The sequence below is a fragment of the Streptomyces sp. 2323.1 genome (assembly GCF_900221035.1).
GTDB classification, from domain to species: Bacteria; Actinomycetota; Actinomycetes; order Streptomycetales; family Streptomycetaceae; genus Streptomyces; species Streptomyces sioyaensis.
The window spans coordinates 5,375,080-5,432,750 of sequence record NZ_LT907981.1 but is presented as its reverse complement, the minus strand read 5'-3'; the positions used below and the strand labels follow the sequence as shown (position 1 = coordinate 5,432,750).

At 70.6% G+C, this 57,671-nt stretch carries 45 protein-coding genes and 2 tRNA genes (2 of these 47 only partly in view); 16 read left to right on the top strand and 31 right to left on the bottom strand.

The features are described from left to right. From obgE to CPH93_RS23275, 9 genes are all read right to left on the bottom strand, one after another. Positions 1–680: the 5' portion of a GTPase ObgE gene (gene obgE / locus CPH93_RS23315; protein ID WP_093483199.1), read on the bottom strand. It extends 757 nt beyond the left edge of the window; 680 of the gene's 1,437 nt are visible here — the first part of the coding sequence; its start codon is at positions 678–680; its stop codon lies beyond the left edge, outside the window. 173 nt (positions 681–853) lie between these two features. Next, a complete protein-coding gene (gene rpmA, locus CPH93_RS23310; RefSeq protein ID WP_006605649.1) occupies positions 854–1,111 on the bottom strand; it encodes a 50S ribosomal protein L27 in 258 nt (85 codons plus the stop codon). Positions 1,112–1,125: 14 nt separating this feature from the next. After that, positions 1,126–1,446 (bottom strand): 50S ribosomal protein L21, encoded by a 321-nt coding sequence (gene rplU / locus CPH93_RS23305; RefSeq protein WP_006605648.1) that lies wholly within the window; start codon positions 1,444–1,446, stop codon positions 1,126–1,128. A 292-nt stretch (positions 1,447–1,738) separates the two neighbouring features. Then, complete coding sequence (locus CPH93_RS23300) at positions 1,739–5,440, bottom strand: Rne/Rng family ribonuclease (protein WP_096213979.1); 3,702 nt, start codon at positions 5,438–5,440, stop codon at positions 1,739–1,741. Positions 5,441–5,660: 220 nt separating this feature from the next. Further along, positions 5,661–6,461: a TIGR03936 family radical SAM-associated protein gene (locus CPH93_RS23295; RefSeq protein WP_093483201.1), complete on the bottom strand. Its 801-nt coding sequence runs from the start codon at positions 6,459–6,461 to the stop codon at positions 5,661–5,663. A gap of 136 nt (positions 6,462–6,597) precedes the next feature. Continuing rightward, complete coding sequence (locus tag CPH93_RS23290) at positions 6,598–7,719, bottom strand: hypothetical protein (protein ID WP_096213978.1); 1,122 nt, start codon at positions 7,717–7,719, stop codon at positions 6,598–6,600. A gap of 28 nt (positions 7,720–7,747) precedes the next feature. Next, a complete protein-coding gene (locus tag CPH93_RS23285) occupies positions 7,748–8,323 on the bottom strand; it encodes a GNAT family N-acetyltransferase (RefSeq protein WP_093483203.1) in 576 nt (191 codons plus the stop codon). 78 nt (positions 8,324–8,401) lie between these two features. Further along, on the bottom strand, positions 8,402–10,327 hold the full coding sequence (locus CPH93_RS23280; protein WP_093483204.1) for a TIGR03960 family B12-binding radical SAM protein: 1,926 nt from the start codon (positions 10,325–10,327) through the stop codon (positions 8,402–8,404). 89 nt (positions 10,328–10,416) lie between these two features. Beyond that, on the bottom strand, positions 10,417–12,048 hold the full coding sequence (locus CPH93_RS23275) for a CYTH and CHAD domain-containing protein (RefSeq protein WP_096213977.1): 1,632 nt from the start codon (positions 12,046–12,048) through the stop codon (positions 10,417–10,419). Positions 12,049–12,233: 185 nt separating this feature from the next. Here CPH93_RS23275 and CPH93_RS23270 point away from each other — a divergent pair, with 185 nt between their 5' ends. Continuing rightward, positions 12,234–12,677, top strand: a complete 444-nt coding sequence (locus tag CPH93_RS23270; protein ID WP_231976932.1) for an ATP-binding protein — start codon at positions 12,234–12,236, stop codon at positions 12,675–12,677. 6 nt (positions 12,678–12,683) lie between these two features. Here CPH93_RS23270 and rodA read toward each other — a convergent pair whose 3' ends face one another. The 9 genes from rodA to CPH93_RS23225 all read right to left on the bottom strand — a co-directional run bounded on the left by rodA (position 12,684) and on the right by CPH93_RS23225 (position 23,298). Continuing rightward, positions 12,684–13,898: a rod shape-determining protein RodA gene (rodA, locus tag CPH93_RS23265; protein ID WP_093483207.1), complete on the bottom strand. Its 1,215-nt coding sequence runs from the start codon at positions 13,896–13,898 to the stop codon at positions 12,684–12,686. Next, positions 13,895–16,045, bottom strand: a complete 2,151-nt coding sequence (gene mrdA / locus CPH93_RS23260) for a penicillin-binding protein 2 (protein WP_093483208.1) — start codon at positions 16,043–16,045, stop codon at positions 13,895–13,897. The genes rodA and mrdA overlap by 4 nt, the downstream gene beginning before the upstream one ends. Before the next feature lie 51 nt (positions 16,046–16,096). Beyond that, positions 16,097–16,804 carry a rod shape-determining protein MreD gene (gene mreD, locus CPH93_RS23255; protein ID WP_093483209.1) on the bottom strand — a complete coding sequence of 236 codons (708 nt, stop codon included), beginning with the start codon at positions 16,802–16,804 and terminating at the stop codon, positions 16,097–16,099. Positions 16,805–16,807: 3 nt separating this feature from the next. After that, positions 16,808–17,740 (bottom strand): rod shape-determining protein MreC, encoded by a 933-nt coding sequence (mreC, locus tag CPH93_RS23250; RefSeq protein ID WP_006605636.1) that lies wholly within the window; start codon positions 17,738–17,740, stop codon positions 16,808–16,810. 242 nt (positions 17,741–17,982) lie between these two features. Beyond that, positions 17,983–19,002, bottom strand: coding sequence for a rod shape-determining protein (locus CPH93_RS23245; RefSeq protein WP_003985182.1), 1,020 nt, complete (start codon positions 19,000–19,002; stop codon positions 17,983–17,985). A gap of 294 nt (positions 19,003–19,296) precedes the next feature. Continuing rightward, the gene (gene ndk, locus CPH93_RS23240) at positions 19,297–19,710 is read right to left on the bottom strand and encodes a nucleoside-diphosphate kinase (protein WP_006605635.1); all 414 of its coding nucleotides are present in this window, start codon (positions 19,708–19,710) and stop codon (positions 19,297–19,299) included. Positions 19,711–19,854: 144 nt separating this feature from the next. Further along, positions 19,855–20,199, bottom strand: coding sequence for a DUF4233 domain-containing protein (locus tag CPH93_RS23235; protein WP_096213976.1), 345 nt, complete (start codon positions 20,197–20,199; stop codon positions 19,855–19,857). Positions 20,200–20,201: 2 nt separating this feature from the next. Next, entirely contained in the window at positions 20,202–21,716 is a 1,515-nt protein-coding gene (folC, locus tag CPH93_RS23230) for a bifunctional tetrahydrofolate synthase/dihydrofolate synthase (RefSeq protein ID WP_093483210.1), read from the bottom strand. A gap of 133 nt (positions 21,717–21,849) precedes the next feature. Next, positions 21,850–23,298, bottom strand: a complete 1,449-nt coding sequence (locus tag CPH93_RS23225; protein ID WP_093483211.1) for a peptidoglycan D,D-transpeptidase FtsI family protein — start codon at positions 23,296–23,298, stop codon at positions 21,850–21,852. A 243-nt stretch (positions 23,299–23,541) separates the two neighbouring features. Here CPH93_RS23225 and CPH93_RS23220 point away from each other — a divergent pair, with 243 nt between their 5' ends. Continuing rightward, a complete protein-coding gene (locus CPH93_RS23220; protein WP_096213975.1) occupies positions 23,542–24,759 on the top strand; it encodes a hypothetical protein in 1,218 nt (405 codons plus the stop codon). Here CPH93_RS23220 and CPH93_RS23215 read toward each other — a convergent pair. Continuing rightward, complete coding sequence (locus CPH93_RS23215; protein WP_093483213.1) at positions 24,725–27,373, bottom strand: valine--tRNA ligase; 2,649 nt, start codon at positions 27,371–27,373, stop codon at positions 24,725–24,727. The genes CPH93_RS23220 and CPH93_RS23215 overlap by 35 nt on opposite strands. A 160-nt stretch (positions 27,374–27,533) precedes the next feature. Between CPH93_RS23215 and CPH93_RS23210 the strand changes: the two genes are divergently transcribed. Continuing rightward, positions 27,534–28,493 carry a hypothetical protein gene (locus CPH93_RS23210; protein ID WP_096213974.1) on the top strand — a complete coding sequence of 320 codons (960 nt, stop codon included), beginning with the start codon at positions 27,534–27,536 and terminating at the stop codon, positions 28,491–28,493. Between the two features lie 189 nt (positions 28,494–28,682). Beyond that, positions 28,683–28,976 (top strand): hypothetical protein, encoded by a 294-nt coding sequence (locus CPH93_RS35870; protein WP_159395045.1) that lies wholly within the window; start codon positions 28,683–28,685, stop codon positions 28,974–28,976. A gap of 84 nt (positions 28,977–29,060) precedes the next feature. Here CPH93_RS35870 and clpX read toward each other — a convergent pair whose 3' ends face one another. The 5 genes from clpX to CPH93_RS23185 all read right to left on the bottom strand — a co-directional run bounded on the left by clpX (position 29,061) and on the right by CPH93_RS23185 (position 33,842). Next, positions 29,061–30,344, bottom strand: a complete 1,284-nt coding sequence (clpX, locus tag CPH93_RS23205; protein WP_006605628.1) for an ATP-dependent Clp protease ATP-binding subunit ClpX — start codon at positions 30,342–30,344, stop codon at positions 29,061–29,063. 169 nt (positions 30,345–30,513) lie between these two features. Then, complete coding sequence (locus tag CPH93_RS23200) at positions 30,514–31,191, bottom strand: ATP-dependent Clp protease proteolytic subunit (protein ID WP_040900758.1); 678 nt, start codon at positions 31,189–31,191, stop codon at positions 30,514–30,516. A 65-nt stretch (positions 31,192–31,256) separates the two neighbouring features. Then, entirely contained in the window at positions 31,257–31,859 is a 603-nt protein-coding gene (locus CPH93_RS23195; RefSeq protein ID WP_030283915.1) for an ATP-dependent Clp protease proteolytic subunit, read from the bottom strand. A gap of 288 nt (positions 31,860–32,147) precedes the next feature. Next, positions 32,148–33,533: a trigger factor gene (tig, locus tag CPH93_RS23190; RefSeq protein ID WP_159395044.1), complete on the bottom strand. Its 1,386-nt coding sequence runs from the start codon at positions 33,531–33,533 to the stop codon at positions 32,148–32,150. A gap of 232 nt (positions 33,534–33,765) precedes the next feature. After that, positions 33,766–33,842 (bottom strand) — tRNA-Pro (locus tag CPH93_RS23185). A 182-nt stretch (positions 33,843–34,024) separates the two neighbouring features. Here CPH93_RS23185 and CPH93_RS23180 point away from each other — a divergent pair. Both CPH93_RS23180 and CPH93_RS23175 read left to right on the top strand, forming a co-directional pair. Beyond that, positions 34,025–34,095: transfer RNA gene (locus CPH93_RS23180), tRNA-Gly, on the top strand. A gap of 112 nt (positions 34,096–34,207) precedes the next feature. After that, a complete protein-coding gene (locus CPH93_RS23175; RefSeq protein ID WP_006605623.1) occupies positions 34,208–34,594 on the top strand; it encodes an arsenate reductase family protein in 387 nt (128 codons plus the stop codon). Positions 34,595–34,630: 36 nt separating this feature from the next. Here CPH93_RS23175 and CPH93_RS23170 read toward each other — a convergent pair whose 3' ends face one another. After that, a complete protein-coding gene (locus CPH93_RS23170) occupies positions 34,631–34,825 on the bottom strand; it encodes a hypothetical protein (RefSeq protein ID WP_093483217.1) in 195 nt (64 codons plus the stop codon). Between the two features lie 593 nt (positions 34,826–35,418). Here CPH93_RS23170 and CPH93_RS23165 point away from each other — a divergent pair. Beyond that, a complete protein-coding gene (locus tag CPH93_RS23165; RefSeq protein ID WP_093483218.1) occupies positions 35,419–36,582 on the top strand; it encodes an acyltransferase family protein in 1,164 nt (387 codons plus the stop codon). 30 nt (positions 36,583–36,612) lie between these two features. Here the strand turns inward: CPH93_RS23165 and CPH93_RS23160 are convergent, their stop codons facing one another. Continuing rightward, positions 36,613–37,758: a PP2C family protein-serine/threonine phosphatase gene (locus CPH93_RS23160; protein WP_096213972.1), complete on the bottom strand. Its 1,146-nt coding sequence runs from the start codon at positions 37,756–37,758 to the stop codon at positions 36,613–36,615. A gap of 127 nt (positions 37,759–37,885) precedes the next feature. On the opposite strand from CPH93_RS23160, the gene CPH93_RS23155 reads away from it, so the two are divergent. Beyond that, a complete protein-coding gene (locus CPH93_RS23155; protein WP_096213971.1) occupies positions 37,886–39,115 on the top strand; it encodes a GNAT family N-acetyltransferase in 1,230 nt (409 codons plus the stop codon). Positions 39,116–39,188: 73 nt separating this feature from the next. Here the strand turns inward: CPH93_RS23155 and CPH93_RS23150 are convergent, their stop codons facing one another. Together CPH93_RS23150 and CPH93_RS23145 are read right to left on the bottom strand one after the other, a co-directional pair. Beyond that, positions 39,189–40,007 (bottom strand): Fpg/Nei family DNA glycosylase, encoded by an 819-nt coding sequence (locus CPH93_RS23150; RefSeq protein WP_096213970.1) that lies wholly within the window; start codon positions 40,005–40,007, stop codon positions 39,189–39,191. Positions 40,008–40,078: 71 nt separating this feature from the next. Then, on the bottom strand, positions 40,079–40,564 hold the full coding sequence (locus CPH93_RS23145) for a ribose-5-phosphate isomerase (RefSeq protein WP_042154804.1): 486 nt from the start codon (positions 40,562–40,564) through the stop codon (positions 40,079–40,081). A 211-nt stretch (positions 40,565–40,775) separates the two neighbouring features. On the opposite strand from CPH93_RS23145, the gene CPH93_RS23140 reads away from it, so the two are divergent. Continuing rightward, positions 40,776–42,260: an amino acid permease gene (locus CPH93_RS23140; protein ID WP_093483223.1), complete on the top strand. Its 1,485-nt coding sequence runs from the start codon at positions 40,776–40,778 to the stop codon at positions 42,258–42,260. 148 nt (positions 42,261–42,408) lie between these two features. Here CPH93_RS23140 and CPH93_RS23135 read toward each other — a convergent pair whose 3' ends face one another. Then, the gene (locus CPH93_RS23135) at positions 42,409–42,999 is read right to left on the bottom strand and encodes a biotin transporter BioY (protein ID WP_096213969.1); all 591 of its coding nucleotides are present in this window, start codon (positions 42,997–42,999) and stop codon (positions 42,409–42,411) included. 324 nt (positions 43,000–43,323) lie between these two features. On the opposite strand from CPH93_RS23135, the gene CPH93_RS23130 reads away from it, so the two are divergent. The 3 genes from CPH93_RS23130 to CPH93_RS23120 all read left to right on the top strand — a co-directional run bounded on the left by CPH93_RS23130 (position 43,324) and on the right by CPH93_RS23120 (position 47,330). Next, the gene (locus tag CPH93_RS23130) at positions 43,324–44,781 is read left to right on the top strand and encodes an amino acid permease (RefSeq protein WP_096213968.1); all 1,458 of its coding nucleotides are present in this window, start codon (positions 43,324–43,326) and stop codon (positions 44,779–44,781) included. A gap of 288 nt (positions 44,782–45,069) precedes the next feature. After that, positions 45,070–46,515, top strand: coding sequence for an amino acid permease (locus tag CPH93_RS23125; RefSeq protein ID WP_096213967.1), 1,446 nt, complete (start codon positions 45,070–45,072; stop codon positions 46,513–46,515). Between the two features lie 173 nt (positions 46,516–46,688). Further along, a complete protein-coding gene (locus CPH93_RS23120) occupies positions 46,689–47,330 on the top strand; it encodes a superoxide dismutase (protein WP_093483227.1) in 642 nt (213 codons plus the stop codon). Positions 47,331–47,463: 133 nt separating this feature from the next. Here CPH93_RS23120 and CPH93_RS23115 read toward each other — a convergent pair whose 3' ends face one another. Further along, a complete protein-coding gene (locus tag CPH93_RS23115; protein ID WP_093483228.1) occupies positions 47,464–48,099 on the bottom strand; it encodes a mycothiol-dependent nitroreductase Rv2466c family protein in 636 nt (211 codons plus the stop codon). Positions 48,100–48,224: 125 nt separating this feature from the next. On the opposite strand from CPH93_RS23115, the gene pepN (CPH93_RS23110) reads away from it, so the two are divergent. Both pepN (CPH93_RS23110) and CPH93_RS23105 read left to right on the top strand, forming a co-directional pair. Further along, positions 48,225–50,843, top strand: a complete 2,619-nt coding sequence (pepN, locus tag CPH93_RS23110) for an aminopeptidase N (protein ID WP_096213966.1) — start codon at positions 48,225–48,227, stop codon at positions 50,841–50,843. Positions 50,844–50,967: 124 nt separating this feature from the next. Beyond that, positions 50,968–51,990, top strand: coding sequence for a hypothetical protein (locus CPH93_RS23105; protein ID WP_096213965.1), 1,023 nt, complete (start codon positions 50,968–50,970; stop codon positions 51,988–51,990). A gap of 58 nt (positions 51,991–52,048) precedes the next feature. On the opposite strand, the gene CPH93_RS23100 is transcribed toward CPH93_RS23105, so the two are convergent. Further along, on the bottom strand, positions 52,049–53,794 hold the full coding sequence (locus CPH93_RS23100; protein WP_093483231.1) for a TIGR03767 family metallophosphoesterase: 1,746 nt from the start codon (positions 53,792–53,794) through the stop codon (positions 52,049–52,051). Positions 53,795–54,198: 404 nt separating this feature from the next. Here CPH93_RS23100 and CPH93_RS23095 point away from each other — a divergent pair, with 404 nt between their 5' ends. Both CPH93_RS23095 and pepN (CPH93_RS23085) read left to right on the top strand, forming a co-directional pair. Continuing rightward, positions 54,199–55,230: an aspartate-semialdehyde dehydrogenase gene (locus tag CPH93_RS23095; RefSeq protein WP_093483232.1), complete on the top strand. Its 1,032-nt coding sequence runs from the start codon at positions 54,199–54,201 to the stop codon at positions 55,228–55,230. Between the two features lie 390 nt (positions 55,231–55,620). Beyond that, positions 55,621–57,671, top strand: the 5' portion of a protein-coding gene (pepN, locus tag CPH93_RS23085; RefSeq protein ID WP_096213964.1) for an aminopeptidase N. 538 nt of this gene lie beyond the right edge of the window; the window shows 2,051 of its 2,589 coding nt (coding positions 1–2,051); the start codon lies at positions 55,621–55,623; the stop codon falls past the right edge of the window.

The window sequence follows — 57,671 nt, the reverse complement described above, 5'->3', positions numbered from 1 at the left end:
CCCAGCCCCTTGCCCTGGCTGGCGCCGGGGATCAGGCCCGGGACGTCCGCGATGGTGTAGACCGTCGAACCGGCCGTCACCACGCCGAGGTTGGGCACCAGCGTCGTGAACGGGTAGTCCGCGATCTTCGGCTTGGCCGCCGAGAGCACCGAGATCAGCGACGACTTGCCGGCGCTGGGGTAGCCGACCAGCGCCACGTCCGCGACGGTCTTCAGCTCCAGCACGATGTCGCGGGCCTCGCCGGGCTCGCCGAGCAGCGCGAAACCGGGGGCCTTGCGGCGGGCGGAGGCCAGCGCGGCGTTGCCGAGGCCGCCGCGGCCGCCCTGGCCCGCGACGAAGGTGGTGCCCTGGCCGATGAGATCGGCCAGGACCTCGCCGTTGCCGTCCAGCACGACCGTGCCGTCGGGCACCGGCAGGACCAGGTCCTTGCCGTTCTTGCCCTCGCGGTTGTCGCCGGCGCCGGGCTGGCCGTTGGTGGCCTTGCGGTGGGGGTGGTGGTGGTAGTCGAGGAGGGTGGTGACGTCCTGGTCGACGACCAGGATCACATCGCCGCCACGGCCGCCGTTGCCGCCGTCCGGTCCGCCGAGCGGCTTGAACTTCTCACGGTGAACGGAGGCACAGCCGTGGCCTCCGCTACCCGCGGCGACGTGCAGCTCGACGCGGTCCACGAAGGTGGTCATGGTGGGGGTGCCTCCAGAAAACGACGGGTGCGCGGAATCCGCGCCAAGAACTCTGTACTGCGGGGTGTGTCTGTATCAACGCGCCAAGGGCGGACCGGCCTTCCCGCTCTCGCGGGAAAAGGCGGTCCGCCCTCGGAGTGCTGCTGTGGCGTGGAACGGCGTCCGGGCCGGAATTACTCGGCGACCGGAACGATGTTCACGACCTTGCGGCCACGGTGGGTGCCGAACTGCACCGCGCCGTCCGCAAGGGCGAACAGGGTGTCGTCGCCGCCGCGGCCGACGCCCGTGCCCGGGTGGAAGTGGGTGCCACGCTGGCGGACCAGGATCTCACCGGCGAGGACGGCCTGACCGCCGAAGCGCTTCACGCCGAGCCGCTGAGCATTGGAATCGCGACCGTTCCGAGTGGACGATGCGCCCTTCTTGTGTGCCATGTCTCCTCAGTCCCTTACTTCGCCGGAGCGTCGATGCCGGTGATCTTCAGCGCCGTGTGGAGCTGGCGGTGGCCGATCCGCTTCTTGTAACCGGTCTTGTTCTTGTACTTCTGGATCCGGATCTTGTCGCCCTTGTGGTGGTCGACGACCTCGCCCTGGACCTTCACGCCGGCCAGGACCCACGGGTCGCTGGTGACCGAGTCGCCGTCGACGACCAGCAGCGTGGAGAGCTCGACGGTGTCGCCGACCTTGCTGGTGGAAATGCGGTCAACCTCGATGACGTCGCCAACAGCAACCTTCTGCTGGCGTCCGCCGGTGCGCACGATCGCGTACACGCGGAACTCTCTCTCGCTAGGAATCGGATCCTCTGATGCCAGCCGCTCACACGGGCTCGGGATAGGGCCCGTGAAATCCGAGTGGACGAGCGGCCTCCCTCGGCGGACCGAGAGGTGTGTGCTCAGGGGTTTGGTGTCACAGACACCGACGGTCAAGGTTACGGGGCCTTGACCTGGGGGTCAAACCGGCCCCGGACCGCGGACGGTCCGGGGCACGGCCTGCTCAGTCCTCCGTGGAAGCCCCCGGTGCAAGCACCGGCTCCACTGGGGCGGCTTACGCCGCGCCCTCTGTCTAGGCCACCGCGTCCTGCTCGGCGGCCGCGGTCTTCTTGGCCGCCGCCTTCTTGGTTGTCGTCTTCTTGGCGGTGGTCTTCTTCGCCGTGGCCTTCTTGGCGGTGGTGGTGGTCTTCTTCGCCGCCGCCTTCTTGGCCGTGGTCTTCTTCGCCGCGGTCTTCTTGGCGGTGGTCTTCTTCGCCGCCGCCTTCTTCGCGGTCTTCTTGGCCGCGGGCGCCGCCTCCGCCTCGGCAGGGGCCTCGGTGGGCGCCGCCTCCGCCGCGGGTGCGGTGATGACCACGGTCGCCGCGGAGTCGTCGGAGACCTCCGGCGAACCCGCAGGAGCGGTCGCCTTACGGGTCGCCCGACGGCGCGGACGGGCCGGCGCGGGCTCCGCGGCCGGCACCTCGGCGACCGGCTCCGGGGCCTGCTGCGGCTCGGGCACGGCCACCGGCTCGGTCGGCAGCACGATCTCGGCGGTCTCCACGGCGGCCTTGGGGGCGCCCGCCGGAGCGGACACCTTCCGGCTCACCCGGCGCCGGCCACGGCCGCGCCCGGCGGCCGCCTCGGCCTCCGCGGGGCTGCTGAACCATTCGTCCGCCTCGGCCACCGCGGGCTGCAGGTCGGCCTCCGTCACGGCGACCGGCTCCAGCTCGGGCTCGCCGCCGTCCGGGGTCGGCTCGGCCGTCGCGACCTCGTGGACATGCGGCTCGGCCTGGGCGCCCTTGCCCTTCTTCTTGCGCTTGCCACCGCCGCCGGCCACCGTCGGCTGGTCCATGTGGACGATGACGCCGCGGCCGTTGCAGTGCACACACGACTCGGAGAAGGACTCCAGCAGGCCCTGGCCGACCCGCTTACGGGTCATCTGGACCAGGCCGAGCGAGGTGACCTCGGCGACCTGGTGCTTGGTACGGTCCCGGCCGAGGCACTCCAGCAGGCGCCGCAGCACCAGGTCCCGGTTGGACTCCAGCACCATGTCGATGAAGTCGATCACGATGATGCCGCCGAGGTCGCGCAGCCGCAGCTGACGCACGATCTCCTCGGCCGCCTCCAGGTTGTTCCTGGTGACCGTCTCCTCCAGGTTGCCGCCCTGGCCGGTGAACTTGCCGGTGTTGACGTCGACCACGACCATCGCCTCGGTCCGGTCGATCACCAGCGAACCACCGCTGGGCAGCCAGACCTTGCGGTCCAGCGCCTTCATCAGCTGCTCGTCGATGCGGTACGTCGCAAAGACATCGACGTCCGACGTCCACTTCTGCAGCCGGTCGGTGAGGTCCGGGGCGACGTGCGCCACGTAGCCGTGGATGGTGCCCCAGGCCTCGTCACCGCTGACGATGACCTTGGAGAAGTCCTCGTTGAAGATGTCGCGGACGACCCGGACGGTCATGTCCGGCTCGCCGTAGAGCAGCGTCGGCGCATTGGAGCTGCTGCTCTTGGCCTTCTTCTGGATCTCTTCCCACTGTGCCTGGAGCCGCTGGACGTCGCGCGCCAGCTCCTCCTCGCTCGCGCCCTCCGCGGCGGTGCGGACGATGACGCCCGCGTCCTCGGGGACGATCTTCTTGAGGATCTGCTTCAGCCGCGACCGCTCGGTGTCCGGGAGCTTGCGGCTGATACCGGTCATCGAGCCCTCGGGCACGTAGACCAGGTAGCGGCCGGGCAGCGAGACCTGGCTGGTGAGCCGGGCGCCCTTGTGACCGATCGGGTCCTTGGTGACCTGCACCAGCACCGACTGGCCGGACTTCAGCGCGGACTCGATACGGCGCGGGCCGTTGGCCATGCCCAGCGCCTCGAAGTTGACCTCACCGGCGTACAGCACCGCGTTGCGGCCCTTGCCGATGTCGACAAAGGCGGCCTCCATCGACGGCAGGACGTTCTGCACCTTGCCGAGGTAGACGTTGCCGACGTACGAGGTCGCCTGCTCCTTGTTGACGAAGTGCTCCACGAGCACGTTGTCCTCAAGGACGCCGATCTGGGTGCGCTCGCCGCTCTGGCGGACGACCATCACCCGCTCGACGGCCTCGCGGCGGGCGAGGAACTCCGCCTCGGTGATGATCGGCACCCGGCGGCGGCCCTGCTCACGCCCCTCACGGCGGCGCTGCTTCTTGGCCTCCAGACGCGTCGACCCCTTGATCGACTGCACCTCGTCGGCGCTGGTGGACTCGTCCTTCTTGCGGGGCTCGCGGACCTTGACGACCGTGCGCTCCGGATCGTCGGCGCTGCCGGCCTCGGGCTCGGCGGCGTCACCGGTGCGACGGCGCCGGCGACGGCGACGGCGGCTGCTGCTGGAGCCGCCGCCCGGCTGCTCCTCGTCCTCCTGCGCCTCGGGCTGCTCGGCGGCCCGCTCCTCGTCCTCCTCGGACTCGGCCTCCGCGGTCTCCCGCTCCTCGGCCTGCTCCTCGGCGCCCTCGGCGGCCTCCCCGCGACGGCGGCGACGGCCACCACGGCGGCGACGGCGCGAGGGACGGTCCGCGGACTCGTCCTCGCCGTGACCGGCCTCGGCCTGCTCGGCCTCCGGCTCGGCCGCCTCCTCGGCCTGCGGCTCCTCGACCGGGGCCGCGGCCACCTGCTCGGGCTGCTCGGCCTCGGCCTGGGCACCCCGGCGGCGACGGCGGCGCGGCCCGGCGGGCTGCTCCTCGACGGCCGGCTCGGCGGCGGCCTCCTCCTGACGGGCCGCGGCGTGGGCGGCGGCCGCGCTCTCCGGCGTCTGGAACATCGGCTCGGTGAAGACCGGCGCCTGGAAGACGGCGGTCGGCGGGCGCTGGGCCCGGCGGCGGCCGCGCTGGGGCGCCTCGGCCGCGGGCTCCGCGGCCTCCTCGGCGGGCTGCGCGGCAGCGGCCGGCTCCGCGGCGCGCTCGCCACGGCGGCGGGCCCGGCGGCGGGGTGCCTCGGGGGCCTCGGCCGCGGCGGCCGGTGCCTCCTCGGCCGCCGGCTCCGGGGCCTCCTCGGCCGGCTGCGGGGCGCCCGCAGCGGCGGTGGCCTTACGGGTCGCCCGGCGGCGGGTACGTGCCGGCGCGGCCTCCTCTGCGGGCGCGGGGGCCGCCTCCTCGGCGGCGGGGGCGGGCGCCTCGGCGGCCACCGGCTCCGCGGCGGCCTCGGTCTGCGGGGTGCCGGCCGGGGCAGTGACCTTACGGGTCGCCCGGCGGCGGGTGCGGGCGGGCTTGGCCTCGGCCTCCTGGGCGGCGGCCGGGGCGGCCTCCGCGGCGGCTTCGGCGGGCGCGGGCGCCTCGGCGGCCACCGGCTCCGCGGCGGCCTCGGTCTGCGGGGTGCCGGCGGGGGCGGTGACCTTACGGGTGGCCCGGCGGCGGCCGCGGCGCGGTGCCTCCTCGGCCTGCGGCGCCTCGGCGGGCGTCTCAGCGGCGGGGGCTTCGGCGGCGGCCGGCTCGGCCGGAGCCGCGGCGGGTTCGCCGGAAGGCTGCGGGGTCCCGGCCGGGGAGGTGACCTTACGGGTCGCCCGGCGGCGGGTACGGGCGGGCTTGGCCTCGTCGCCGCTGGTCACCGCGGAGGCGGTGGTCTCTTCGGCGAGGGCCGCGCCGGGCCCGGCGGAGGCGGTGGTGCTGACCACCGCGGCCTCGGCGGCGCCGGCGCCGGCGCCCGTGGGCGGACCGGCCGGCCGGGAGGCGGCACGGCGCCGGGGCGGCAGGGTGTCGCTGGGTGAATGATTGTCGTCGGCGCCACCGTTCCGGGAATTCGTGGAACGGGTGGGCTCAATGGGCTCGAGCATGCGGGCGGTTCTCCCGTCACGCTCCCGGGCGCCGCGCCTGATTCCGGTCGCGGTCCGCGTGATGAGCGCGGTCCCGCTGTCCGGGGCGTGGGCGCCGCACGGGAGCTGTCGTCTCGCTCGCCGGCTCCCTTTGGGCGGGGACCGGCGAAAGTCTCCTGGTCAGTGCGTCTGCCGGACCGGGGTGGCTCCCTGGCTGATCGGCGACGCGACGACGGCGGTCCTACGCAGTACCTTCCCCGGCTGCCGGGGAGACCCCACTCGTCGCCTTCGCGGCACTCAGCCCGGCGGCCGTGGGTGGGGCGGCCGTGGCAGCGTCGCGGTCGGGCGCTAGCGGGTCGGTCACCGCGCCGGTCTCCTCATCGAGCAGCCCCTGCGCCAGCCTGGTCACCGCAGCGGGGACCGGCGGCGCCAGGTCGGCCGTAGCTCGGAGGCCGGACAGGACGTCGTCGGGTCGTACGGCAGGTGTCAGATGCCGAACAACCAGCCGCAGTATCGCACAGGCTTTGCCGTCGGGCCTATCGTCCACAGAACCGGCGGCCTCCAGACGCGTCACTGCGGCCCGTGCGTCGAAGGTCCGCATGCCGTTCTTGGTACGGCGCTCGACCTGCACCTCTTCGGCGGCGAGGAAGGCCTGGACGGCGCTCCCGGCCTCCTCGGGCGCGACCCCGTCGAGCCGGATCTCCCACACCGAGGCCTCCAGCCGGTCGGCCAGACCGGAGGTGTGCGCCTCGACGGCGTCGATCACATCGAGCCCGTCCGGAAGTGAGGTATCGAGCAGCTCGCGCAGCTTGTCCGGATCGCGGCGCTCGGCGAGCTGGATCTCCAGATACTCGGCCTCGCTGCCCGTGCCGGTCGGGGCGGCGTTGGCGTACGACACCTTGGGGTGCGGGGTGAAGCCCGCCGAATAGGCCATGGGGACCTCGGCGCGGCGCAGCGCCCGCTCGAAAGCGCGCTGGAAGTCGCGGTGGCTGGTGAACCGGAGGCGGCCGCGCTTGGTGTAGCGCAGTCGGATGCGCTGCACCGCCGGTGCGGGCGGCGGGCCTTCGGGCTGTCGCTTGCCCAGTGTTACTTCTCCTTGTGTGAGGGCGCTGCTGGACGCCATCCCCGTCTGCACGGGGACGGTCCGGAGGACGCCGTCCAGCGTCGCCCGGTCCGGATCACCCCCGCGCGGGCGGGGGAACGTCGCGCCCGGACGTCTTACCTAGAGTACGTGTCCCGGAACCCCCTGGTTCCCGCCGGGGCACCACGGCCCTCGCCGGCGCCGGCTCCCGGGGCGCCCCGAACAGGGCCCGCCGGATCTCCCGGCGGGTCTGCCGCACGGTCTCGCGCGCGGTCCGCAGCGCCTGCCGCACCGGCCGCCACAGGCCGTCCCGGATCACGTGACCGACCGGCGTGAGCACAGTGCGGTACACCCAGCGCACCGGTTCGACGACGGTCCACCGCAGCACCGCGGCCAGGAACCGGCCGAGGGCCCGGGAGATGATCCCGGCGGCCCGCCAGCAGTGCCCCAGCGCCGCCCCGGTCTCCCGGACGAGCACCGTCACCACGGCGGCCAGCGCCCGTCCGGCCGGCGCCAGCACCCACCGCCACAGGGCGACCGCGGGCACGACCACGATCCACCGGACGAGTGCGCCGAGCACCGCGCCGAGGCCGCGCGCCAGCCAGGCGAGACCGCGTCCGAGCGGCGCCAGCACGTATGTGCGGAGCCACTGTGCGGGCACCACGACCAGATACCGCGCCAGCCACCTCACGGCCGCGCCGATGCCCTGGCCGGCCGGCGCCAGCACATACCGCCACAACGCCACCCACGGCCACACGAACAGCGCCTTGCCCAGCCACACCAGCGTCACGCCCAGCCCGCACAGCAGCCAGGCGATCCCCCGCCCGAGCGGCGCCAGCACATAGGCGTGCACCCACCGGGCGGGCACCACGACCAGATACCGCACCAGCCACACCACAGCAGCGCCGATCCCCCGGCCGGCCGGCGCCAGCACCCACCGCCACAGCCAGGCCGCCGGCGCGACGACGAGCGCGCGCCAGAGCCACCGGAGCGGGGCCACGACGAGGGTGTGCCAGAGCCAGGCCAGGCCGCGGCCGAGCGGACGCAGCGCGGTCCGGTGGACGGCCCGGCCCGCTGCGGTCAGCGCGTCCCACACCAGCCGCACCGGCACCACGAGCACCAGCACCACGATCCGCACCGGCACCCGGACCACTGCGGTCACACAGCCCTCGCCCGGCTCGTACCGGGCCGGCCCCCGCTCGCTGCCGGTCGGCTCCATCCGCCTCTCCCCCTCGTACGTCGGCGCGTCAGCCGCGCCGGTGCGACTCCTGCCCGGCGGCGGTGGCGGCCGCGTGGATCCAGTAGCGCAGCTTGTCCCCCCGCTGGTCCTCGAAGACCCCGCCGCAGGCCTCGATGACCTTACGTGAGCCGGTGTTGGTGTCATCACAGGTGACCAGCACCGGGTCGATGCCCAGTTCGTGATGGGCGACCGGCAGCGCGGCGCGCAGCATCGCGGTGGCATGACCGCGGCGACGGGCACCGGGACGTACGGCGTAGCCGATGTGGCCGCCGTAGTCGAGGAGCGAGGGGGTGAGGCTGTGCCGGAAGGTGACCCGGCCCAGGTAACTGCCGTCCGCCACCCACCACCGGGTGGTCTTCGCGACCACCCCGTCCTCGCGCCGGTCCTTCGCGACCGCGCCGGTCAGCTCCACGTACGCGGCGAACCCCTCGGCGCTGCGCCAGCGGGCGGCCCAAGTCCGCAGCTCACCGGCCAGGTTGGAGTGCGGTACGGCCTCCACGCCGTCGGCGCGGAATTCCTCCATCGCGGCGAGGAAGGAGGCGTGGACATCGACGGTGGGGGTGATGAGCTGCGGTTCTGCCATCGTCTCATGGTGCCCGAGCACACCGCGGCCCGGCCACGCGGGGTACGCGGGCCGGGCCGAAGAGGCGTACGACAGGGGCTACTTGACGACGGTCAGCGGCAGCAGCTTCTTGCCGGTGGGACCGATCTGGATGTCGAGATCGAGCTGCGGGCACACGCCGCAGTCGAAGCACGGGGTCCAGCGGCAGTCCTCGACCTCGGTCTCGTCGAGGGCGTCCTGCCAGTCCTCCCAGAGCCAGTCCTTGTCGAGACCGGAGTCCAGGTGGTCCCAGGGCAGGACCTCCTCGTACTCCCGCTCACGGGTGGTGTACCAGGCGACGTCCACGCCGAACGCGGGCAGCGTCTCCTCCGCGGCCTTCATCCAGCGGTCGTAGGAGAAGTGCTCGCGCCAGCCGTCGAAGCGGCCGCCGCCCTCGTAGACGGCGCGGATGACCGAGCCGATGCGGCGGTCGCCGCGCGAGAGCAGGCCCTCGACGATGCCGGGCTTGCCGTCGTGGTAGCGGAAGCCGATGGAGCGGCCGTACTTCTTGTCACCGCGGATCTTGTCGCGGAGCTTTTCGAGCCGGGCATCCGTCTCCTCCGCCGACAGCTGCGGCGCCCACTGGAACGGCGTGTGCGGCTTGGGGACGAAGCCGCCGATGGAGACCGTGCAGCGGATGTCGTTCTGCCCGGAGACCTTGCGGCCCTCGGCGATGACGTTGACCGCCATGTCGCCGATCTGCAGGACGTCCTCGTCGGTCTCGGTCGGCAGACCGCACATGAAGTACAGCTTCACCTGCCGCCAGCCGTTGCCGTAGGCCGTCGAGACGGTCCGGATCAGGTCCTCTTCGGAGACCATCTTGTTGATGACCTTGCGCATCCGCTCCGAGCCGCCCTCGGGCGCGAAGGTCAGACCCGAGCGACGGCCGTTGCGCGTCAGCTCGTTGGCAAGATCGACGTTGAAGGCGTCGACCCGGGTCGACGGCAGCGACAGGCCGATCTTGTCTTCCTCGTACCGGTCGGCGAGGCCCTTCGCGATGTCGCCGATCTCGGTGTGGTCCGCGGAGGACAGCGACAACAGGCCGACCTCCTCGAATCCCGTGGCCTTCAGGCCCTTGTCCACCATTTCGCCGATGCCGGTGATGCTTCGCTCCCGTACAGGGCGCGTGATCATGCCGGCCTGGCAGAAGCGGCAGCCGCGGGTACAGCCACGGAAGATCTCGACCGACATCCGCTCATGGACGGTCTCGGCCAGGGGGACGAGCGGCTGCTTGGGGTAGGGCCACTCGTCCAGGTCCATGACGGTGTGCTTGGACACCCGCCACGGGACGCCGGAGCGGTTCGGCACGACGCGGGAGATCCGCCCGTCGGCCAGATACTCGACGTCGTAGAACTTGGGAACGTAGACGCTGCCCGTCTTGGCGAGGCGGAGCAGCAGCTCGTCACGTCCGCCGGGGCGGTCCTCGGCCTTCCAGGCGCGGATGATCTCGGTGATCTCCAGCACCGCCTGCTCGCCGTCGCCCACGACGGCGCAGTCCAGGAAGTCCGCGATCGGCTCCGGGTTGAAGGCCGCATGGCCGCCCGCGAGGACGATCGGGTGGTCCTCCGTACGGTCCTTGGCCTCCATGGGGATACCGGCCAGGTCCAGGGCGGTGAGGAGGTTGGTGTACCCGAGCTCGGTCGAGAAGGAGACACCGAGCACGTCGAAGGCGCCGACGGGGCGGTGCGCGTCGACCGTGAACTGCGGGACGTGGTGCTCACGCATCAGCGCTTCGAGGTCCGGCCACACGCTGTAGGTGCGCTCGGCCAGCACGCCCTCGCGCTCGTTGAGGACCTCGTAGAGGATCATGACGCCCTGGTTGGGCAGACCGACCTCGTACGCGTCCGGGTACATGAGCGACCAGCGGACGTCGCACTCGTCCCACGGCTTGACTGTGGAGTTGAGCTCGCCACCGACGTACTGAATGGGCTTCTGCACGTGCGGGAGGAGGGCCTCCAGACGCGGGAAGACCGACTCGACAGGCATCGTGGTGATCTTTCATCAGCGGGGCAGGGGTGACCCTCAAGACTAACGTGCTCGGCGCCGACGGCCGGACGCGGCGGCTTCGGCCCAGGTCACGGCCGCAGCGCGGCCCGGTGCTTACGGCGCGAGGCCTTCCGCCACACGTCCGGCAGCGCCCGTTCCCGGTCCGCCGCCAGGGCCTCTTCGCGGCCGTGGAGCAGGCCGAAGGTGAAGCCGCCCTCGCCGGCCTGCTGGGCCTGGGTCGCCAGCTCGCGCAGGGCGGCGCGCGCCACCACGCTGTCCTGGTGGTCCCCCAGCACCTGCTGCACCCGCTTGGTCCGCTTGGCGAACTTCTTCGCCGGCCGGCCGAGCGCCGGGCGGGCCGCTTCCGCCGCGTACCGGGTGCGCTTGGCCGCCTTGCGGGCGCCGTGCAGCGCCTCGTCCCGCTGCTGTCCGGCCGGGGCGGCCAGCGCGGCGTCCGTACGGCGGGCCAGCCGCCGGTAGTCCTTCAGCACGGCCTTGGCGACCACCTCGGGCGCCGGGCGGGCGGCGGCCGGGCGCAGCGGCGGTGCCTCCAGGAGCGCGTACAGCGTCTTCAGCAGGGAGAGGTAGCGGGGCCCGTCCAATACGGCCAGCAGTTGGTCGCGCGCGCCCGCCCGGCGCCGCTCGGACCAGATGCGCAGGCGGGCGTCCACGGGGCCGAGCCGCAGCTCCCGGGGCACCCCGGCGAGCCCGGACCGCAGTCGCTCGGTGAGCACCTCCCGGTCGCGCTCCACGCCCAACTCCGCGGCCAGCCACTTGAGTTCGGTGCCGATGGGCAGGGTGACGGCGCGGTCGAGCACCTTGGTGTACGAGCGGAAGGCGCTGCGCAGCCGGCGGGTGGCGACCCGCATCCGGTGGACCGAGTCGGGCAGATCGCGCCGTACCGCCGGGTCCAGCTCGATGATCGCCCGCACCTGCTCGCGGGCGTAGCGCAGGACGACGTCGCCTGCGGTGTCGCCGCGCTTCCCGGCGCCCGCGGCCCCGCCCTTGCCGGAACCCTTGCCGGAGCCCTTGGTTGCGCCCTCGGCGGGGCGCCCGTCCGGCCCGGCCTCGCGCCCTGCCGATGCCTCGCTCCGCAGCCCCGTCTCGTCCAGCGCCCGCGCCAGCTTCGAGGCGGCGGAGGCGGGGCGCACCCCCGCCGCGGTCAGCTTCCGGCCGACCGCGTCCAGCAGCCCGGGATCGCCGTCACCGGCGAGCTCGACCTCGATCTCGTGCCACCGGGCCTTGGCCGGCGCCGGTTTCGCCTTCTTGCCCCCCGCGGGCGCCGCGGCCCGCCGCGCGCGCACCGCGTCCACCGCGATCTCCGCGAGCGGCGCGCCCTGGGCGTCCTGCAGCACCTGGACGGTGCGGTGGGTGTGCAGCCGTACGACGGGGACCAGCTCGCGGTCCAGCAGCCGGGAGCGCAGGAGTGCGGTGAGCTCCGGGGGCGGGGTGTCGGACAGCGGGGCCCGCACTTCGTCGCGTACGCCGGGCGCGACCGGCAGCTTCAGATGCCAGCCCGCGTCCTTGCCGCCGGTGCGCCTGCGCAGGGTGATGCCCTCCGCGGCCAGGCACAGGCCAGGGGTGTCGTAGTAGACGGCGTCCAGGTCCTCGGTGCCCGCCTCCGCCACGGCGGCAATTGCGTCGACCCCGGCCAGGTCGGGCAGCTGCGTGTTCTTGTCGGCCTCGTACTTCCGCTCGATCTCCCGCACGGTGTCCGCCATGCCTCGAATGTAGTCATGCCGCGCCGTCCGGGACCACCCGTCGGACGGCCAAGCCGTCGCCCGTTGGCCGGGATCCGCTCGGGCGGGTGGCACGCACCGCAAGCGGTGACTTACGGTGTGTGACGAGTCGGCCACGCAGAGTGGCGCCGGCCGCGTACTCGAACCCTTCGGGGAGGGAGACACCCGTGCAATCCCAAGCCGCACCCGTGACCCGGGCACCCATCCACGTCTCGACGGGCGCCCGCCCGTACCTCCTGACCGCACCGAGCGAACCGACCGCCCCGAAGACCGCCCGCGACTTCGTCCGTGCGGTGCTGCGCCCCACCGGCCTCGGCACGCTCCTCGACACCGCGGTGCTGCTCACCTCGGAAGCGGTGACCCGCTGCCATCTGCACACGCCGCGGTCCGCGGACATCCTGCTGCGGATGCTGACCGCCGGACACGGCCTGCGGATCAGCGTCCACGACACGACGCCGGTCCGGATTCCGCGGCCGGCCCCGCCGGACGGTGAGCAGGGCGCCGATCACGGGCTGCTGCTGACCGGCCACCTCGCCGACGCCTGGGGGACGACGCCGTGCGAGGGACCGCGTGCCACTTCGCTGTGGTTCGAGCTGTATCTCGGGGGGTGACGGGGGTCAGCGGGAGGCCGACAGCGGCCGCTGGACGCGGATCGACTGCAGCAGCCCTATCGCGATCCAGACCGCGAACATGGAGGTGCCGCCGTAGGAGACGAACGGCAGTGGGAGGCCGGTGACGGGCATGATGCCGAGCGTCATGCCGATGTTCTCGAAGGACTGGAAGGCGAACCACGCGATGATGCCGGCGGCGGCGATGGTGCCGTAGAGCTCGGTGGACTCGCGGGCGATCCGGCAGGCGCGCCACAGGACGATGCCGAGCAGGACGATGATCAGGCCCGCGCCCAGGAAGCCGAGTTCCTCACCGGCGACGGTGAAGATGAAGTCCGTCTGCTGCTCGGGGACGAACTGGCCGGTGGTCTGGCTGCCGTGGAACAGGCCGGAGCCGGTCAGCCCGCCGCCGCCGATCGCGATCCGGGCCTGGTTGGTGTTGTAGCCGACGCCGGCCGGGTCGAGGCTCGGATTGGCGAACGCGGCGAAGCGGGCGATCTGGTAGTCGTCGAGCAGACCGAGCTGCCAGATGGCCACGCAGCCGACGACGCCCGTGCCGACCAGCCCCAGGATCCAGCGGTTGGAGGCGCCCGAGGCGAGCAGGACACCGAGGATGACGGCGCCGAGCACCATGACCGAACCGAGGTCGGGCATCAGCAGGATGACGGCGACCGGCACGGCGGCCAGGCCCAGGGCCTGGACGACGGTGCGGTGGTCGGGGTGCGGTCGGTCGCCCGCATCGACCCGGGAGGCCAGGATCATCGCCATGCCGAGGGTGATGGTGATCTTCGCGAACTCGGCGGGCTGGAGCGAGAATCCGCCGGGGATCGCCAGCCAGGAGCGCGAGCCGTTGATGGTCGCGCCCAGGGGGGTCAGCACCAGCAGCGCCAGCACGACCGACAGGGCGTACAGGATCGGGATCGCGCCGCGCAGGGTGCGGTGGCCGAGCCAGATCGTGCCGGCGGCCAGCGCCAGGCCGATGCCGGTGTTGAGGAGATGGTGCAGGAAGAAGAAGTACTCGTCGTCGTGGTTGAGCGCGGTGCGGTTGCGGGTGGCGGAGAAGACCAGCACCGAGCCCATGAGCGACAGCGCCAGACAGGACAGCAGCAGTATCCAGTCCAGCTTGCGCACCACCGAGTCACGCGCCGTCAGCTTGCCCCAGGTGCCGAGCTCGGGGGTGTAGCGCCGGATCGAGAACGCCCGGGAGGTGTGGCTGGTCGTCATCGTGGGCTCTCCGATGCGGACGGCGACGGCGACGGCGGCTCGTACGGCTTGATGGGCTGCGCTTCGATGGAGCCATCGCCCTCGATCTTGGGCAGCCTGGCCTCCGGCTTCGGGAGCAGGGCGGCCTTCGGGTCGATCCCGCCCTTCTCGTCGACGCCGTACAGCGCGTTGTAGATGTTGCGCACGGCGGGGCCGGAGGCGCCGGAACCCGTACCACCCTGGGAGATGGTCATGACGATCGTGTAGTCCTTGGTGTACGTCGCGAACCACGAGGTGGTCTGCTTGCCGTAGACCTCGGCCGTACCGGTCTTGGCGTGCATCGGGATCTTGTCCTGCGGCCAGCCGCCGAACCGCCAGGCGGCGGTACCCCGGGTGGCGACGCCGGCGAGGGCGCCGTCCATCTGCCCGAGGGTCTTCTTCGACACCGGCAGCTTGCCGTGCGGGTGCGGCTGGATCCGCTGGATGTGCTTGCCGTCGGGGCTGACGATGGCCTTGCCGACGGTCGGGTCGTAGAGCGTGCCGCCGTTGCTGATCGCGCCGTAGATGGTCGCCATCTGGATCGGGGTGACGAGGGTGTCGCCCTGGCCGATGGCGTAGTTGATCGAGTCGTAGGCGTGCAGCTTCATGCCCTCCAGGCAGCCCTCACGGGCGAGCTTGGTGCCGAAGTCCTTCTTCTTCGGCCAGGCCTTGGCCTGCTCGCACCAGCCGGCCTTGTTGGCCTTCCAGAACGCGTTCTTCCACTTGCGGTCGGGGACCCGGCCCCGGACCTCGTTGGGGAGGTCGATCCCGGTCTCCTTGCCGAGGCCGAACTGGTGGGCGGTCTTGTAGAACCAGTCGTTGGGGTCCTTCTTGGGCTTGTCCCCGCCGTCCTTCTTCCACTCCTCGTGCGAGAGCCGGTAGAAGACGGTGTCGCAGGAGACCTCCAGCGCCCGGCCCAGGCTGATGTCGCCGTGGCCCTCGCCCTCGAAGTTCTTGAAGACCTGGCCGCCGATGCTGTACGAGCTGGTGCAGGGGTAGTGGCCGTTGAAGTCGTAGCCCGCGTTGACCGCCGCCGAGGTCGAGATGACCTTGAAGATCGAGCCGGGGGCGGCCTGTCCCTGGATGGCGCGGTTCAGCAGCGGGTAGTTGGAGTCCTTGCCGGTGAGGTGGGCGTAGTCCTTGCCGGAGATCCCGCCGACCCAGGCGTTGGGGTCATAGCTGGGGTTGGAGGCCATCGCCACCACCCGGCCGGTCTTCGCCTCCGTGACGACCACGGCACCCGAGTCGGCCTTGTAGTTGGTGCCGGTGTTCTTGTCGAAGTTCTTGCGGGCGTCCTTCATGGCCTGGTCCAGCTGCTTTTCCGCTATGGCCTGCACACGGGCGTCGATGCTGGTGACGACGCTGGCTCCGGCCCGGCCCTTCTCGCTGTTGGCCTGGCCGATGACCCGGCCGAGGTTGTCGACCTCGTAGCGGGTGACGGCGGCCTTGCCGCGCAGCGCGTTGTCGTACGTGCGCTCCAGGCCGGACCGGCCGATCTGGTCGGAGCGCAGCAGCGGCGAGCGGGTGTCCTTGGCCTTGTTGATCTCGGCGTCGGTGACCGGCGAGAGATAGCCCAGCACCTGGGCGGTGTTGGCGTTGCCGGGGGCGGCGTAGCGGCGGACGGCGGTGGGCTCGGCGCTGATGCCGGGAAAGTCCTCGGAGCGCTCGCGGATCTGGAGCGCCTGCTGGGTGGTGGCCTCGTCGGTGATCGGGATCGGCTGGTAGGGCGAGCCGTTCCAGCAGGGCTGCGGCGTCTTGGAGTCGCACAGCCGGACCTTGTTGCGGATCTCCTTCTCGGACATGCCGAGCACTCTGGCGAGCCGGCCGAGCACGGCCTTGCCGTCGTCCTTCATCTTCAGCAGCTCGGTGCGGCTCGCGGAGACGACCAGACGGGTCTGGTTGTCGGCCAGCGGCACCCCGCGGGCGTCGAGGATGGAGCCGCGGGTGGCGGGCTCGACGACCTGCTGGACGTGGTTGCTCTTGGCCTCGTCGGCGTACTCCTGGCCATTGCGGATCTGCAGGTACCAGAGCCGGCCGCCGAGGGTGACCAGCAGGGAGAAGACCAGGATCTGGATCGCGATGAGCCGGACGGTGACCCGGGAGGTCCGGGTTTCCGGGAGATTACTCATGGCGCGCAGCGCCTCCATGAGGGGTGGTGGTCGGAAGGAGACGGGAGGGCGTCACAGTCGCTTGACCCCCTTGATGCGGCCCACCTTGTCGCGGGCGGACTTGCCGAGCAGGCCGCCGCGCTGGCTGCCGATGCGGGCCCCGGCGCGTACGGACTTCATGGCGCCGCGGCTGGCCTTGAGGCCGGTGCCGGTGGTGAGCCAGCCGTACCCGCCGTCGCCGGCGGAGCCGCCCGGACTGCCGTCGCCGGCCAGCAGATCGCTGTCCGTCCGGCGCGCCAGCGCCATCACCAGCGGGACGGTGAAGGGGGCCAGCAGCAGGTCGTAGAGGGTGGCGCTGAGCAGCAGGCCGACGATGCCGACGTGCCGCGCTGCGGTGTCGCCGACCAGCGCGCCGACGCCGGCGTACATCAGCGTCGAGCCGATGGCGGCCCCGATGACGACGAGCAGCGGCAGCGTCGCCGAGCGGTGCCGGCCGGAGTCCGGTCTGGTCAGGCCCGCGGCGTAGCCGATGACGCAGAGCACCAGCGCATAGCGGCCGATGGCGTGGTCGGACGGCGGGGCGAGGTCGGCCAGCAGCCCGGCGAAGAAGCCGATGAGCGCGCCGCCGACGTGGCCGTAGACCAGCGCCAGGCCGACCACGACGAGCAGCAGCAGGTCCGGTACGGCGCCGGGCAGTTGGAGCCGGGCCAGGATGGTGACCTGGATGACGAGGGCGACGACCACCAGCGGGGCCGAGAGCAGGATCCGGTTGATGCGCATCGGTCAGCTCCTGGGAGAGGCGCTCGCGGAGGGGGAGGCCGTGACGGTGACCGTCGGCGTCGGCTTGGGCTTGGCGGGCCGGGGCGGCAGCACGGTGTCGCGCGGGTCCTCGCGGGGCGGCTGGACCACGACGCCGACGATGTCGAGCTGGGAGAAGGCGACATAGGGCCGGACCTGGAGGGTACGGGTCAGATCGCCGTTGAACGGCTCGACCCGCACGACCTTGCCGACCGGTACGCCGGGCACGAACGGCTTGTCCTTGCTGGACCCGAAGGTGACCAGCCGGTCGCCCTTCTTGATGTTGGCCCGGCCGTTGAGGAGCTGCACGCGCAGCGAGCGGACGCCCTGCCCGTTGGCGAAGCCGATCTCGTTGGTCTTCTCCATGCGGGTGCCGACGGTGAAGTCCGGGTCGGCGGCCAGCAGGACGGTGGAGGTGCTGGGGCCGACGGTGGTGACCCGGCCGACCAGCCCGTCGCCGTTGAGCACGGTCATGTCGCGGGCGATGCCGTCGCGGCTGCCGGCGTCGATGGTGATGGTCCAGGAGAAGCCCTGGGCCGAGCCGATGGCGATGACCTGGGCGCCCTTGATGGCGTACTGGCCGGTGCCGGCGGTCTTGAGGATCTTGTCGAGCTCGGCGGCGCGGCTGCGGTTGCGGTCGGAGGAGCCGAGCTTGGCCTTCAGCGCCTCGTTCTCGTGCTCCAGCCTGCTGATCCGGTCGTGCCGCCGCCCGGAGTCCCGTACGGCGCCGACGGCGTTGCCGACCGGGTCGACGGCGCGGGCGACACCGTTTTCGACCGGCCCGAAGGCGGAGGCGGCGGCGTGCCGGGCACCATCGAGCGGGGACTGTTCGCCGCCGCGGATATCGACCGTGATCAGCGCGAACGCGATCGCGACCAACAGCACCAGCAGCAGCCGGCTCTCTCGTGTGTCCCTCACGTGCGGCGGCCGTGTCCTTCCTCGTAGGACCGGCCGGCTGCGGGCCCCGCCGGTCTCGTTCGGGAGTTGAGCGTTGTGCCTGTGTGACGGTGCCGGATGGTGAAGCGTCAGGCGCCGTGTCTGTCGGGATGTGTGCCTGTATATCAGCGATCGGCGGACGGATCGGCCGCTGTCGCCGTACGGCCCGGCCGCCGCGGACGCCGTGACGGCCGCGGCGCGGGTCGGATCGGGTCCGGCGGTGGTTACCTGCGCGGCTGGGAGTCGAGGACCTGCTGGAGCGCCTCGAACTCCTCGACGCACTTGCCGGAGCCCAGCGCGACGGAGTCGAGCGGGTCCTCGGCGATGTGGATGGGCATACCGGTCTCGCGGCGCAGCCGCTCGTCGAGGCCGCGGAGCAGGGCGCCGCCTCCGGTGAGCACGATGCCGCGGTCCATGACGTCACCGGACAGCTCCGGCGGGCACTTGTCGAGGGTCGTCTTGACCGCGTCGACGATGGAGTTGACCGGCTCCTCGATGGCCTTGCGGACCTCGGCGGCCGAGATCACGACGGTCTTCGGCAGGCCGGAGACCAGGTCACGGCCGCGGATCTCGGTGTGCTCGTCCTGTTCGAGGTCGTACGCCGAGCCGATGGTGATCTTGATGCTCTCGGCGGTGCGCTCGCCCAGCAGAAGGCTGTACTCCTTCTTGATGTGCTGGATGATCGCGTTGTCGAGCTCATCGCCGGCCACCCGGATGGACTGCGCGGTGACGATGCCGCCGAGCGAGATGACCGCGACCTCGGTCGTACCGCCGCCGATGTCCACGACCATGTTGCCGGTGGCCTCGTGGACCGGCAGACCGGATCCGATCGCGGCGGCCATCGGCTCCTCGATGATGTGCACCTGGCGCGCACCGGCCTGGGTCGAGGCCTCGATCACCGCACGGCGCTCGACTCCGGTGATGCCGGAGGGCACACACACCACGACCCGCGGGCGGGCCAGATAGCGCCGCTTGTGGATCTTGAGGATGAAGTAGCGGAGCATCCGCTCGGTGATCTCGAAATCGGCGATCACGCCGTCTTTCAGGGGCCGTACGGCGACGATGTTGCCGGGCGTGCGCCCGATCATCTTCTTCGCCTCAGCACCTACCGCGAGGATGCCGCCGGTGTTGGTGTTGATGGCCACGACCGACGGCTCGTTGAGAACGATTCCGCGGCCCCTGACGTACACCAGCGTGTTGGCGGTCCCGAGGTCGACAGCCATGTCACGGCCGATGAACGACATGTTGTTCCCCATGAGGATACGTCTGGCCTTCCCAACTGGAGCGAATGCTTACTGGAGGTCGGCAGGAGGTGATGCGCTGCGAGGCGCGGAAGCCTCCATGGTAGTTCGTAGTGCGCCCACTCGAACACGTCGGGAGGCTGTTCCGCCATTGTCAGCCGTACACGTTCCCGGCCCCCTCAATGGTGACGTCGTGTCGCGGTGATGCGTTCCCCCGATCGTGTCGTATACACCAAAGGGCGACCGGAGTTTTTCTCGGTCGCCCCTGGTCACGAGGGGTTTACAGCTGACGATACGTCAGGAAATACCGGGGAAGAAAATCTTGATCTCACGCTCGGCGGACTCTTCGGAATCCGAGGCATGGATCAGATTCTCCCGGGTGATCGTTCCGAAGTCCCCACGAATGGACCCACTCGGCGCGGCAATCGGGTCAGTCGGACCGGCCAGCGCCCGCACGCCCTCGATCACCCGCTCGCCCTCGACGACCAGCGAGACCACCGGGCCGGAGGACATGAACGCGACCAGCGGCTCGTAGAACTCGCGGCCGACGTGCTCGGCGTAGTGCTGTTCGAGGAGGGCCCGGTCGAGGGTCCGCATCTCCAGCGCGCTGATCGTCCAGCCGGCCTTCCGCTCGATACGGCCGAGGATCTCGCCGATCAGGCCGCGCTGGACGGCGTCGGGCTTGAGGAGGACGAGGGTGCGCTGGCTCACGGAGGGACTCCCTGGATATGAACAATGGTCAGCGGGTGCACTGAGGCTACAGGGGCGCTGCCACCGGCCTTCACCCGCCCACCCGGCCGGATCGCGCGGCGGATCACGCCCGTACGGACGTGACCTCGCCGCAGGTCCGGAGGGTCAGCCCGCCGTCGGCGCCTCGGCCGCCCAACGGGCCTTCGCCTCATCGATCTTGCGACCGAAGTGCACCGACGCCCACCACAGGGCCGCGAAGACCGCCCCGAGGAAGAACATCGTCGGGACCACGAAGCCGCTGGCGATCAGGGCGAACTGCAGCAGCCAGCCGAGCTGGACACCACCCGGACGGGTCAGCATCCCGCACAGCAGGAGGCTCAGCAGCATCGCGATCCCGCTGACCGTCCAGATCGTGGCCGTCGACAGATCGGACATCTGCATCGCCACCAGCCCGGCGAAGCCGATCACGAAGAATTCACCGATCAGGGTGCTGGCACACAGCGTGCGCACGGTCAGCCCCTTCCCATCAGCAGCCGGGCCTCGCCGACCGTGATCACCGAGCCGGTCACCAGCACACCCGCGCCGGAGAACTCGCCCTCCTCCTCGGCGAGGGTGATCGCCGCCTCCAGGGCGTCGTCGAGCCGCGGCTCGACCTGGACCCGCTCGGCGCCGAAGACCTCGACCGCCACGGCCGCCAGCTCATCCGGATCCATCGCACGATGGCTGGAATTACGCGTCACCACGATCTCGGCGAAGATCGGCTCGAACGCCTCCAGGAAGCCCCGGACGTCCTTGTCCGAACTGGCACCGACGACGCCCACCAGCCGGCTGAACCCGAAGGCCTCGGTGACCGCCTCGGCGGCCGCCCGCGCACCGGCCGGATTGTGCGCCGCGTCCAGCACGACCGTGGGGCTGCGCCGCACGACCTCCATCCGGCCCGGCGAGGTCACGGCGGCGAACGCGGAGCGGATGGTGTCGATGTCGAGGGTGCGGGCGTGTTCCGAACCGACGCCGAAGAACGCCTCGACCGCGGCGAGCGCCACCGCGGCGTTGTGCGCCTGGTGGGCGCCGTACAGCGGAAGGAAGATCTCCGGATACTCGCCGCCCAGCCCGCGCAGGGTCAGCATCTGGCCGCCGACCGCGACCTCACGGGAGGTGACCCCGAACTCCATGCCCTCCCGGGCGACCGTGGCATCCACCTCGACCGCGCGCTTGAGCATCACCGACGCCGCCTCCACCGGCTGCTGGGCCAGCACGACCGTGGCGTCCTTCTTGATGATCCCGGACTTCTCGCCGGCGATCTGCTCGGGCGTCTCCCCCAGGCGGTCGGTGTGGTCCAGCGCGATCGGGGTGACCACGGCGACATCGCCGTCGATGACGTTGGTCGCGTCCCAGGTGCCGCCCATGCCGACCTCGACGACCGCGATGTCCACCGGGGTGTCCGCGAAGGCGGCGTACGCCATCGCCGTCAGCACCTCGAAGAACGACAGGCGGTACTCCTGCTGGTTGTCGACCATCTCCACATACGGCGCGATGTCGCGGTAGGTCTCGATGAAGCGCTCGGCGGAGATCGGCGCGGCGTCCAGGCTGATCCGCTCGGTGATCGACTGGACGTGCGGGCTGGTGTAGCGGCCGGTGCGCAGATCGAAGGCGGACAGCAGGGCCTCGATCATCCGGGCGGTGCTGGTCTTGCCGTTGGTGCCGGTGATGTGGATGGACGGGTACGCCCGCTGGGGCGAGCCGAGGATGTCCAGCAGCGCCGCGATGCGCTGCACCGAGGGGTCGAGCTTGGTCTCGCCCCAGCGGCCGGCCAGCTCCTCCTCGACGGCGCGCAGCGCACGGTCGACCTCGGGGTCTGCCGGCCGGGCCGGGATCCCGTCCCCCTGCGGCGGCCCGGCCTGGGCACGCAAGGTCCGGCTGCCGGCCTCGATCACCGCCAGATCCGGGTCACGGTCGGTCTCCGCCTCGACCAGTTCGTCGAAGGCGTCGTTCGGGTCGGGGTCGTCGTTTTCGGGGCGCTCGCTCACGCCGACCAGTCTACGAGGCCCCTCTGACAGCGGTGCGCTGCGCTGCCTGTGCCGATACCGAGCCGTCACCCCCGGGGCCGGCCGGCCCGCCCGGGGCCCGGCCTCGCGGGCGTACGCCGGCGCCGCCCCCCGCCTACGGCAGCGCCGCCTTCATCATGGCCCGTGCGATCGGGGCCGCCAGACCGTTGCCGGAGACCTCGTTGCGGGCGGCGTGCCCGTCCTCCACCATCACGGCCACCGCCACCTGGTGCCCCTTACCGTCCTCGGCGTACGAAACGAACCAGGCGTAGGGCGTACCGCTGTTGTCGACGCCGTGCTGGGCGGTACCGGTCTTGGCGCCGACGGTCCGTCCGTCGATCTTCGCGCCCGACGCCGTGCCCTTGTCCACGACCGTCTGCATCGCCGACCGCAGCTGCTGGGAGGTACGCCCCGACATGGCCTTGCGGTACGTCTTCGGCCCGTTCTCCTGGACGGTGTTGCCGCCGCCGTCGGTCAGCTTGTCGACCAGCTGCGGGGTCTTCAGCTCGCCGCCGTTCTGGATGGCCGCGGTGACCATCGCCATCTGGAGCGGGGTCGCCTGGTCGTCGAACTGGCCGATCCCGGACAGCGCAGTCTGCGCCTGGTCCATGTCACCGGGGTAGACGCTCTTGGCGGCCCGCACCGGGGTGTCGACCTTGCCGTCGTTGAAGCCGAGCTTCTCGGCCTGCGCCTTCACCTTGTCCTTGCCCAGGTCGACGGCCATCTTCGCGAAGACGGTGTTGCAGGAGTACTGGAGCGCGGTGCGGATGTTCGCGTTCTTGCAGGGCGCGGAGGCGTTCTCGTTGGGCAGCTTGGTGCGGGTGTGCGGCAGGGTGTACGGGTCCGGGCTGTCGGTGGGCTCGTCCACCGAGGAGTACAGGCCGTTCTCCAGCGCGGCCGCGGCGACCACCAGCTTGAAGGTGGAGCCCGGCGGCAGCGGCTGCCGCAGCGCCCGGTTGACCTGGGGATCGTCCGGGTCGTCGGACATCTTTTTCCACGCCTTCTGGTCGGCGGACGAGGACCCGGAAAACTTCCCGGGGTCGTACGACGGCGTGCTGACCATGCCGAGGATCCGCCCGGTGGCCGGGTCCATGGCGACGGCCGCGCCCTTCTTGCCGCCCAGCGCCTGGTAGCCGGCCTGCTGCACCTTCGGATCGATGGTGGTGGCCACATCGCCGCCCTTGGCCCGCTGGCGGGTCAGCGCGTCGGCAGGGCTCTGCAGCCGGCCATCGGAGCCGTCGAGGAGGTCGCCGTAGAGGCTTTCCAGCTGGTTGCTGCCGTAGATCTGCGAGCTGAACCCGGTCACCGGCGCATACAGCGGGCCGTCCTTGTAGGTCCGCTTGTATTTGAGCGTCGACGACGTGGCGGCGGAGCCGGTGACCGGCTCTCCGCCGACGAGGATGTTGCCCAGCGGCGCGGAGTATTTGCCGATCGCCACCCGCGGATTGTGCGGGTCCTCCTTGTAGTCACTGGCCTTTGCGCCCTGAATCCAGGTGGCCCAGCCCATCAGCGCGACGATCAGCGCCAGACAGAAGACCGCGGCCCGTCGCAGGGGTTTGTTCATGGGGCGCGGCTCCTCCGTACGGGGCGTGCGATGCGGCCGGAACGTCGGTATTCCGGCATTCCGGTCCACCGTGCCTCGGCTTCATGAGAGCCCCATGAGAACGGCCGCCATGGGCCCGACCGGACAACTTTCCACCGTGTTTCCCCCTCTTCCACGGTGGGTTGTGGGCAGCCCCGGATGATCACCACGCGGCAGTGGACGGAAGGCAGGAGCTGGAGACGGGTGCCGGCAATCAGTCAGCGGATGCATTTGATCCTGCTCACCGCCTGGACCGTGCTGTGGTTCGTCCTGGTGGAGCCGCACGGCGGATTCTCCTGGCACTATCTGCGCACCGGCGGCCAACTGATCTACCAGGGCACCTCCGGCAACGGCACCGGCGGGCTCAATCTCTACGCGCACCACCCCGAGCTCCAGATGGGTCCGCTCAGCTTCCTGACGGCCGGCCTGTTCAACCCGTGCCCCGAGGTCCTCGGGCAGTTTCTCGCCGCGGCCCTGATGTCACTGCTCGGCCTGGTCATCGTGGTGCTGGCCGGCCGCAGCGCCGCCCACCACTTCCTGGGCACAGGCACCAACCACCAGCGGCTGCGGCAGCGCGTACTGATCGCCGGGCTGGCCTTCATCCCCATGTGGATCGAGGTCGCGGTCCGCTTCGGGCATCTCGACGACGTCCTCGCGCTGTTCTTCACCGCCCTCGCGGTCCGCGCCGTCACCCGCGGCGACGCCGCCCTCACCGGCGTCTGCCTGGCCCTGGCGATGGATTCCAAGCCCACCGCCCTTGCCTTCCTCCCGCTGCTGCTCGCCCTGCCGCGGGAGAAGTGGCTGCGGGCCGGCCTGTGGTGCGCGGGCCTGGTGGCCGTCGCCTGGCTGCCGTTCTTCCTGGGCGACTCGCAGTCCTTCGCCGCGGCGAAGTTCGCCATCCCCAACCAGTCGGCGTCCGCCCTGCGCTGGCTGGGCGTCGACGACCCGACGACCCCCGGCTGGGACCGCCCCGCCCAGGCCGCCCTGGGGCTCGTGCTGGGCGCCCTCGCCGTCTGGCGCGGCCGCTGGGCGGCGGTGGTGCTGCTGGGGGCCAATGCCCGGATCGTCCTCGACCCGAGCGTCTACACGTACTACACGGCGTCCGTGCTGCTCGGCACCCTGCTCTGGGACGTCATCGGCCAGCGCCGGCTGGTGCCCTGGTGGAGCTGGCTGGGCCTGCTCTTCCTCTACGGCAGCGTCTTCGCCGTGCCCGACGACGCCGCCCGGGGCCTGATCCGGCTGGCGTTCGTGGCCGTCTCGACGGCGTACGTCCTGCTCTGGCCGGTCCGCGAACGCGGACGGCGGGGCCGGCGACGGCGCAGGCCCCCCGCCCGTACGGACGAGGGGCCTGCGCACCGCGGTCCCGGGGAGGGCGGCCCGGATCCCGGGCCGCCCCCGGGCCCGGCGGCTACGCCGTGGGCAGGGCCGCCAGCTGCGCCGTGATCCGGACGATGTCCGCCTCCGCGGCCTCCAGCCGGCCGCGGATCTTGTCCACGACCTTCTCCGGGGCCTTGGCGAGGAAGGCCTCGTTGCCGAGCTTGCCGGTAGCCTGCGCCTTCTCCTTCTCCGCCGCCGCCAGGTCCTTCGTCAGCCGCTTGCGCTCCGCCTCGACGTCGATGGCGCCGGAGAGGTCCAGGGCCACCGTCGCGCCCGCGACCGGCAGCGAGGCGGTCGCGCTGAAGCCGTCGCCCGCCGGCTGCAGCCGCAGCAGCGCGCGCATCGCGGCCTCGTGCGCGGCCAGCGCCGTACCGGACAGCTCCAGCTGCGCCGGGACCTTCTGGCCGGGCTGCAGCCCCTGGTCGGAGCGGAAGCGCCGGACCTCGGTGACGACCTGCTGAACCGTCTCGATCTCCCGCTCGGCGGCCGCGTCCCGGAAACCGCCCGGGGCGTCGGCCCCCGCGACGAACACAGCCTTCGGCCACTCGGCGATGACGACCGACTCACGGCCGGTCAGCGTCGTCCACAGGGTCTCGGTGACGAACGGCACGATCGGGTGCAGCAGCCGCAGCGTGACGTCCAGCACCTCGCCCAGCACCCGGCGCGAGGCCTCGGCGGCCGGTCCGCCCGCCTGGAACGTGGTCTTGGACAGCTCGACGTACCAGTCGAAGACCTCGTCCCACGCGAAGTGGAAGAGGGTGTCCGACAGCTTCGCGAACTGGTAGTCGTCGTAGTACGCGTCGACCTCGGCGACGACCGAGTTCAGCCGGGAGAGGATCCACCGGTCGGTCGCCGACAGCTGCTCGGCGGGCGGGAGTTCGCCCTCCACCGTCGCCCCGTTCATCAGCGCGAAGCGGGTGGCGTTCCAGATCTTGTTGGCGAAGTTGCGCGAGCCCTGGACCCAGTCCTCACCGATCGGGACGTCGACGCCCGGGTTCGCCCCGCGCGCCAGCGTGAACCGGACGGCGTCCGAGCCGTAGGCGTCCATCCAGTCCAGCGGATTGACCGCGTTCCCGAAGGACTTGGACATCTTCTTGCCGAACTGGTCACGGACCATGCCGTGCAGCGCGATGGTGTGGAACGGCGGGGTGCCGTCCATCGCGTACAGCCCGAACATCATCATCCGGGCGACCCAGAAGAAGAGGATGTCGTAGCCGGTGACCAGGACGGAGTTCGGATAGAACTTCTCGACGCTCGGGGTCTGCTCGGGCCAGCCGAGGGTGGAGAACGGCCACAGGCCGGACGAGAACCAGGTGTCCAGGACGTCGGTGTCCTGGGTCCAGCCCTCGCCGGTGGGCGCCTCGTCGTCCGGGCCGACGCAGACGACCTCACCGTTCGGGCCGTACCAGACGGGGATGCGGTGGCCCCACCACAACTGCCGTGAGATGCACCAGTCGTGGAGGTTGTCGACCCAGCCGAAGTAGCGGGACTCCATCTCCTTGGGGTGGATCGCGACCTTGCCGTCGCGGACCGCGTCACCCGCGGCCTTCGCCAGCGGGCCGACCTTGACCCACCACTGCATCGACAGCCGCGGCTCGATGGTGGTCTTGCAGCGCGAGCAGTGCCCGACGGAGTGGGTGTACGGGCGCTTCTCGGCGACGATCCGGCCGTCGGCGCGCAGCGCACCGACGATCGCGGAACGGGCCTCGAAGCGGTCCAGGCCCTGGAAGGGGCCGTGGGCCGTGATGACGCCGCGCTCGTCGAGGACCGCGAGGTTGGGCAGGTCGTGCCGGCGCCCGATCTCGAAGTCGTTGGGGTCGTGGGCCGGGGTGACCTTGACCGCGCCGGTCCCGAACTCCGGGTCGACGTGCTCGTCGGCGACGACCGGGATGCGGCGGCCGGTCAGCGGCAACTCGATCTCGGTGCCGACGAGATGGGCGTAGCGCTCGTCCTGCGGGTGGACCGCGACCGCGGTGTCGCCGAGCATCGTCTCGGCGCGGGTCGTCGCCACGACGATGGAGTTGTCGCCCTCGCCGTACCGGATGGAGACGAGCTCGCCGTCGTCGTCCTGGTACTCGACCTCGATGTCCGAGATCGCGGTCAGACAGCGCGGGCACCAGTTGATGATGCGCTCGGCGCGGTAGATCAGCTCGTCGTCGTAGAGCCGCTTGAAGATCGTCTGGACGGCCTTGGTCAGGCCCTCGTCCATGGTGAAGCGCTCCCGCGACCAGGCGACGCCGTCGCCGAGCCGGCGCATCTGGCCGGAGATCTGGCCGCCGGACTCGCTCTTCCACTGCCAGACCCGCTCGACGAACGCCTCACGGCCCAGGTCGTGCCGGGAGACGCCCTCCTTGGCGAGTTCGCGCTCGACGACGTTCTGGGTGGCGATACCGGCGTGGTCCATGCCCGGCTGCCAGAGCGTCTCGTAGCCCTGCATGCGCTTGCGGCGGGTGAGCGCGTCGATCAGCGTGTGCTCGAAGGCGTGCCCCAGGTGCAGGGAGCCGGTGACGTTCGGCGGCGGGATGACGATCGTGTACGGCGGCTTGTCGCTCTTCTCGTCCGCCTCGAAGTAGCCCCGCTCTACCCAGCGCTCGTACAGCGGCCCCTCTACCTCGGCCGGCGTGTACTGAGTCGGCAGTTCGGGGGCGCTGTGGTTGCTCTGCTGAGTGTTCTCGGTCACGACGGACAGTGTACGGGCGCGGATGTCGCGGCTTCGAATCGGTTTCGCCCCCGGCGCCACGGCTGTCGGCGGCGTCGTACAGGATGTCGGCAGCGCATAAACATCAGAACTTCACACGCAGCACTCAACTGTCTTCAGTTGTCACGAGGGGAACCGCTCCATGAGCTTCAACCAGCCGCCTCCCGGCCCGTACGGCCAGCAGCCCCCGCAGCCGGGCCCGTACGGCCAGCCGCAGCAGCCGCCGGCCCCGCAGCCGGGCTACGGCTACCCGCAGCAGGGCGGCCAGGTGCCCGGGCAGCAGGGCTACGGCTACCCCCCGCAGGCCCCGCAAGCCCCTCAGCAGGGTTACGGCTACCCCCAGCAGCCCGCCCAGCCCGGCTACGGCCAGCAGGCCCCGTACGGCGGCCAGCAGACCCCGTACGGCGTGATCCCGCAGGGCGCCCCGGAGTCCGGCGGCAACGGCAAGAAGATCGGCCTGATAGCCGGCGCGGTCGCGGTGGTCGCGGCCATCGGCATCGGCGCGTACTTCGTCTTCGGCTCGGGCGGAGACGTGGCCCCCTACACGATCTCCCTCCCGGACAAGCTGCTGAACGGGGAGTACAGCAAGGCGCCCGACTCCAGCGCGGGGAAGCAGCCGGAGGACTTCTCGAACGACAAAGAGCTCAAGGCGATGGGCGTCACGGACAGCACAGCCGTGAAGGGGGCGTACACCAACTCCGGCAAGCTCATTCTGGGAGTGGCAGGCATCTACGGGACCGTGAACGACCCGGAGAGCGCCGTGGACCAGCTGTTCGCCAAGCTCGAGGAGACCCAGCAGAAGAACGCGAGTGCCTCGCACGCCAAGATCGAGACGGTCACGCCGGAGACCACCTATTCACCGAGCGGATTCGACGGCGCAGTGATGAAGTGCAAGGTCCAGAAGGCAACGGTCTCGATGGGCGGTGTGACCGCGTCCCAGAAGGTCTCCATGTGCATCTGGGGCGACAGCAGCGCGATCGGAGTAGTGCAGTCCCAGGCCGCCGCCGCCAGGGACGGGTCCGTCGGTAGCCAGCCACTCAGCGCCGAGCAATTGTCGGAGACGACAGCCAAGGTCCGCGATGAGGTACGCAAGGAAAAGTAGGCGTTCAGCTGCGAGGTTGAGGCGCCAGAGCGCTCGACGGGAGTACTCCGTCGAGCGCTTTTCGCTCATATGGAAGTGAACCAGCGGTTCCGGCAGAACATTGGCCAAATCCTCATGCACGCCGAGGAATCGTGCTTCATCCCTTGATACCTTCACCTCGACCTGAAGATCGAAAACGAGGGGGTTGTCATGCGCAATGCAGCGCGTCGCCTGGCTGGCGCAACGGGAATACTGGTGATTGCAGGAGCACTTCCGCTCGTCGCAACCGCACCCGCCCAGGCCACCACAAAGCAGTGCACGTCGTTCCTGGCCGAGGCCGGGTACAAGGTAGGGCCCAAAGTTCGGCAGGCATGTGGCCTCGTGGGCACCGGCGGCTGGATTACCCGGAACGCGAACCTCGCCCCCTGCCAAGGCATTCTGGAGCTTGTCCACGTCAAGCCGGATCACGCCGGAAAGGCCTGTTATCTGGGCACCGAGGACTGAACGCTGATCCATACCGGCACACCACACGAGAGCCGCCCGGCAGCATTGGCTGCCGGGCGGCTCTCGTGTGGTGTGCCGGAGCGGCTACGCGCTCTTCTCCTGCGGCTCCCCCGACTCACCGCGGTTGCGCGGGACCAGGGTCGGGTTCACGTTCGAGTGGACGACGTCCTCGGTGATGACGACGCGGGCCACGTCCTTGCGGGACGGGATCTCGTACATCACCGCCTGGAGGACCTCCTCCATGATGGCGCGCAGACCGCGGGCGCCGGTGCCGCGCAGGATGGCCTGGTCGGCGATGGCCTCCAGGGCCGGGCGGTCGAAGTCCAGCTCGACACCGTCGAGTTCGAAGAGGCGCTTGTACTGCTTGACGAGCGCGTTGCGCGGCTCGACCAGGATCTGCAGCAGGGCCTCGCGGTCGAGGTTGTGGACCGAGGTGAGGACGGGGAGGCGGCCGATGAACTCCGGAATCATCCCGAACTTCACCAGGTCCTCCGGCATGACGTCCTGGAGCTGGTCCTTGGACTCGATCTCGCGCTTGGAGCGGATCGTGGCGCCGAAGCCGATGCCCTTGGCGCCGGACCGGGCCTCGATGATCTTCTCCAGACCGGCGAAGGCACCGCCCACGATGAACAGGACGTTGGTGGTGTCGATCTGGATGAATTCCTGGTGGGGGTGCTTACGGCCGCCCTGCGGCGGGACCGAGGCGGTGGTGCCCTCCAGGATCTTCAGCAGGGCCTGCTGGACGCCCTCACCGGAGACATCGCGGGTGATCGACGGGTTTTCGCTCTTCCGGGCGACCTTGTCGATCTCGTCGATGTAGATGATGCCGGTCTCGGCCTTCTTGATGTCGAAGTCCGCGGCCTGGATCAGCTTGAGGAGGATGTTCTCGACGTCCTCACCGACGTAGCCGGCCTCCGTCAGCGCCGTGGCGTCGGCGAACGCGAAGGGGACGTTGAGCATCCGGGCGAGGGTCTGCGCGAGCAGGGTCTTGCCGGAGCCGGTGGGGCCGAGCAGCAGGATGTTGGACTTGGCGAGCTCGATGCCCTCGTCGCCGCGGCCGGGGCCGTTCTCGCCCGCCTGCACCCGCTTGTAGTGGTTGTAGACGGCGACCGACAGCGCCTTCTTGGCGGGGTCCTGGCCGACGACATAGCCGTTCAGGAACTCGTAGATCTCCCGCGGCTTGGGGAGCTCCTCCCACCGCACCTCGGAGGTCTCGGCGAGCTCCTCCTCGATGATTTCGTTGCAGAGGTCGATGCACTCGTCGCAGATGTACACACCAGGTCCCGCGATGAGCTTCTTCACCTGCTTCTGACTCTTTCCGCAGAATGAGCACTTGAGCAGGTCGCCGCCGTCACCGATGCGTGCCACGAGGTGCTTCCCCTTCGCCTGGGATCCGCATTGCTCCACGGACCCGGGTGCTTGCCTATCGACGGTACCTTGCCGGGCCCCCCGTACGGGCCCCCCTTGGACCGACTCGGTTCACTCGATCCCGACCCGGTCCAAGGGGGCAACGCTCCGGCTCACATTGCGAAGATCGTCAGCCGATCGACACGGAGGACTTCCGGGTCGAGACGATCTGGTCGACCAGACCGTACGCCAGGGATTCCTCTGCGGTCAGAATCTTGTCACGCTCGATATCATCACGGATCTTCTCGACCGGCGTGGAGGAGTGCTTGGCCAGCAGGTCCTCCAGCTGCGAGCGCATCCGCAGGATCTCGTTGGCGGCGATCTCCAGGTCGGAGACCTGGCCGCGGCCGGTCTCGCTGTAGGGCTGGTGGATCAGCACCCGGGCGTTCGGCAGCGCCATCCGCTTGCCGGGGGTGCCGGCGGCGAGCAGCACGGCCGCGGCGGAGGCCGCCTGGCCCATGCAGACCGTCTGGATGTCCGGCTTCACGAACTGCATCGTGTCGTAGATGGCCGTGAGCGCCGTGAACGAACCGCCGGGGCTGTTGATGTAGATGGAGATGTCCCGGTCCGGGTCCATCGACTCCAGGCACAGCAGCTGCGCCATGACGTCGTTGGCCGAGGCGTCGTCGATCTGCACGCCGAGGAAGATCACGCGCTCCTCGAACAGCTTCGCGTACGGGTCGTACTCGCGCACACCCTGCGAGGTGCGCTCGACGAAGCGCGGGACGATGTAGCGGGATTCGGCGCGCGGGCCGGAAAACTCGGACTCCGCGCCATGGGAGAGGCCGCTGCCGGGGAAGTTGTTCATCGTGGTGTTCACCGTCCTGGTGGCGATCAAGTGGGCTGGGGGCTGTGGGGCGAGTGGTACGGGGCTCAGGCCCCGGTGCCGCCCCCGCCCGGAACGCCGGCGGCGGAGGTCATCACGTCGTCGATCAGGCCGTACTCCTTGGCCTCATCGGCGGAGAACCAGCGGTCGCGGTCCGAGTCCTGGGTGATCCGCTCGACGGTCTGACCGGTGTGGAAGGCCGTGAGCTCCGCCATCCGCTTCTTGGTGTGCAGCAGCCGCTCGGCGTGGATCTTGATGTCCGACGCGGAACCCGCCAGGCCCGCGGAGGGCTGGTGGATGAGGATCTCGGCGTTCGGCAGCGCGAAGCGCTTGCCCGGGGTGCCGGCGCTCAGCAGGAACTGGCCCATCGAGGCGGCGAGGCCCATCGCGATCGTCACCACGTCGTTCTTGATGTACTGCATGGTGTCGTAGATCGCCAAGCCGGCCGAGATCGAGCCGCCCGGGGAGTTGATGTAGAGGAAGATGTCCTTGTCCGGGTCCGCGGCGAGGAGAAGCAGCTGCGCGGTGATCTTGTTGGCGATGTCGTCGTCGACCGGCTGGCCGAGGAAGATGATCCGCTCGCCGAGCAGCCGGTTGTAGACCTGGTCGCCGAGGCCACCGAAGGTCGGCTCAGCGGCGGCGGAAGGCATCGGGATCGTCACGTGTCCACCTGCTCGTTGTCGGACGGCTCAGGCCGTCTCAGCGTCGTCTTCTGGGGCGCGGGGATCAGCGCCGTGTGTGGGTCCGGCGCGGTTTCAGGGACTCCCCTGCCCTCGTATCTACGGACCCTAACGCGCAGGTCGGACAACGCCATCCCGCATCGATAACTGTTCGCTGTGAGCGCAGGCTCACCGGCCGGTTACGACATACGGGCCCGAACACGCTCACGTGCGTGTTCGGGCCCGTCACAGCCGGTCGGCGCGCTGGGCGCCTCGGGCTCAGGCCTCGGGCTTCTCGTCGCCCTCGGTCTCGGCGGCGGCGTCGGAGGCCTCGACCGTCTCGGCGGTCTCGTCCTCGTCGTCGAGGTCGATGACCTCGCCGTTGCTGTCCTTGACCGTGGCGGCCTCGACGACGACCGCGAGGGCCTTGCCGCGGGCGACCTCACCGACGAGCATCGGCACCTGGCCGCCCTCGACGACGGCCTGCGCGAACTGGTCGGGGGACATGCCGGAGGACTGCGCGCGGCGCATGAGGTGCTCGGTGAGCTCCTCCTGGCTGACGTTCAGCTTCTCCTTGTTGACCAGCTCGTCGAGGATGAACTGGGTCTTGATGCCCTTCTCGGCCTGCTCCTTGGTCTCGGCGTCGAACTCCTCCTCGCTCTTGCCCTGGATCTCCAGGTACTTCGCGAGGTCGAGGCCCATCTGGCCGAGCTGGTGGTTGACCAGGTTGTGCTTGCGGGTCTGGATCTCGTCCTCGAGCAGCTTCTCGGGCATCGGCACCTCGACGAGCTTGAGCAGCTCGTCCAGGACCTTCTCCTGAGCCTGGGTGGCCTGGTCGTACTTCTTCATCTGCTCCAGGCGCTTGCGGCTGTCCGCGCGCAGCTCCTCGAGGGTGTCGAACTCACTGGCCAGCTGCGCGAAGTCGTCGTCCAGCGCGGGCAGTTCGCGGGACTTGACCTCGGTGACCTCGACGGTGACCTCGGACTCCTTGCCCTCGGCGGAGCCGCCCTTGAGCTCGGAGGTGAAGGTGGCGCTGCCGCCGGCCTCGACGCCGGTGACGGCCTCGTCGATGCCGTCGAGGAGCTCACCGGAGCCGACGGTGTAGGTGACGCCCTGGGCGACGCCGTCCTCCAGGACCTCGCCGTCCACCTTGGCTTCGAGGTTGAGGGTCAGGACGTCGCCGTCCTGGGCGCCGCGCTCGACCGGGCTGGTCGTCGCGAAGCGCTCCCGCAGCTGCTCGACGGACTTGTCGATGTCCTCGTCCGACACCTCGACGGCGTCGACCTCGACCTCGATGCCGGAGTAGTCCGGGATCTCGAGGGCGGGACGGATGTCGACCTCGGCGGTGAAGGCCAGCAGCTCGCCGTCCTTCAGCTCGGTGATGTCGACCTCGGGCTGGCCGAGGACGTTCAGCTCACCCTCGTTGACCGCCTCGGTGTAGAACTTCGGGAGCGCGTCGTTGACGGCCTCCTCCAGCACGGCGCCGCGACCGAACCGCTGGTCGATGACGCGGGCCGGGATCTTGCCCTGGCGGAAGCCCTTCACCGTGACCTGCTGGTTGATCTTCTTGTACGCCGCGTCGAGGCTGGGCTTGAGCTCCTCGAAGGGCACCTCGACAGTGAGCCGAACCCGAGTCGGGTTCAGGGTCTCCACGGCGCTCTTCACGGTTCGGTCTCCTTGGGGCTGACTTCTGGGGTCCTGCGTGAGATCTGCCTGCGCCCGGCTGATCCGGGTCCGGCCGATCGCGCCCGGTACACAGACACACGGGCACGCAGTTTGCATAGTAACCGCAAGGAGGATGGCGCCCACAATGCGATCTTGAACGACTGGTGATCTTGCGACATCGCCAGGTGGGCCGCAGCGGTGCCCGACGCGAACCGTCGGGCCGACCTGCTGCTGGTCGGGGTGGCCGGATTCGAACCGACGACCTTCCGCTCCCAAAGCGGACGCGCTACCAAGCTGCGCCACACCCCGTCGGTGCGACACGTAGGGTACATGGCCGCAGGCCGTACGGCTGCCAGTTATCGGGTCGCCCGGCGGGGTGGGTGTGCGGCTGCGGGCGGCCGGGCGCACCGTCCGCGGAAGGGATGTGCGACGCACCGCCGCGACCCGCTAGGATGCACTGCGTGCCGCGGTCCTGCGACCAGTCGGCGCTCGCGGGCGTAGCTCAATGGTAGAGCCCTAGTCTTCCAAACTAGCTACGCGGGTTCGATTCCCGTCGCCCGCTCAGAAGACGGACCCCAGGCCTGATGGCCTGGGGTTTTCCGCTGTTACGGGTGATGCGGCGGGCGCACGCACGCCCCTGGGCCCCGGGGGCGGGGGGTCCTTAGGGTGGCCCCATGGAGATCTGGCTCAATCCCGCGTGTTCCAAGTGCCGTTCCGCCGTGGAGATCCTCGACGAGGAGGGCGCCTCGTACACCGTGCGCAGGTACCTGGAGGATCCGCCGGGCGCAGAGGAGCTGCGCGGCGTGCTGCAACGGCTGGGGCTGGAGCCCTGGGACATCACCCGGACCCAGGAGCCCGAGGCGAAGGAACTGGGGCTCGGGGAGTGGGAGCGCACCGACGCCGCACGCGAGCGGTGGATCGCGGCGCTGGCGGCGCACCCCCGGCTGATTCAGCGGCCGATCATCACCGCGGACGACGGTTCCGCGCTGGTGGGACGCAGTGCGGAAGCCGTACGCGAAGCTGCGGCGCGGACCGGAGGCGAAGAGACCTCGTACGGCTGATCCCTCGTGCGGTGCCCGGGAGGGCCGGCGGACCACCTAGAAGGTGATGTGGTTGATGGTGTTCGCCAGGGAGTTGAGGAACCGGTTGATCGACGGCGCCATGCCCGTGGAGGCGAGGAAGAAGCCGAACAGTATGGCGACGAGCGCCGGACCTGCCTTGATGGATTTCCCTCTGATCAAAACGATCAGGATGATCCCCAACAACAGCACCACAGACAGCGAAAGAGCCACAACTGATCACACCCTCGGTCGGAACGCCTCACCGGCCCGGGAGCATGCCTCGCACACCCCCCTGCACCATCGTGCCACCAACTCCATGCCCACTGGATACCGGTGACGAATCATCGGCCAACGCTTTGCCCGATTCCCGACGCTGGTGGCCACAGGGCTGCGGCCGGACGGTGCACGGGTGGCGAAGGGGTGGCGGCGCGCTCGTGAGAGGGGCCGACCGGGCCGGGAATTCTTCCCCGCCCGGCGCCGCACCGGCAAATCACTCTGATCTTTCTCCGGTGCCGCTCGCCCTCTTCCCCTGGATCCGCGGGACGGGAAATTCGTGGCGTCCGTCACTGCTTTACCGGGCGCCGTAAGGGCTTATTAGCATTCGGACATAAGAGCAAGGAAGCGGACATTACCGCGGAGTCGTTTGCGGGGGATACGGGCGGATTTGAAGGGATGATAGGGGACGAGTCGGGCGGCTGCCGGCCTGCTTCTACCCGGTGATTGCGGGTTTATCCGTTCGTCATCCGCGGCAGCGCCAGGGATAAATAAGGAAAGGGGCCGGACGCGGTTTTACGCATTCGCCGACCGCCGCTATCGTGCCTGCAATGTTTTCCGCTGCCCCAACACCCCGACGCGCACTCCCCCCTGCCCGGGCGGCGGCGGAGACGGACCGGACGGAGGCGACGGCCGGGCCGTCCGGCGGTCCGGAGGGGGCCGAGCCGCCCTCCCCCAAAGCCGGTGGCCGCAATCCGTTCTTCGACAACGCGAAGTACCTGGCCATCGTGCTGGTGGCGATGGGGCACTCGTGGGAACCGCTGACCGACGGCAGCCGGGCCGCCGAGGCCTTCTACATGACCGTCTACACGTTCCACATGCCGGCCTTCATCATCATTTCGGGCTACTTCTCGCGCAGCTTCGACATGCGCAAGGACCGGCTGCAGCGGCTGGTCACCGGGGTCGCGGTCCCCTACGTCCTCTTCGAGACCGCCTACGCCTTCTTCAAGCGCTGGGCGGACGACGACCCGGGGCAGCCGATCAGCCTGCTCGACCCGTGGTTCCTGACGTGGTTCCTGATTGCCCTGTTCATCTGGCGGCTGACCACCCCGCTGTGGAAGATCGTGCGCTGGCCGATCCCGCTCGCGGTGGCCATCGCCGTCCTCGCGTCCGTCTCACCCGACATCGGTGACGATCTGGACCTCCAGCGGGTGCTGCAGTTCCTGCCGTTCTTCGTCCTGGGGCTGTCGCTGCGGGCGGAGCACTTCGCGATGGTGCAGCGGCGGGCGGTGCGGATCGCCTCGGTGCCCGTCTTCGCGGCCGCGCTGGTGATGGCCTACTGGGCGGCGCCCCGGATGACCTCGGCGTGGTTCTACCACCGGGACAGCGCCCAGGAGTTGGGCACCACCTGGTGGATCGGCGCCGTGATGACGCTGGCGCTCTTCGGCTGCTCGGTCGTGCTCACCGCCTGCTTCTTCTCCTGGGTGCCGACCCGGCGGACGTGGTTCACGGTGCTGGGCGCGGGGACGCTGTACGGCTATCTGCTGCACGGCTTCCTGGCCAAGGGGTCGCGGTTCTGGGGCTGGTTCGACGACTACGCCTGGCTGCACACCCCGCTCGGTGAGATCGCGGTCACGCTGATCGCCGGGGCCATTGTGACGGCCTTGTGCACCCCGCCGGTCCGCAAGGTGTTCCGCTTCGCGATGGAGCCGACGATGGCCTGGGCCTTCCGTAAGGACCCGGCCGATACGGCGCGGGCCCGCGTCGGCTCCTGAGCGCGCGGCCCGGTCAGGCGTCCCGGCAGATCAGGCGTCCCGGCAGATCAGCAGCAGCGCCCGGTCGTCGTTGACGTCCTTGGCGACGGCCTCGATCAGATGCCAGGCCGCGCCGGCGAAACCGCTGGCGACATAGCGGTCGGCCTCGCCGGTCAGCCGGTCGATGCCCTCGGCGATATCGCGGTCGGCGGCCTCGACCAGGCCGTCGGTGAACAGCATCAGCACATCCCCGGTCCGCAGCGTGCCCTTGACCGGGTCGAACTGGGCACCGTCGTAGACGCCGAGCAGCGGCCCCTCCCCCGACTTCTCCTCCCAGCGGCCGGTGCCCGCGCTGAGCTGCAGGGCCGGCAGATGCCCGGCGGAGAGCAGCTCGTAGTCGCCGGACTCCAGGTCGAGGACGAGATGGATGGAGGTGGCGAAGCCCTCGTCCCAGTCCTGGCGCAGCAGATAGCCGTTGGCGGCGGGCAGGAAGCCGTGCGGCGGCAGCGAGCCGAGCAGGCCGCCGAAGGCGCCGGACAGCAGCAGCGCGCGGGAGGCGGCGTCCATGCCCTTGCCGGAGACATCGGTCAGCACCACTTCGAGGATGGTGCCGCCGTGGGTGCGCGAGGCCACCACGAAGTCGCCGGAGAAGGACTGTCCGCCGGCCGGGCGCAGCGCCATCTCGCGGTGCCAGCCCTGGGGCAGCTTGGGCAGTTCGCTCTGGACGCGGATCCGCTCGCGCAGGTCGAAGAGCATGGTGTGGCCGCGCCGCCAGGGCACGCCGACCCGGCTGCGGAACTGCGCGATCAGCAGCCCGAAGAACCCGACAGCGGCGACCACCAGCACGGTGCCCGGAGTGATCCGGTCCGGTCCTTCGTCGTACGGGCCGAACAGCGCGGACTCGACGACCAGCGCGGTCGCGGAGGCGCCGTACAGCACGAGGAGGTTGGCCGGCCGCAGCAGCAGTCCGCCGGCGATGACCGGCAGGACCAGCGCGGTCGGGGCGATCCACTCGGGGAACCGGAGCGTGCCCGCGGCGATGGCGGGTATGGCCAGGAGCAGGACCGCCAGTGCGAACCGGTCGGAGCCCTCACCACGGAAGTAGTCGACCCCGGCCTTGCGCACGCCGATGCGGGCCCGGTGCAGACCTTTGTGCATCCGGGCCGTCAGGGTGTCCGTGCCCTGGCCGCTTGTCATTGCTCTGGGACCCTATCCACCCGTTCGGCGGCGCGTCGATTCGCCGCACGACGGCCCGGCCAATTGCCGGGAAACTCCGTTCGAAATCCGGTCGCGCGGCCGGAGATCGGCCTGCTAGGGATGGGGTATGACGACGGAATTGCGGGCCGTGCGGGACGTCGAGTGGGACGCCTGGTCCGACAAGCTGGATCTGGCGTTCGGCGAGCTGCCGCTGCCCCCGGAGAGGCGGGCCGTCCGGCGGGCGGCCACCGAGATCGAGCGCTCGATCGGGGTCTGGGACGGCGACGACTGTGTCGCCACGGCGGGGGCGCTCTCGTTCCGGCTCACCGTGCCGGGTGCGGCCGGGGTGCCGGCGGCCGGCGTCACGATGGTCAGTGTGCAGCCGACGCACCGCCGCCGCGGGCTGCTGCGGTCGATGATGCGGCACCAGCTCGCGGATTTCCGCGAGCGCGGTGAACCGCTGGCGGTGCTGACCGCGTCGGAGCCGGCGATCTACGGGCGGTTCGGCTACGGGGCGGCGGCCCTGGACATGCAGCTGACCGTGGACACGGAACGGCTGGCCGCCCCCGAGCTGCCCGGCATGGACGACGTGCGGCTGCGGCTGGTGGATCCGGAGGCCGCGCTCGCCGACTGCGAGCGGGTCTACGCCCGACTGGTGCCGTCCCGCCCCGGGATGCTCGCCCGGCTGCCCGGCTGGGAGCGGATAGCCGTGCTGGACGCGCCCGACGAGCGGGACGGGGCCGGGGTGCTCCAGTGTGTGGTGGCCGAGGTGGACGGCGAGATACGGGGCTATGCGCGCTTTGCGGTCAAGCCGGTCTGGGACCGGGGCGGGCCGTCGGGTGTGGTGGTCGTCCGGCATCTCGACGCGCCGGACCCGGTGGTGTACGCGGCGCTGTGGCGCTTTCTGTTCGGGATCGATCTGACGTCGTCGGTGTCGCTGCGCACCCGTCCGGTGGACGATGCGCTGCCGCTGCTCGTCGCGGACATGCGGCGCTGCGGGATGGAGCTGCGGGAGTCGCTGTTCGTCCGGCCGGTGGAGGTGGGCGCGGCGCTGGCGGCCCGGACGTACCGGACGCCGGTGGATGTGGTGCTGGAGGTCGCGGATCCGTTCTGCCCGTGGAACGAGGGGCGCTGGCGGCTGACCGGTGATGCGAGCGGCGCGTCCTGCGTACGGACCCGCGACGAGGCCGAACTGGCGCTGTCCGTACGCGAGCTGGGCTCGGCGTATCTGGGCGGCTTCGCGCTGACGGCGCTGGCGGCGGCGGGCCGGGTGCGGGAGCTGCGGCCCGGTGCGCTGGCGCCCGCGTCGAGGGCGTTCGGGTCGGATGTGGCGCCCTGGCTGCCGCACGGGTTCTGAGCAGCGGGTCCGGGGGCCGGGCCCCGGCGTACGGGTGCGGCGCGGCGGCCTGGGCGGACGCCTCCGGGGACCGTCAGCCGCCGGTGGACGGCTGGCAGCCCGGGCACCAGAAGAGGTTGCGGGCGGCGAGGCCGGCGGTGCGGATCTCGCTGCCGCAGATATGGCAGCCCTGCAGGGCGCGGCGGTAGACGTAGACCTCGCCGCCGTGGTCGTCGACCCGCGGCGGGCGGCCCATGGCCTCGGGGAGATGCTCCGGGCGGACGGTGTCGATCCGGTTGTGCCGGACGCCCTCGGCCATCAGGAACACCAAATCGTCCCAGAGGGCGTCCCATTCGGTGCGGGTGAGGTCCCGGCCGGGGCGGTAGGGGTCGATCTGATGGCGGAAGAGGACCTCGGCGCGGTAGACGTTGCCGACGCCGGCGATGATCTTCTGGTCGAGCAGCAGCGCCGCGATGGTCGTCCGGCTGCGGGAGATCCGCTGCCAGGCACGGGTGCCGTCGTCGCCGGGGCGCAGCGGGTCGGGGCCGAGCCGGTCGTGTATCGCCTGCTTCTCGGCTTCGGTGATCAGTGCGCAGGTGGTGGGTCCGCGCAGGTCCGCGTGGTGCTGGGCGGTGGCCAGGCGGAGCCGGACGGTGTCGGTGGGCGGCGGGGCGGGCGCGGTACCGAAGCCGAGCTTGCCGAAGAGGCCGAGGTGGACGTGGATCCAGCGGTCGGGTCCGAAGCCGAGGAAGAGGTGTTTGCCGTGCGCCTCGGCGGTCGTCATGACCTGGCCGTCGACGAGGGCGGCGCCGCCGGCGAACTTGCCCTGCGGGCTGCTCGCCCGGACCGTTTCGCCCTCGAAACGGGAGCGGTGGTCCAGGGCGAGGCGGTGGATCGTATGCCCCTCGGGCACGGGTGTTCCTCCAGTGGGCGCGCCCGCCCGCCCCGGCGGCCGGGGCGGGCGGGCGGCGGGACGAGCGGTGGTCAGCCCTGCGGGTGGTGGGCCGGGATGGCGGGCAGTTCGCCGGTGGTCTCGTAGGCCGAGAGCATCTCGATGCGGCGGGTGTGCCGTTCCTCGCCCGAGTAGGGGGTGGCGAGGAAGATCTCGATGAACTTGGTCGCCTCTTCCTCGGTGTGCATCCGGCCGCCGACGGAGATCACGTTGGCGTTGTTGTGCTCGCGGCCGAGCTTGGCGGTCTCCTCGCTCCAGGCCAGCGCGGCCCGTACGCCCTTGACCTTGTTCGCGGCGATCTGCTCGCCGTTGCCGGAGCCGCCGATCACGATGCCGAGGCTGTCCGGGTCGGCGGCGGTCTTCTCCGCGGCGCGCAGGCAGAACGGGGGGTAGTCGTCCTGGGCGTCGTAAATGTGCGGGCCGCAGTCGACGGGCTCGTGGCCGTGGGCCTTGAGCCATTCGACGAGGTGGTTCTTGAGGTCGAAACCTGCATGGTCGGAGCCGAGGTACACGCGCATGCGATGAGTGTGACACGAGGGAGCCGGGCAGGCGCCGCGGGGTCGTCCCGGGCCCGGGGCGTACGGAATACCGCTCCCGCCTTCCGTACGCAAGCGCATCGCATAACCGCCCAGGGTTTCACACAACAATCCAGCCTTAGGCCTTCCAATCAACGGAGAACGAAGATCTAATGCGATAGATCCCTTCCGCGAACCACAAAGGACGGTGCTCATGGGCGCGCACCCTCCCCCACGCTCCGCAGGAGCAGGGGGCACCCCCACCACCACAGCGGTCCCGCCTGTCGGCGATCCCGGCGGCGGAGCCACCGGGGGGCAGTCGCCGGACGGGCTGCAGGCCGGACTCAAGAACCGCCATCTGTCGATGATCGCCATCGGCGGGGTGATCGGCGCCGGGCTGTTCGTCGGTTCCGGGGCCGGTATCGCGGCCGCAGGTCCGGGCATTCTGCTCTCCTACGCACTGACCGGGCTGCTGGTCGTGCTGGTGATGCGGATGCTGGGCGAGATGGCCGCCGCCTCCCCCACGTCCGGTTCGTTCTCCGCGTACGCCGACCGGGCGTTGGGGCGCTGGGCCGGCTTCACCATCGGCTGGCTGTACTGGTTCTTCTGGTCGGTCGTGCTGGCCGTCGAGGCGACCGCGGCCGCCTCGATCCTCACCGGCTGGGTCCCCGCCGTCCCGCAGTGGGCCTGGGCGCTGCTGGTGATGGTCGTGCTGACCGGTACGAACCTGATATCGGTGGGCTCCTTCGGCGAGTTCGAGTTCTGGTTCGCGGGCATCAAGGTCGTCGCGATCGTGATCTTCATCGTGGTCGGCGCGCTGGCGATATTCGGGCTGCCGCCGGGCGATGATCCGGTCGGCGTCGCGAACCTGACCGGGCACGGCGGATTCCTGCCGCACGGTCCCGGAGCGATCCTCTCCGGCATGCTGCTGGTGGTCTTCTCCTTCATGGGCAGCGAGATCGTCACGCTGGCGGCGAGCGAGGCGCCGAACCCGGTGCAGGCCGTCCGCAAGGCCGTCAACAGCGTCATCTGGCGGATCGCGCTGTTCTACCTCGGCTCGATCGGCGTGATCGTGACGCTGCTGCCGTGGAACGACAAGGCCGTGGCCAAGAGCCCGTACGTGGCCGTGCTGGAGTCGCTGGACATCCCGTACGCGGGCACCGTGATGGACATCGTGGTGCTGACCGCGGTGCTGTCCTGTCTGAACTCCGGGCTCTACACCGCCTCCCGGATGGCGTTCTCGCTCGGCGAGCGCGGCGATGCGCCGAAGTCGTTCGCCACCGTCAACAAGGGCGGGGTGCCGGCGGTAGCCATCTATGCGTCGGTCGCCTTCGGCTTCGTCGCGACGATCTTCAGCTACACCTCGAAGGACACCATCTTCCAGTTCCTGCTCAACTCGTCCGGCGCGGTGGCGCTGTTCGTGTGGCTGGTCATCTGCTTCTCGCAACTGCGGATGCGCCGGACCATCGAGCGGGAGACCCCGGAGAAGCTGACGGTGCGGATGTGGCTGTACCCGTGGCTGACCTACGCGACGATCGCGATGATCGTGTTCGTGGTGGGCTACATGTTCTACGACCCGGACGGGCGCAAGCAGATGGTGCTCTCGGTGATCGCGGCCGTGGTCGTGCTGGCGGTCGGGCTGCTGCTGGACCGGCGGCGGCCGCGGGAGCGGGACGCAGTCGGGACCAAGGGCGCGTGACGCCGTACGGCGGCACGAAGAGGGCGGGGCCCGCACCAGGTTGGTGCGGGCCCCGCCCTCTACACGATCGGGCACCTCAGTCATCCATTGAGGAACCACAACGGCGATCAGCCACCTCCGCGAGAGCGGCGGCGGCTTAGCCGCAAGATCAGCCGGCCAGCTTCCAGGCGGTGGGCAGCGCGCCCATCGCCAGTGCGGCCTTGAGCGCGTCACCGATCAGGAACGGGACCAGGCCGACGGCGACCGCCTGGCCGAAGGGCATCCCGGTGCTCAGCGCCAGGTAGGGCACACCGACGGCGTAGATCACGGCGGTGCCGGCGGCCATGGTGGCGGCGGTGCGCAGCACCCCGCGGTCGCCGCCGCGGCGGGCCAGCGCGCCCACGAGGCCGGCGGCGAGCAGCATGCCCATGACGTAGCCGAAGGTGGCCCCGCCGGCGCCGGAGGCACCGCCGGCGAACCACGGCATCCCCGCCATCCCGGCCACGGCGTACAGCGCCAGCGACAGCAGACCGCGGCGGGTGCCGAGCGAGGCGCCGACCAGGAGGGCCGCGAAGGTCTGGCCGGTGACCGGAACCGGGGAGCCGGGGACGGGGACGGCGATCTGGGCCGCGATGCCGGTGAGCGCGGCGCCACCGAGCACCAGCGCGGCGTCCCGGACGCGGGCGCGGGAGGCGGTGCTGGCGGCCGGCAGCAGGTCGGCGAGGACAGCTCCGGGAGAGGTGAGTGCGGCAGTGCTCATCGGGACCTCGCGGGGGTGAGAAGGATCGGACGGGACGCGATGACGTTAGTTCAGCCGACCGCCGGCGATCATCGTGAGGCGGTGACAAAGCCGTACCGGCCCGCTTGGAGAGTTCCGTACAACCGCCAGCCTGCCCGGCCCTGTTGAGCCGTGTGGCGTCTTTGCAGGTCACGTGATGCTCATCACGGCCCCCGCCGCGCTCCGGGGCCGGTTTTGTGGTAGCGCGCGACCTGCGGCGACACTGGGTCCGCTCCGCGGCGAGCTGTGGAGTTCCCCCAAACCTGCCGGCGGCCACGCCGCCCGGCCCTTGCGAGAGTACGAGCCATGCACGACGTACCGACCCGCGCCGGCGAGTCTTCTCCCGGTGCCGCCTCGACCGGTGCCGCCTCCCCCGGTGCCACCTCCCCTGGTGCGGTCGCCGGTGAGAAGGAGCCGCTGTCCGCGGGCCTCAAGCAGCGCCATCTGACGATGCTGGGCCTGGGCGGGGTGATCGGCGCGGGCCTGTTCGTGGGGTCCGGTGCCGGCATCGCGGTGGCCGGGCCGGGCATCGTGCTGTCGTATCTGATCGCGGGCGCGCTGGCGATGCTGGTCATGCGGATGCTCGGCGAGATGTCGGCGGCGATGCCGGCCTCCGGTGCGTTCTCCGTGCATGCGGAGCGGGCACTGGGCCGCTGGGCCGGTTTCAGCGTCGGCTGGCTGTACTGGTTCCTGCTGGTCGTGGTGCTGGCGGTGGAGGCCACCGGTGCGGCGCAGATCGCGAACGGCTGGGTGCCGGCGGTGCCACAGTGGGCCTGGGTGCTGCTCTTCATGACCGTCTTCACCGCCGCCAACCTCTCCGCGGTGAAGAACTTCGGGGAGTTCGAGTTCTGGTTCGCCGCCCTGAAGGTCACCGCGATCGTGCTCTTCCTCGCGCTGAGCCTGCTGGCGGTCTTCGGGGTGCTGCCGGATGCCGAGCCGGTCGGGCTGCGCAACCTCACCGGGCACGGCGGTCTGCTGCCGCACGGCTGGGGCGGGGTGGTCTCCGGGGTCCTGGCGGTGGTGTTCGCCTTCGGCGGCCTGGAGGTCGTCACCATCGCCGCGGCCGAATCGGACGACCCGGCGCGCGCGGTGGGCCGGGCGGTGCGCAGTGCGGTGTGGCGCATCCTCTTCTTCTACGTCGGCTCGATGGTGGTCATCGTGACGCTGCTGCCGTGGTCGTCGATGCAGCCGGGCAAGAGCCCGTATGTGGCGGTGCTGGACAGCATCGGTGTGCCGGGGGCCGGCCAGATCATGAACATCGTGGTGTTCGTGGCGCTGCTCTCCGCGCTGAACGCCAATCTCTACGGCTCCTCGCGGATGGTGTTCTCGCTGGCCGAGCGGGGGGAGGCGCCGCGCGCGCTGCTGACGGTGTCGGGCGGCGGCGTGCCGCGCCGGGCGGTGCTGGCCTCGGTGGCCTTCGGCTTCGTCTCGGTGCTGCTGAATCTGGAATGGCCGGATTCGGTGTTCCTCTACATGCTCAACGCGGTCGGCGCGGTGCTGTTGTTCGTCTGGGGGCTGATCGCCGTCTCCCAACTGCGGCTCCGTGGGCGCCTCGAACGCGAGGCACCGGGGAAGCTCGCCCTGCGGATGTGGGCCTTCCCGTATCTGACCTGGGCGGCGCTGGTGGCCATGGGGGCCGTGCTGGTGCTGATGCTGACCGATGACGCGGCCCGTCCGCAGCTGCTGTGGTCGGCCGGGGCGACCGGCGCGGTGCTGCTCGTCGCGGGCCTGCGGGCGCTCCGGGAGCGCCGCGCGAGCCGCTGACGCCCGAGACGGGGATCACACCGCGTGGCAACAGACGACCATTCGGACACCCACGGTGACGATCACGTCTGAATACCGAACATTCGCTGCACGACTGTTGCCCTGAGCGGACACCGGCACCCAAACTGAGCCCGCTTTGCCGAGGACCCCGGAGTGCTGTCGGCAGGCCCATGCGACCTGCTGCCCCACCGGGGTCCAGGGGGCCCGGCAGCACCGTCGCACCGCTCGCGGCCCCGGGAGAACGCAGTAACGCCTTGCTCCGCTCTCACCAACTGGGACAGGAACCACATGAATCGGACACCCTCGTCCGCCGCCGCCGCCGCGCGCGAGCAGGCCGACGCGGTTCAGGGCGCCGGCCCCGACAGCGGCTCCACGCTGTCCAACGGCCTCAAGCAGCGCCACCTCTCGATGATCGCCCTGGGCGGGGTGATCGGCGCGGGCCTGTTCGTCGGCTCGCGCGAGGGCATCGCGGCGGCCGGCCCCTCGATCGTGCTGGCCTATGCCGTCTCCGGCGCCCTGGTCATGCTGGTCATGCGGATGCTCGGGGAGATGGCCGCGGCCAATCCGGCCTCCGGCTCCTTCTCCGTGCACGCCGAGCGCTCCATCGGCTCCTGGGCCGGCTTCACGGTGGGCTGGATGTTCGCCGCGCTGCTGTGCGTGGCGGTGGCCGCCGAGGCACTGGGCGCCGCGGACGTCATGGTCCAGTGGTTCCCGGGCAGCCAGCCGTGGATGTGGGTGCTGCTGTTCATGGTGATCTTCACCGGGACGAACCTGGCCGCGGTCAGCAACTTCGGTGAGTTCGAGTTCTGGTTCGCCGCCCTGAAGGTCGCGGCGATCGGCATCTTCCTGGTCCTGGGGCTGCTGGCCATCTTCGGCGTGCTCCCCGGCACCCATGCGCCGGGCACCTCCCACCTCACCGGCGACGGCGGCTTCCTCCCCAAGGGCCTGAACGGCCTGATGGTCGGCCTGCTGGCCTCGGTGTTCGCCTACGGCGGCCTGGAGACGGTGACCATCGCGGCCGCCGAGTCCAAGGACCCGGTGCGCGGGGTCGCGCGTGCGGTGCGGACCGCGATGTGGCGGATCGCCCTCTTCTACGTGGGCTCGATGGCCATCATCGTCACTGTCATCCCCTGGAACGACTCCTCGATCGCCAAGAGCGGCCCCTACGTTGCGGTGCTGGACTACCTGAAGATCCCGGCGGCCGGCCAGATCATGAACGTCGTCATCCTGGTGGCCCTGCTGTCCGCGATGAACGCCAACCTCTACGGCTCGTCCCGGATGGCGTTCTCGCTGACCGCCCGCGGCCAGGGCCCGGCGTTCCTGGCGAAGGTCAGCGGCGGGGTGCCGCGCCGGGCGGTGCTGATGTGCTCCGCGTTCGGTTTCGTCGCGGTGCTGCTGAGCTTCCTGTGGCCCGACACGGTCTTCCAGTGGCTGCTGAACATGGTCGGCGCGGCCGTGCTGGTGGTGTGGGGCTTCATCGCCGCCGCCCAACTGCGGATGCGGCGGACGCTGGAGCGGGAGGCGCCGGAGAAGCTCGTGGTGAAGATGTGGGCCTTCCCGGTGCTGACCTGGGTGGCGCTGGCGGGTGTCGCCGCGGTGCTGCTGCTGATGCTGCGCGATGAGAACCAGCGGATCCAGCTGCTGTTCACCGGTGGCTTCGGGCTCGTGCTGACGGTCATCGGCCTCGTACGGCAGCGGTCGCTGAGCAGCGGCAGGGACCTCACCAAGCCCTGACTCTCTCCGGATTCCCCACAGGCGGGGCGGGACCTCCTTCCGAGGTCCCGCCCCGCCTCCGTCTTTGGGACCAGCCCGGTCCCGTCCCCGGCCGGTGATCACTCCTGCTGATAGCGTGCTCTTGCACATTGTTTGCAACTACTGCATGTACGCAGCTTGGAGGCGGGACCGGCATGGCCACCTACACACTTCCTGAACTTCCGTACGACTACGCGGCGCTGGCTCCGGTCATCAGCCCCGAGATCATCGAGCTGCACCACGACAAGCACCACGCGGCGTATGTGAAGGGCGCGAACGACACCCTGGAGCAGCTCGCCGAGGCCCGCGACAAGGAAGCGTGGGGCAACATCAACGGCCTGGAGAAGAACCTCGCGTTCCACCTCTCCGGCCACATCCTGCACAGCATCTACTGGCACAACATGACCGGCGACGGCGGCGGCGAGCCGCACGAGAAGGACGGCGTGGGCGAGCTGGCCGACGCCATCGCCGAGAGCTTCGGCTCGTACGCCGGCTTCAAGGCCCAGCTGACCAAGGCCGCGGCCACCACCCAGGGCTCCGGCTGGGGCGTCCTGGCCTACGAGCCGGTCACCGGCCGGCTGATCGTGGAGCAGATCTACGACCACCAGGGCAACGTCGGGCAGGGCTCGGTCCCGATCCTGGTCTTCGACGCCTGGGAGCACGCCTTCTACCTGCAGTACAAGAACCAGAAGGTGGACTTCATCGAGGCCATGTGGCAGGTCGTGAACTGGCAGGACGTCGCCAAGCGCTACGCGTCCGCCAAGCAGCGCGCGCACAACCTGCTGCTGGCCCCGTAACGCCCCTGCCGGCGTCACCGGTCGTCCTGCCTCGTGATCGTCTTCTCACCCTTCACCTGGCAGGCGGAATGACGGAGCGCCCCCGCACGTCCGATACGTGCGGGGGCGCTCCCATGACATCAGTTCCAGAACATCAGTCGAAAATCGGCCCCTGGGTCCGGGTCCGCTTGATCTCGTAGAAGCCGGGGATCGAGGCGACCATCAGCGTCCCGTCCCACAGCTTGGCGGCCTCCTCGCCCTTGGGGGCGGGGGTGACGACCGGGCCGAAGAAGGCGATCTGCTCGCCGTCGTGGCCCGGGACGGCGATGACCGGGGTCCCGACCTCCTGGCCGACCAGGTCGATGCCCTCCTTGTGGGAGGCGCGCAGCTGCGCGTCGTAGGCGTCGGAGTCCGCGGCGTCGGCCAGCTCGGCCGGCAGACCGGCCTCCTTCAGGGCGTCGACGAGCGTCTCGCGGGTGCGGTCCATGCCGCGGTTGTGCAGGCGGGTGCCGAGCGCGGTGTAGAGCGGGCCGAGCACCTCGCTACCGTGCTGCTCCTCGGCGGCGATGCACACCCGCACCGGGCCCCAGGCGGTCGCCAGCAGCTCGCGGTAGTTCTCCGGGAGCTCGTCCAGCTTGTCCTCGTTGAGCACCGCCAGGCTCATCACGTGCCAGCGCACCTCGACCGGGCGGACCTTCTCCACCTCCAGCATCCAGCGGGAGGTCATCCACGCCCAGGGGCACAGCGGATCGAACCAGAAGTCTGCGGGGGTCTTCGCGGTCTCGGACACGGGGTCTCCTCTTGAGAGCGGTGCGGCAACGGTCGGCGTGCTGGTATGTGCACGGTTCAACCTCCGGGGGGCGTGCCATGATTCCCGGTGTTCGATATCCGAGACGAGCATGAGGGAGTCACGTCGTGCCAGGTGAGAATCTGTCCCGGGACGAGGCGCAGGAGCGCGGCCGGCTGCTGAGCGTCGACGCCTACGACGTGGCGCTGGACGTCCGCTCGGCGCTCGCCCAGGGTGCGGACGCGGACACCTTCCGCTCCCGGACGACCATCCGCTTCCGCTGCGCCGAGCCCGGCGCCGCCACCTTCGCGGACCTGCTGGCACCGGCGGTCACCGCCGTCACCCTCAACGGCCGGGAGCTGGACCCCGCGGCGGTCTTCGACGGCACCCGGATCACGCTGGACGCGCTGGCCGCGGAGAACGTCCTCGTCGTCGACGCGCAGTGCGCCTACAGCCGGACCGGTGAGGGGCTGCACCGCTTCGTGGACCCCGAGGACGGCGAGGTCTACCTCTACACCCAGTACGAACCCGCCGATTCCCGCCGGGTCTTCGCCAATTTCGAACAGCCCGATCTGAAGGCGCCGTTCACCTTCGAGGTGACCGCCCCCGAGGGCTGGGTGGTGCTCAGCAACGGGGCACAGGACGGCGCGGCCGAGGGCGGCCGGCACCGCTTCGCGACGACCCGGCCGATCTCCACGTACATCACGGCCGTGGTCGCCGGCCCGTACCACTACGTCTCCGACAGCTACCGCCGCACCTTCGATGGGGGTACCTCCCAGGCTTTCGGCACTGGGGGAGGCACCGAGCTGGAGATCCCGCTGGGCGCGCTGTGCCGCAAGGGGCTGGCGAAGCACTTCGACGCGGACGACGTCTTCACCGTCACCAAGCAGGGCCTGGACTTCTTCCACGACCACTTCGACTTCCCGTACCCCTTCGGGAAGTACGACCAGGCGTTCGTCCCGGAGTACAACCTCGGTGCGATGGAGAACCCGGGCTGTGTCACCTTCCGCGAGGAGTTCATCTTCCGCGGGAAGGTGACCGAGGCGTCCTACGAGCGGCGGGCCAACGTCATCCTGCACGAGATGGCGCACATGTGGTTCGGCGACCTGGTCACCATGCAGTGGTGGGACGACCTGTGGCTGAAGGAGTCCTACGCGGACTTCATGGGGGCCTTCGCGCAGGTGGAGGCGACGCGCTTCACGGACGGCTGGATCACCTTCGCCAACCGGCGCAAGTCCTGGGCCTACCGCGCCGACCAGCTGCCCTCCACCCACCCGGTCACCGCCGACATCCGTGACCTGGAGGACGCCAAGCTCAATTTCGACGGCATCACCTACGCCAAGGGCGCCGCGGTGCTCAAGCAGCTGGTGGCGTACGTGGGACAGGAGGCGTTCCTGGAGGGCGCCCGGCGCTACTTCAAGCGGCACGCCTACGGCAACACCCGGCTCACGGACCTGCTGACGGTGCTGGAGGAGACCTCCGGGCGGGACCTGGCGGAATGGTCGCGGGCCTGGCTGGAGACCGCGGGCGTCAACTCCCTCACCCCGCAGGTCACCTATGACGCCCAGGACCGGATCACCGAGCTGGGCATCCTCCAGGAGGCGGCGCCCTCGCACCCCGCACTGCGGCCGCACCGGGTCGCGGTGGGCCTCTACCGCCGGCAGGAGGCGGACTCGGCGCTGGTGCGTTACGCCCGTGCCGAGGTGGACGTCTCCGGTCCGCACACGGCGGTGCCGGAGCTGGCCGGTCTGGAGCGGCCGGAGCTGATCCTGGTCAACGACGAGGACCTGACGTACGGCAAGGTCCGCTTCGACGAGGGGTCGCTGGCCACCCTGCGGGCCCGGCTCGGCGATCTGGCCGACCCGATGGCGCGGGCGCTGTGCTGGGCGGCGCTGTGGGGACTGACCCGGGACGGGCTGATGCCGGCCCGCGACTACCTCGACCTGGTGCGGCGGTTCGCCGGCCGGGAGACCGACATCGGGGTGCTGCAGTCGCTGCACGACCAGGCGCAGGCCGCGCTGGAGCACTACGCGGCGCCCGAGCACCGCGAGCGCGCCGCCCGGGAGCTGGCCGAGGGCGCGCTGCGGCAGCTGCGGCTGGCCGAGCCCGGCAGCGGTCATCAGCTCACCTGGGCCCGGCACTTCGCCGCCGTCGCGGCGGTCCCCGCCGATCTCCAGCTGGTCCAGGGCCTGCTGGACGGCACCGCGAAGATCGACGGCCTGGACGTGGACCAGGAACTGCGCTGGACCCTGCTGGAGCCGCTGGCCGCGCACGGTCTCGCGGACGAGGCCGTGATCGCCGCGGAGCTGGCCCGCGACGACACCGCGTCCGGCCGGCGCCACCAGGTGCGCTGCCTTGCGGCCCGGCCCTCGGCCGAGGTCAAGGAGCAGGCGTGGCAGCAGGTCGTGGAGTCCGACGCGCTGTCGAACGCGCTGGTGGAGGCGACCATCGCGGGCTTCGCACAGCCGGGCCAGCAGGAGCTGCTGGCGCCCTACGCACCGCGCTACTTCGAGGCCATCGAGCGGGTGTGGCGGGAGCGGTCCATCGAGATCGGGATGGATGTGGTGCGCGGGCTGTTCCCGGACTGGCTGGTGGAGCACTCCACGCTGGAGGCCGCGGACCGCTGGCTGGCGGAGCACGACCGGGCGGCGCCCGCGCTGCGCCGGCTGGTCCTGGAGAACCGGGACGATCTGGCCCGCGCACTGCGGGCACAGGCTTGTGACGCGGCGGCCGGGGCCAGGCCGTAACCCCCGTGGCGACCAGCCCTTTTCGGCAGTCGAACGCCCGTACTTTAGTACAGGGTTGTCCGGTTTGTGGTACGAGCGTGTAACAGCGGTTAGGGGGCGGAGCGGGCGCGGGAATCTGGCCCGCATGAACCACGACACCCCGCTCTCCCCCCTCCCCCTCCGCCACCTCTCCGACGTCCACAGCCGGGTGATGACCACCCGTCAGCTGCGGGAGCACGGCATCCCGGCGGCGGAGACCACCGAACGCTGCCGCGCCGGCGGCCCCTGGCAGCAACTGCTGCCGGGCGTCTATCTGCTGCACCCGGGGCCGCCCACCAGCGAGGAACGGCTACAGGCGGTGCTGCTCTACGCCAGTCATCGGGGGCCGACCGTGCCCCGGCAGGGCGCCGCGTCCGAGGACGCCCCCGAAGCGATGATCACGGGCCTGGCGGCGCTCGCCCTGCACGGCTTCGCCGAGGCGCCCGCGCTGCTCGGCCTGGACCGCATCGACGTGCTGGTGTCGCGCACCCGGCGGCTGCGCTCGACCGGTTTCGCGCGGATCCTGCGGGCCGTGGAGCTGCCCGTCGCGCAGGAGATCACCGGGGTGCCGGCCGCGCCGGTGCCGCGCGCGCTGGCGGACGCGGTCGGCGGGCTCACCGACGCCCCCACCGTGCGCCGGCTGCTGACCGAGGCGGTCCGCGGCGGCCACTGCGAGGCGACCGCGGTGGTGCGGGAGCTGAGCCGGGCCCGGCTGCTGACCCGGCCGCACGTGGTCGACGCGGTGGACACCCTGCTGGCCGAGGGCCGGGCGCTGGCCGAGCAGCGGCTCTACGCCATGGTGCGGGAGCACGAGCTGCCCGACCCGCTGTGGAACGTCGATCTGCGGCTGCCGGGCGGGCCGCACCTGGGCGGCGTGGACGCCTTCTGGCCCGAGCACGGGGTGGCCCTGGAGATCGACACCCGGGCGCCCCGCCCCGAGGAGGACCCGCTGGCGTCCCCCTTCTTCCACAAGCGCGAGCACCTGGAGCGGCTGGGCATCACCGTCGTGCGCTGTCTGCCCCGCACCCTGCGCGAGTCGCCGGACCAGCAGGCCGCGGTGGTCCGTACGGCCCTGATGGCGGCCGGGGACCGGGAGCCGGGTGCGTATGTGGTGGTCCTGCCGCGGTAGCGAGGCGCTTCGGGGCGCCCGGACGCGCCCCGGGGCTCCGTGCGCCGCACGGGACCCGTCAGCCGCGCTTGAGCAGCAGCTCGACGTTGCGGTCCCGGGACGTGCCCGCGAGGTCGGTACGGGCCTCGGGGGCATTGAAGGACAGCTCGCGGTAGAGGGCGGCCAGCCCGGTCTGCGAGAGGTCGGTGAAGTCCGTACGGTGCGGGGCGGCCGACTCGACCAGGGTGGCGAACAGCGACAGCGTGCCGTCGTGGTTGTCCACCAGCTCGATGACCCGGGCCAGTTGCGGGAAGTCGATGTGCGAGGCGGTGGAGATCTCCCAGAAGCTGCCGTGCGCGATGATCTCGTTCTTGTGGCTGTGGCCGTTGATCCAGCCGACGACCCGGGGGTGCGCGGACAGCACCTCGATCAGCTCCGGACCGCCGTGCCGCTTCTCGTGCGGGCGGGCCGGGTCGGGCTGGGTGTTGTTCATCGTCTTGCCGGTGTGGTGGCTGAAGACGAGGACGTGCCGCTTGTCCCCCTTCTCGTTCTTCTTCAGCACCCCTTCCAGCCAGCGCAGTTGGGCGTCCCCGACCGAGCCGGTGTAGTGGCCGCCGGGGTCGGTGGTGTCCAGGCTGATCCCGAGGACGTCATCGGAGATCTTGAAGGTGTAGTAGAGCCGGTCCTCGGACAGATGCGCCGCGGTGTAGCCGTGGCCGTGCGGGCCGGGGCCGGTGTGCGCCGGGTCGAGATGGGCGCGCAGATACTCGGCCCGGGTGAAGGGGGCGCGCCGCTCGTCGGGGGTGACCCTCCTGGCCTGCTTGCTGTGCGAGGTCAGCAGGCGTTTGAAGTCCGCGCCCTTGGGGTCGAGGCCGTTCTTGACCGCCGTCCACACCTTCGCGGCCTCGGCGGCGGGCAGCGTCTCCAGCTTGCGGCCGCCGGTCGCGATCTCCCTCCAGAAGGGATCGCCGGGGGCGTAGCAGCCGCCGGGCAGCGAGTCGTGGTTGCCGACCGTCGAGTACCAGGGCAGCCGCAGGCCGGGGCTGTGCACGGTGCGGATCGCCGCCTGGAGAAAGCCGTGCAGATGCGGGAAGCCCCGCTTCTTGTCGGCGTCGCGCAGCGCGCTGTCCGGCTGCCAGTACAGCGCCAGGCCGCTGTCCTGGACGCCCTCGTAGCGGCGCGGGTCGCCGGAGTTGGGGGTGATCCGGCCGCCGCTCATCGCGGTCAGGAACCACTCCAGCTCCAGCTTGGAGTTGTTGTCGGTGTTGTCGCCGGTGGTCATCACGAAGGACAGCGGGGCGCCGGTGGCGGGCCCGCCGGGCAGCGCGTTGACCCGCTCGATCAGCGAGACGACCCCGGCCACGGACAGCGCCTCCTGCGGCCGCCAGGCGCTGGCGGTCTCGGCGCGCAGGTACTCGTAGCGCAGCGGGCTCTGCACATCGACCAGATGCAGGTCGGTGAACTGCACGAACGACGCCAGGGCGGTCCGCCGCCTCTCGCGCCCGCCGTGGGCGGTGGCCAGGTCGGCGCGGACCACCCGGTCCCATGCGGGGCCGTCGGTGAGCCGACGGTAGCCGGTGCTGCCGCGCGGGGCGGACACGCTGCCGAGGGTGGTGCCCTTGGTGTACGGCACATGAGGGACGGCGGGGGCGTCGACCGGCACGGGCGCGGCCGGGGCCGGGCCGGTGGTGACGGCGGCGGCCTGGGCCGGCCGGTCCGGGCCGATGCCGAAGGCGAGCCCCAGCCCGGTCGCGGCGCCGACGGCCCCGGTGGCGGTGAGGAACGTACGGCGGTCGAAGGTGGCGGCGGACCGTATACGGGACATACGCAGGCTCCCCGAGTGCGAACGCGAAGGCGGCCGGGCAGCACAACTGCCCTGTCACCTGGGATGGTTGGCATCGGGGATGACCTGCGCGTGAACGCCACCGCAACGCGGGGAACCCATCACCGCACAGGGATCTGCCCGCCATCGGCCGGTCACGGAGCCCTGCCCGGGGGTGTGGCCGGCGGTCACCGGATGTTCACCCCGCGGGGTATCCGCAGCGCACACGGCCGGACGCGCGCCACATTCTGTGAGCGAACCAGCACGCTCCGTTCCGATCCCCCCTTCCGACCCGCCACGGAATGGAACGGATTGGACAAGGCGACGGGTGTCACACACATGATGGAGGCACTACTGAGCAGGTGTTCCGAGCAGACACCCGAGCCAGGCCAGAAAGAAGGAGTCCCATGAGGATCGGAATCGTCGGAGCCACCGGACAGGTCGGCGGTGTGGTGCGGGGCATCCTCGCCGAGCGGAATTTCCCGGTCGAGCAGCTGCGCCTGTTCGCTTCGGCCCGGTCCGCCGGACGTACGCTGCCCTGGCAGGACACCGAGATCACCGTCGAGGACGCGGCCACCGCCGACTACTCGGCGCTGGACATCGTGATCTTCTCGGCCGGCGGTGCCACCTCCAAGGCACTGGCGGAGAAGGTCGCCGACGCCGGCCCGGTCGTGATCGACAACTCCTCGGCCTGGCGCCGTGACCCCGAGGTCCCGCTGGTCGTCTCCGAGGTCAACCCGTCGGCGATCACCGAGCGCCCCAAGGGGATCATCGCCAACCCGAACTGCACCACCATGGCCGCCATGCCGGTGCTGCGCCCGCTGCACGACGAGGCCGGTCTGGTCTCGCTGGTCGTCGCCACCTACCAGGCGGTCTCCGGCAGCGGTCTGGCCGGTGTGGAGGAGCTGGACGGCCAGGTCCGCAAGGCCGTCGAGCAGGACGCCACCAAGCTGACCCACGACGGCTCGGCCGTGGAGTTCCCCGCTCCGGACAAGTACGTCCGCCCCATCGCCTTCAACGTGCTGCCGATGGCCGGCTCGATCGTCGACGACGGGCTGAACGAGACCGACGAGGAGCAGAAGCTCCGCCACGAGAGCCGCAAGATCCTGGAGATCCCGGACCTGAAGGTGGCCGGCACCTGCGTCCGCGTCCCGGTCTTCACCGGCCACTCGCTCCAGGTCAACGCCCGCTTCGCGCGTCCGATCAGCCCCGCCCGCGCCCAGGAGCTGCTGGCCGGCGCCCCCGGCGTCACCCTCTCCGACGTGCCCACCCCGCTCCAGGCCGCCGGCCAGGACGCGTCCTTCGTGGGCCGGATCCGCACCGACGAGACCGCCGAGAACGGCCTGTCGCTGTTCGTCTCCAACGACAACCTCCGCAAGGGCGCGGCGCTGAACGCCGTCCAGATCGCGGAGCTGGTCGCGGCCGAGCTGCGCGGCTGAGCGCACAGCTCGCACCACATTGCCGGGTGCCCGTACGGAGTCAGCCTCCGTACGGGCACCCGCGCTTTCGGGCGGCGTGCCCGTACGGTCCGTTCAGAGCGCCAGATGCCGCCGGAGCGCGACGTCGATCTCCACCATGCGCTGTCGCGCCGGCTCCAGATCGATCATGTGGACGTCACCACGCCTCATCGGCAAGCCCATCCCCGCTCGTCCGGTCCCAGAGCGCCGCATCCTCGCTCGCGTCCCACTCCTCGAACGCCTCGGTGTACTCCGATTCACCCATATAGCTACCACTGTGCCACCTCGGATATCCCCCTCAGCAACCCCCCGCCCACATGGAAGGATGGCCGAAACTTCCGATGCAATGACCAGTGCGAAGGAGACGAACGGGTGCCTGGCACGAATCTGACCCGCGACGAGGCGCAGCGGCGGGCGCGCCTGCTGACCGTGGACGCGTATGAGATCGATCTCGACCTCTCCGGCGCGCAGGAGGGGGGAGACGCGGACGGCAGCGACCACGGCACGTTCCGGTCCGTGACCACGGTGCGGTTCGACTCGGCCGAGGCGGGCGCGGACTCCTTCATCGACCTGGTCGCGCCGGCCGTGCACGAGGTGCAGCTCAACGGCGAGGCGCTCGATGCGGGCGAGGTGTTCAAGGACTCGCGGATCGCGCTGACCGGGCTGCGGGCCGGCCGGAACGAATTGCGGGTCGTGGCGGACTGCGCCTACACCAACACCGGTGAGGGGCTGCACCGTTTTGTCGACCCGGTGGACCAGCAGGCCTATCTGTACACCCAGTTCGAGGTGCCGGACGCGCGGCGGGTCTATGCGTCGTTCGAGCAGCCGGATCTGAAGGCGACGTTCCAGTTCACCGTGAAGGCTCCGGAGGGCTGGACGGTGATCTCCAACTCGCCGACGCCGGAGCCCAGTGACAACGTCTGGCGCTTCGCGCCGACGCCGCGGATCTCGACCTACATCACGGCGCTGATCGCCGGTCCGTACCACAGCGTGCACAGCACCTACGAGAAGGACGGGCGGTCGGTGCCGCTGGGCATCTACTGCCGCCCGTCGCTGGCCGAGCACCTGGACGCGGAGCAGATCTTCGAGGTCACCCGGCAGGGCTTCGACTGGTTCCAGGAGAAGTTCGACTACGCCTACCCGTTCGCGAAGTACGACCAGCTCTTCGTGCCGGAGTTCAACGCCGGCGCGATGGAGAACGCGGGCGCGGTGACCATCCGCGACCAGTACGTCTTCCGCTCGAAGGTGACGGACGCGGCGTACGAGGTGCGCGCGGAGACGATCCTGCACGAGCTGGCGCACATGTGGTTCGGCGATCTGGTCACCATGGAGTGGTGGAACGACCTGTGGCTGAACGAGTCGTTCGCCACCTACACCTCGATCGCCTGCCAGGCCTACGCCCCGGGCTCGAAGTGGCCGCACTCGTGGACGACCTTCGCCAACTCCATGAAGACCTGGGCCTACCGGCAGGACCAGCTGCCGTCGACCCACCCGATCATGGCCGAGATCAACGACCTCGACGACGTGCTGGTCAACTTCGACGGCATCACCTACGCCAAGGGCGCCAGCGTCCTCAAGCAGCTGGTCGCCTACGTCGGCATGGACGAGTTCTTCCAGGGCGTGCAGGCCTACTTCAAGGCGCATGCCTTCAAGAACACCCGGCTGTCGGATCTGCTCGGTGCGCTGGAGGAGACCAGCGGGCGGGATCTGAAGACCTGGTCGAAGAAGTGGCTGGAGACCGCGGGGATCAACATCCTGCGGCCGGAGATCGAGGTGGACGCCCAGGGCGTGATCACCTCCTTCGCGGTGAAGCAGGAGGCCCCGGCGCTGCCGCCGGGCGCCAAGGGCGAGCCGGTGCTGCGGCCGCACCGCATCGCGATCGGCTCGTACGAGCTCCAGGACGGCAAGCTGGTGCGCACCGGGCGGATCGAGCTGGACGTGGACGGTGCGCTGACCCCCGTACCGCAGCTGGCCGGCACCCGGCGGCCCGCCGTCTTCCTCCTCAACGACGACGATCTGTCGTACGCCAAGGTGCGGCTGGACGAGGAGTCGCTGAAGGTCGTCACCGAGCACCTCGGGGACTTCACCGAGTCGCTGCCGCGTGCCCTGTCGTGGGCGTCGGCCTGGGACATGACGCGGGACGCCGAACTCCCGGCCCGTGACTACCTCGCGCTGGTGCGCTCCGGCATCGGCAAGGAGTCGGACATCGGCGTGGTCCAGTCGCTGCACCGCCAGGTGAAGCTGGCGCTGGACCTGTACGCGGCCCCGGAGTGGCGCGAGACGGGACTGGCGGCCTGGACCGCGGAGACCCTGGAGCAGCTGCGGGCGGCCGAGCCGGGCAGCGACCACCAGCTGGCCTGGGCCCGTGCGTTCGCCGCTTCGGCCCGTACGGAGGAGCAACTCGACCTGCTCCAGGGCCTGTT

What these genes read in the sequence shown, in the direction of transcription:
- rpmA (WP_006605649.1), bottom strand. Translation starts at nt 1,111, where the DNA reads ATGGCACACAAGAAGGGCGCATCGTCCACTCGGAACGGTCGCGATTCC.
- CPH93_RS23300 (WP_096213979.1), bottom strand. Translation starts at nt 5,440, where the DNA reads ATGCTCGAGCCCATTGAGCCCACCCGTTCCACGAATTCCCGGAACGGT.
- CPH93_RS23290 (WP_096213978.1), bottom strand. Translation starts at nt 7,719, where the DNA reads ATGGAGCCGACCGGCAGCGAGCGGGGGCCGGCCCGGTACGAGCCGGGC.
- CPH93_RS23285 (WP_093483203.1), bottom strand. Translation starts at nt 8,323, where the DNA reads ATGGCAGAACCGCAGCTCATCACCCCCACCGTCGATGTCCACGCCTCC.
- CPH93_RS23280 (WP_093483204.1), bottom strand. Translation starts at nt 10,327, where the DNA reads ATGCCTGTCGAGTCGGTCTTCCCGCGTCTGGAGGCCCTCCTCCCGCAC.
- CPH93_RS23275 (WP_096213977.1), bottom strand. Translation starts at nt 12,048, where the DNA reads ATGGCGGACACCGTGCGGGAGATCGAGCGGAAGTACGAGGCCGACAAG.
- rodA (WP_093483207.1), bottom strand. Translation starts at nt 13,898, where the DNA reads ATGACGACCAGCCACACCTCCCGGGCGTTCTCGATCCGGCGCTACACC.
- mrdA (WP_093483208.1), bottom strand. Translation starts at nt 16,045, where the DNA reads ATGAGTAATCTCCCGGAAACCCGGACCTCCCGGGTCACCGTCCGGCTC.
- mreD (WP_093483209.1), bottom strand. Translation starts at nt 16,804, where the DNA reads ATGCGCATCAACCGGATCCTGCTCTCGGCCCCGCTGGTGGTCGTCGCC.
- CPH93_RS23245 (WP_003985182.1), bottom strand. Translation starts at nt 19,002, where the DNA reads ATGTCGTTCATCGGCCGTGACATGGCTGTCGACCTCGGGACCGCCAAC.
- CPH93_RS23225 (WP_093483211.1), bottom strand. Translation starts at nt 23,298, where the DNA reads ATGAACAAACCCCTGCGACGGGCCGCGGTCTTCTGTCTGGCGCTGATC.
- CPH93_RS23220 (WP_096213975.1), top strand. Translation starts at nt 23,542, where the DNA reads ATGCATTTGATCCTGCTCACCGCCTGGACCGTGCTGTGGTTCGTCCTG.
- CPH93_RS23210 (WP_096213974.1), top strand. Translation starts at nt 27,534, where the DNA reads ATGAGCTTCAACCAGCCGCCTCCCGGCCCGTACGGCCAGCAGCCCCCG.
- CPH93_RS35870 (WP_159395045.1), top strand. Translation starts at nt 28,683, where the DNA reads ATGCGCAATGCAGCGCGTCGCCTGGCTGGCGCAACGGGAATACTGGTG.
- CPH93_RS23200 (WP_040900758.1), bottom strand. Translation starts at nt 31,191, where the DNA reads ATGAACAACTTCCCCGGCAGCGGCCTCTCCCATGGCGCGGAGTCCGAG.
- CPH93_RS23195 (WP_030283915.1), bottom strand. Translation starts at nt 31,859, where the DNA reads ATGCCTTCCGCCGCCGCTGAGCCGACCTTCGGTGGCCTCGGCGACCAG.
- CPH93_RS23175 (WP_006605623.1), top strand. Translation starts at nt 34,208, where the DNA reads ATGGAGATCTGGCTCAATCCCGCGTGTTCCAAGTGCCGTTCCGCCGTG.
- CPH93_RS23165 (WP_093483218.1), top strand. Translation starts at nt 35,419, where the DNA reads ATGTTTTCCGCTGCCCCAACACCCCGACGCGCACTCCCCCCTGCCCGG.
- CPH93_RS23160 (WP_096213972.1), bottom strand. Translation starts at nt 37,758, where the DNA reads ATGACAAGCGGCCAGGGCACGGACACCCTGACGGCCCGGATGCACAAA.
- CPH93_RS23155 (WP_096213971.1), top strand. Translation starts at nt 37,886, where the DNA reads ATGACGACGGAATTGCGGGCCGTGCGGGACGTCGAGTGGGACGCCTGG.
- CPH93_RS23145 (WP_042154804.1), bottom strand. Translation starts at nt 40,564, where the DNA reads ATGCGCGTGTACCTCGGCTCCGACCATGCAGGTTTCGACCTCAAGAAC.
- CPH93_RS23140 (WP_093483223.1), top strand. Translation starts at nt 40,776, where the DNA reads ATGGGCGCGCACCCTCCCCCACGCTCCGCAGGAGCAGGGGGCACCCCC.
- CPH93_RS23135 (WP_096213969.1), bottom strand. Translation starts at nt 42,999, where the DNA reads ATGAGCACTGCCGCACTCACCTCTCCCGGAGCTGTCCTCGCCGACCTG.
- CPH93_RS23130 (WP_096213968.1), top strand. Translation starts at nt 43,324, where the DNA reads ATGCACGACGTACCGACCCGCGCCGGCGAGTCTTCTCCCGGTGCCGCC.
- CPH93_RS23125 (WP_096213967.1), top strand. Translation starts at nt 45,070, where the DNA reads ATGAATCGGACACCCTCGTCCGCCGCCGCCGCCGCGCGCGAGCAGGCC.
- CPH93_RS23120 (WP_093483227.1), top strand. Translation starts at nt 46,689, where the DNA reads ATGGCCACCTACACACTTCCTGAACTTCCGTACGACTACGCGGCGCTG.
- CPH93_RS23105 (WP_096213965.1), top strand. Translation starts at nt 50,968, where the DNA reads ATGAACCACGACACCCCGCTCTCCCCCCTCCCCCTCCGCCACCTCTCC.
- CPH93_RS23100 (WP_093483231.1), bottom strand. Translation starts at nt 53,794, where the DNA reads ATGTCCCGTATACGGTCCGCCGCCACCTTCGACCGCCGTACGTTCCTC.
- CPH93_RS23095 (WP_093483232.1), top strand. Translation starts at nt 54,199, where the DNA reads ATGAGGATCGGAATCGTCGGAGCCACCGGACAGGTCGGCGGTGTGGTG.